The 57,365-nt window shown below is 61.5% G+C and carries 51 protein-coding genes and 2 pseudogenes (1 of these 53 running past the window's edge); 17 read left to right on the top strand and 36 right to left on the bottom strand.

The genetic code is table 11. The features are described 5' to 3' along the window. Positions 1 to 600: the 5' portion of a DUF3450 domain-containing protein gene (locus ACLHZ1_RS16270; protein ID WP_427262915.1), read on the bottom strand. 159 nt of this gene lie to the left of the window's left edge; only the first 600 of its 759 coding nucleotides appear in the window; the start codon lies at positions 598 to 600; its stop codon lies off the left edge, out of view. Between the two features lie 209 nt (positions 601 to 809). Here ACLHZ1_RS16270 and ACLHZ1_RS16265 point away from each other — a divergent pair, with 209 nt between their 5' ends. Beyond that, a complete protein-coding gene (locus ACLHZ1_RS16265; protein ID WP_042000438.1) occupies positions 810 to 1,586 on the top strand; it encodes a helix-turn-helix transcriptional regulator in 777 nt (258 codons plus the stop codon). A gap of 60 nt (positions 1,587 to 1,646) precedes the next feature. Here the strand turns inward: ACLHZ1_RS16265 and glmS are convergent, their stop codons facing one another. Continuing rightward, positions 1,647 to 3,479 (bottom strand): glutamine--fructose-6-phosphate transaminase (isomerizing), encoded by a 1,833-nt coding sequence (gene glmS, locus ACLHZ1_RS16260; protein ID WP_427262914.1) that lies wholly within the window; start codon positions 3,477 to 3,479, stop codon positions 1,647 to 1,649. 71 nt (positions 3,480 to 3,550) lie between these two features. Further along, a complete protein-coding gene (locus ACLHZ1_RS16255; protein WP_427262913.1) occupies positions 3,551 to 4,324 on the bottom strand; it encodes a DeoR/GlpR family DNA-binding transcription regulator in 774 nt (257 codons plus the stop codon). Positions 4,325 to 4,446: 122 nt separating this feature from the next. Between ACLHZ1_RS16255 and blrA the strand changes: the two genes are divergently transcribed. The 4 genes from blrA (at position 4,447) to creD (ending at position 8,934) form a co-directional block, all read left to right on the top strand. Further along, positions 4,447 to 5,121 carry a beta-lactam response regulator transcription factor BlrA gene (gene blrA / locus ACLHZ1_RS16250; RefSeq protein WP_427262912.1) on the top strand — a complete coding sequence of 225 codons (675 nt, stop codon included), beginning with the start codon at positions 4,447 to 4,449 and terminating at the stop codon, positions 5,119 to 5,121. Between the two features lie 58 nt (positions 5,122 to 5,179). Continuing rightward, a complete protein-coding gene (gene blrB / locus ACLHZ1_RS16245) occupies positions 5,180 to 6,601 on the top strand; it encodes a beta-lactam sensor histidine kinase BlrB (RefSeq protein WP_427262911.1) in 1,422 nt (473 codons plus the stop codon). Between the two features lie 99 nt (positions 6,602 to 6,700). Further along, positions 6,701 to 7,495, top strand: coding sequence for a class D beta-lactamase (gene blaOXA, locus ACLHZ1_RS16240; RefSeq protein WP_427262910.1), 795 nt, complete (start codon positions 6,701 to 6,703; stop codon positions 7,493 to 7,495). A 119-nt stretch (positions 7,496 to 7,614) separates the two neighbouring features. Then, a complete protein-coding gene (gene creD / locus ACLHZ1_RS16235) occupies positions 7,615 to 8,934 on the top strand; it encodes a cell envelope integrity protein CreD (RefSeq protein ID WP_427262909.1) in 1,320 nt (439 codons plus the stop codon). Positions 8,935 to 8,984: 50 nt separating this feature from the next. On the opposite strand, the gene glmU is transcribed toward creD, so the two are convergent. From glmU to mioC, 15 genes are all read right to left on the bottom strand, one after another. Beyond that, a complete protein-coding gene (gene glmU / locus ACLHZ1_RS16230; RefSeq protein WP_427262908.1) occupies positions 8,985 to 10,346 on the bottom strand; it encodes a bifunctional UDP-N-acetylglucosamine diphosphorylase/glucosamine-1-phosphate N-acetyltransferase GlmU in 1,362 nt (453 codons plus the stop codon). Positions 10,347 to 10,439: 93 nt separating this feature from the next. Continuing rightward, complete coding sequence (locus ACLHZ1_RS16225; RefSeq protein WP_042000414.1) at positions 10,440 to 10,865, bottom strand: F0F1 ATP synthase subunit epsilon; 426 nt, start codon at positions 10,863 to 10,865, stop codon at positions 10,440 to 10,442. 18 nt (positions 10,866 to 10,883) lie between these two features. After that, positions 10,884 to 12,272, bottom strand: coding sequence for a F0F1 ATP synthase subunit beta (gene atpD, locus ACLHZ1_RS16220; RefSeq protein WP_427262907.1), 1,389 nt, complete (start codon positions 12,270 to 12,272; stop codon positions 10,884 to 10,886). A 33-nt stretch (positions 12,273 to 12,305) separates the two neighbouring features. Continuing rightward, positions 12,306 to 13,172, bottom strand: a complete 867-nt coding sequence (atpG, locus tag ACLHZ1_RS16215) for a F0F1 ATP synthase subunit gamma (RefSeq protein WP_042000406.1) — start codon at positions 13,170 to 13,172, stop codon at positions 12,306 to 12,308. Between the two features lie 42 nt (positions 13,173 to 13,214). Continuing rightward, positions 13,215 to 14,756, bottom strand: coding sequence for a F0F1 ATP synthase subunit alpha (atpA, locus tag ACLHZ1_RS16210; protein ID WP_427262906.1), 1,542 nt, complete (start codon positions 14,754 to 14,756; stop codon positions 13,215 to 13,217). A 15-nt stretch (positions 14,757 to 14,771) separates the two neighbouring features. Continuing rightward, positions 14,772 to 15,305 carry a F0F1 ATP synthase subunit delta gene (gene atpH / locus ACLHZ1_RS16205; protein WP_427262905.1) on the bottom strand — a complete coding sequence of 178 codons (534 nt, stop codon included), beginning with the start codon at positions 15,303 to 15,305 and terminating at the stop codon, positions 14,772 to 14,774. A gap of 13 nt (positions 15,306 to 15,318) precedes the next feature. After that, the gene (gene atpF, locus ACLHZ1_RS16200) at positions 15,319 to 15,789 is read right to left on the bottom strand and encodes a F0F1 ATP synthase subunit B (protein WP_427262904.1); all 471 of its coding nucleotides are present in this window, start codon (positions 15,787 to 15,789) and stop codon (positions 15,319 to 15,321) included. 57 nt (positions 15,790 to 15,846) lie between these two features. After that, positions 15,847 to 16,074 carry a F0F1 ATP synthase subunit C gene (gene atpE / locus ACLHZ1_RS16195; protein ID WP_370881544.1) on the bottom strand — a complete coding sequence of 76 codons (228 nt, stop codon included), beginning with the start codon at positions 16,072 to 16,074 and terminating at the stop codon, positions 15,847 to 15,849. Between the two features lie 39 nt (positions 16,075 to 16,113). Further along, the gene (atpB, locus tag ACLHZ1_RS16190) at positions 16,114 to 16,893 is read right to left on the bottom strand and encodes a F0F1 ATP synthase subunit A (protein ID WP_005319615.1); all 780 of its coding nucleotides are present in this window, start codon (positions 16,891 to 16,893) and stop codon (positions 16,114 to 16,116) included. 8 nt (positions 16,894 to 16,901) lie between these two features. After that, the gene (locus ACLHZ1_RS16185; protein ID WP_408795771.1) at positions 16,902 to 17,291 is read right to left on the bottom strand and encodes an ATP synthase subunit I; all 390 of its coding nucleotides are present in this window, start codon (positions 17,289 to 17,291) and stop codon (positions 16,902 to 16,904) included. Between the two features lie 207 nt (positions 17,292 to 17,498). Continuing rightward, positions 17,499 to 18,407: a ParB/RepB/Spo0J family partition protein gene (locus ACLHZ1_RS16180; protein ID WP_042000390.1), complete on the bottom strand. Its 909-nt coding sequence runs from the start codon at positions 18,405 to 18,407 to the stop codon at positions 17,499 to 17,501. Further along, entirely contained in the window at positions 18,404 to 19,207 is an 804-nt protein-coding gene (locus ACLHZ1_RS16175; RefSeq protein ID WP_427262903.1) for a ParA family protein, read from the bottom strand. Before ACLHZ1_RS16175 ends, ACLHZ1_RS16180 begins: the two co-directional genes overlap by 4 nt. Positions 19,208 to 19,241: 34 nt before the next feature. After that, a complete protein-coding gene (rsmG, locus tag ACLHZ1_RS16170) occupies positions 19,242 to 19,859 on the bottom strand; it encodes a 16S rRNA (guanine(527)-N(7))-methyltransferase RsmG (RefSeq protein WP_427262902.1) in 618 nt (205 codons plus the stop codon). Between the two features lie 21 nt (positions 19,860 to 19,880). Further along, a complete protein-coding gene (mnmG, locus tag ACLHZ1_RS16165) occupies positions 19,881 to 21,770 on the bottom strand; it encodes a tRNA uridine-5-carboxymethylaminomethyl(34) synthesis enzyme MnmG (RefSeq protein WP_427262901.1) in 1,890 nt (629 codons plus the stop codon). A gap of 518 nt (positions 21,771 to 22,288) precedes the next feature. Next, a complete protein-coding gene (mioC, locus tag ACLHZ1_RS16160; protein ID WP_408795775.1) occupies positions 22,289 to 22,738 on the bottom strand; it encodes an FMN-binding protein MioC in 450 nt (149 codons plus the stop codon). A 380-nt stretch (positions 22,739 to 23,118) separates the two neighbouring features. Here mioC and ACLHZ1_RS16155 point away from each other — a divergent pair, with 380 nt between their 5' ends. The 5 genes from ACLHZ1_RS16155 (at position 23,119) to fhuB (ending at position 30,717) form a co-directional block, all read left to right on the top strand. Then, the gene (locus tag ACLHZ1_RS16155) at positions 23,119 to 25,218 is read left to right on the top strand and encodes a TonB-dependent siderophore receptor (protein WP_427262900.1); all 2,100 of its coding nucleotides are present in this window, start codon (positions 23,119 to 23,121) and stop codon (positions 25,216 to 25,218) included. Between the two features lie 60 nt (positions 25,219 to 25,278). After that, the gene (locus ACLHZ1_RS16150; RefSeq protein ID WP_427262899.1) at positions 25,279 to 26,925 is read left to right on the top strand and encodes a multidrug ABC transporter permease/ATP-binding protein; all 1,647 of its coding nucleotides are present in this window, start codon (positions 25,279 to 25,281) and stop codon (positions 26,923 to 26,925) included. 117 nt (positions 26,926 to 27,042) lie between these two features. Continuing rightward, a complete protein-coding gene (locus ACLHZ1_RS16145; protein ID WP_427262898.1) occupies positions 27,043 to 27,807 on the top strand; it encodes an ATP-binding cassette domain-containing protein in 765 nt (254 codons plus the stop codon). A 13-nt stretch (positions 27,808 to 27,820) separates the two neighbouring features. Continuing rightward, positions 27,821 to 28,738: an ABC transporter substrate-binding protein gene (locus ACLHZ1_RS16140; RefSeq protein ID WP_427262897.1), complete on the top strand. Its 918-nt coding sequence runs from the start codon at positions 27,821 to 27,823 to the stop codon at positions 28,736 to 28,738. After that, positions 28,735 to 30,717 carry a Fe(3+)-hydroxamate ABC transporter permease FhuB gene (gene fhuB / locus ACLHZ1_RS16135; protein ID WP_427262896.1) on the top strand — a complete coding sequence of 661 codons (1,983 nt, stop codon included), beginning with the start codon at positions 28,735 to 28,737 and terminating at the stop codon, positions 30,715 to 30,717. The genes ACLHZ1_RS16140 and fhuB overlap by 4 nt, the downstream gene beginning before the upstream one ends. 71 nt (positions 30,718 to 30,788) lie before the next feature. Here fhuB and mnmE read toward each other — a convergent pair whose 3' ends face one another. From mnmE to ACLHZ1_RS16095, 8 genes are all read right to left on the bottom strand, one after another. Beyond that, positions 30,789 to 32,150: a tRNA uridine-5-carboxymethylaminomethyl(34) synthesis GTPase MnmE gene (gene mnmE, locus ACLHZ1_RS16130; RefSeq protein ID WP_427262895.1), complete on the bottom strand. Its 1,362-nt coding sequence runs from the start codon at positions 32,148 to 32,150 to the stop codon at positions 30,789 to 30,791. An 88-nt stretch (positions 32,151 to 32,238) separates the two neighbouring features. Further along, on the bottom strand, positions 32,239 to 33,882 hold the full coding sequence (gene yidC, locus ACLHZ1_RS16125) for a membrane protein insertase YidC (protein WP_408795801.1): 1,644 nt from the start codon (positions 33,880 to 33,882) through the stop codon (positions 32,239 to 32,241). A gap of 5 nt (positions 33,883 to 33,887) precedes the next feature. After that, positions 33,888 to 34,136, bottom strand: a complete 249-nt coding sequence (yidD, locus tag ACLHZ1_RS16120; RefSeq protein ID WP_010672280.1) for a membrane protein insertion efficiency factor YidD — start codon at positions 34,134 to 34,136, stop codon at positions 33,888 to 33,890. Beyond that, positions 34,103 to 34,462, bottom strand: coding sequence for a ribonuclease P protein component (rnpA, locus tag ACLHZ1_RS16115; RefSeq protein WP_408795802.1), 360 nt, complete (start codon positions 34,460 to 34,462; stop codon positions 34,103 to 34,105). Before rnpA ends, yidD begins: the two co-directional genes overlap by 34 nt. Continuing rightward, positions 34,462 to 34,596, bottom strand: a complete 135-nt coding sequence (gene rpmH, locus ACLHZ1_RS16110) for a 50S ribosomal protein L34 (RefSeq protein ID WP_005307156.1) — start codon at positions 34,594 to 34,596, stop codon at positions 34,462 to 34,464. Before rpmH ends, rnpA begins: the two co-directional genes overlap by 1 nt. Before the next feature lie 264 nt (positions 34,597 to 34,860). Beyond that, positions 34,861 to 35,598 (bottom strand): amino acid ABC transporter ATP-binding protein, encoded by a 738-nt coding sequence (locus tag ACLHZ1_RS16105; protein ID WP_408795804.1) that lies wholly within the window; start codon positions 35,596 to 35,598, stop codon positions 34,861 to 34,863. 10 nt (positions 35,599 to 35,608) lie between these two features. Then, the gene (locus ACLHZ1_RS16100) at positions 35,609 to 36,277 is read right to left on the bottom strand and encodes an amino acid ABC transporter permease (protein ID WP_111874393.1); all 669 of its coding nucleotides are present in this window, start codon (positions 36,275 to 36,277) and stop codon (positions 35,609 to 35,611) included. Further along, positions 36,278 to 37,036 carry an amino acid ABC transporter substrate-binding protein gene (locus tag ACLHZ1_RS16095; RefSeq protein ID WP_408775316.1) on the bottom strand — a complete coding sequence of 253 codons (759 nt, stop codon included), beginning with the start codon at positions 37,034 to 37,036 and terminating at the stop codon, positions 36,278 to 36,280. It abuts the gene before it with no gap. A 299-nt stretch (positions 37,037 to 37,335) separates the two neighbouring features. Between ACLHZ1_RS16095 and dnaA the strand changes: the two genes are divergently transcribed. From dnaA to gyrB, 4 genes are all read left to right on the top strand, one after another. Next, on the top strand, positions 37,336 to 38,706 hold the full coding sequence (dnaA, locus tag ACLHZ1_RS16090) for a chromosomal replication initiator protein DnaA (protein WP_427262894.1): 1,371 nt from the start codon (positions 37,336 to 37,338) through the stop codon (positions 38,704 to 38,706). 72 nt (positions 38,707 to 38,778) lie between these two features. Next, positions 38,779 to 39,882, top strand: a complete 1,104-nt coding sequence (gene dnaN, locus ACLHZ1_RS16085; protein WP_408795807.1) for a DNA polymerase III subunit beta — start codon at positions 38,779 to 38,781, stop codon at positions 39,880 to 39,882. Positions 39,883 to 39,884: 2 nt separating this feature from the next. Then, entirely contained in the window at positions 39,885 to 40,988 is a 1,104-nt protein-coding gene (recF, locus tag ACLHZ1_RS16080; protein WP_408747948.1) for a DNA replication/repair protein RecF, read from the top strand. Then, positions 40,985 to 43,399, top strand: a complete 2,415-nt coding sequence (gyrB, locus tag ACLHZ1_RS16075; protein WP_427262893.1) for a DNA topoisomerase (ATP-hydrolyzing) subunit B — start codon at positions 40,985 to 40,987, stop codon at positions 43,397 to 43,399. The genes recF and gyrB overlap by 4 nt, the downstream gene beginning before the upstream one ends. Before the next feature lie 121 nt (positions 43,400 to 43,520). On the opposite strand, the gene ACLHZ1_RS16070 is transcribed toward gyrB, so the two are convergent. Both ACLHZ1_RS16070 and ACLHZ1_RS16065 read right to left on the bottom strand, forming a co-directional pair. Continuing rightward, positions 43,521 to 43,898 carry a VOC family protein gene (locus ACLHZ1_RS16070; protein WP_427262920.1) on the bottom strand — a complete coding sequence of 126 codons (378 nt, stop codon included), beginning with the start codon at positions 43,896 to 43,898 and terminating at the stop codon, positions 43,521 to 43,523. Positions 43,899 to 43,967: 69 nt separating this feature from the next. Beyond that, positions 43,968 to 44,672 (bottom strand): helix-turn-helix transcriptional regulator, encoded by a 705-nt coding sequence (locus tag ACLHZ1_RS16065; RefSeq protein ID WP_427262892.1) that lies wholly within the window; start codon positions 44,670 to 44,672, stop codon positions 43,968 to 43,970. A gap of 522 nt (positions 44,673 to 45,194) precedes the next feature. Between ACLHZ1_RS16065 and ACLHZ1_RS16060 the strand changes: the two genes are divergently transcribed. Then, positions 45,195 to 45,608, top strand: coding sequence for an Hsp20 family protein (locus ACLHZ1_RS16060; protein WP_408795817.1), 414 nt, complete (start codon positions 45,195 to 45,197; stop codon positions 45,606 to 45,608). Positions 45,609 to 45,701: 93 nt separating this feature from the next. Continuing rightward, positions 45,702 to 46,142, top strand: coding sequence for an Hsp20 family protein (locus ACLHZ1_RS16055; protein ID WP_427262891.1), 441 nt, complete (start codon positions 45,702 to 45,704; stop codon positions 46,140 to 46,142). A gap of 86 nt (positions 46,143 to 46,228) precedes the next feature. On the opposite strand, the gene ACLHZ1_RS16050 is transcribed toward ACLHZ1_RS16055, so the two are convergent. Further along, complete coding sequence (locus tag ACLHZ1_RS16050) at positions 46,229 to 47,482, bottom strand: valine--pyruvate transaminase (protein WP_427262890.1); 1,254 nt, start codon at positions 47,480 to 47,482, stop codon at positions 46,229 to 46,231. Positions 47,483 to 47,765: 283 nt separating this feature from the next. On the opposite strand from ACLHZ1_RS16050, the gene ACLHZ1_RS16045 reads away from it, so the two are divergent. Then, positions 47,766 to 47,999 (top strand): hypothetical protein, encoded by a 234-nt coding sequence (locus ACLHZ1_RS16045; protein ID WP_427262889.1) that lies wholly within the window; start codon positions 47,766 to 47,768, stop codon positions 47,997 to 47,999. Here the strand turns inward: ACLHZ1_RS16045 and ACLHZ1_RS16040 are convergent. The 7 genes and pseudogenes from ACLHZ1_RS16040 to ACLHZ1_RS16010 all read right to left on the bottom strand — a co-directional run. Next, positions 47,929 to 48,267 (bottom strand): annotated as a pseudogene (locus tag ACLHZ1_RS16040) (helix-turn-helix domain-containing protein); the annotation flags it as partial. The gene ACLHZ1_RS16045 and the pseudogene ACLHZ1_RS16040 overlap by 71 nt on opposite strands. 525 nt (positions 48,268 to 48,792) lie before the next feature. Beyond that, positions 48,793 to 49,476, bottom strand: coding sequence for a response regulator (locus tag ACLHZ1_RS16035; RefSeq protein WP_427262888.1), 684 nt, complete (start codon positions 49,474 to 49,476; stop codon positions 48,793 to 48,795). Positions 49,477 to 49,531: 55 nt separating this feature from the next. Then, a pseudogene (locus tag ACLHZ1_RS16030) lies at positions 49,532 to 52,111 on the bottom strand (DUF4118 domain-containing protein); the annotation flags it as partial. Next, complete coding sequence (locus tag ACLHZ1_RS16025) at positions 52,104 to 52,628, bottom strand: potassium-transporting ATPase subunit C (RefSeq protein WP_427262887.1); 525 nt, start codon at positions 52,626 to 52,628, stop codon at positions 52,104 to 52,106. The pseudogene ACLHZ1_RS16030 and the gene ACLHZ1_RS16025, both read right to left, overlap by 8 nt. A 90-nt stretch (positions 52,629 to 52,718) precedes the next feature. Further along, a complete protein-coding gene (gene kdpB, locus ACLHZ1_RS16020; RefSeq protein WP_427262886.1) occupies positions 52,719 to 54,776 on the bottom strand; it encodes a potassium-transporting ATPase subunit KdpB in 2,058 nt (685 codons plus the stop codon). A gap of 64 nt (positions 54,777 to 54,840) precedes the next feature. Beyond that, entirely contained in the window at positions 54,841 to 56,523 is a 1,683-nt protein-coding gene (gene kdpA, locus ACLHZ1_RS16015) for a potassium-transporting ATPase subunit KdpA (protein ID WP_427262885.1), read from the bottom strand. 567 nt (positions 56,524 to 57,090) lie between these two features. Further along, positions 57,091 to 57,365, bottom strand: a 275-nt coding sequence (locus tag ACLHZ1_RS16010) for a transposase (RefSeq protein WP_146054095.1), incomplete at its 5' end; no start/stop codon positions are given.

Here is a 57,365-nt window from a genome sequence, read left to right as displayed (position 1 = left end):
GCTGTGATCCGCCGTCATGGCCAGCAGAGCCACCCGGCCCACGGCCAGCACCTCTACCCGGCGCGGCGCGCCATCCAGGGTCAGCTCGGCCGAGTAGGCATCGAGCCGATTGCCGTATTCGGCCTCGATCTGATAGGCCTGCAGCAACTGACGAAACTTCTCCGCCTCGCTCACGTCGCTGCGGGAAAGGGTCGCTTTCAACCCTTCGACCCGGGCCAACCGCTCCTCTTTACGCAGTGGCACGTCGCGTTGCACCAGCTCGGCCAGTTCGCTCTGCATCTGCAGCATCAGCGGGATCAGGCCCTGACGGGTCTCCTCCACCGCTCCGAGCTGACTCTCGAGGCGAGTCAGCTCGCCGCGCTGATCCTCGACCAGAGAGCGCATGTAGCTGTTGTAGGCTTCGAGATCGCGCAGCTGCAGCTCGGCATTTTGCAGCTCCTGCCGTGCGGCCATGGCGGCATCAGCCGCCTTCTCAACGCGCTGCTGAGACGCCTGACCGGCGGCAATGCTCGCCTTGAGGCTGGGTTTGACCAAATCGTCGGCACAAACCGAGAGAGAGATCGATAATGGCAACAGGGCCAGACACCATAACTTGCTCATAGGATGAATCTTAACAATGATAACTATTCTCATTATTTCAAATGATGGCGCGAGTATCAATCGACATCCCCCCTTGGCCTGAGAGGAAAAAAGCAGGATAATTTTTAGACAAATACGGGATTTACTGGCGTTGGCATAAGCAACACCAAATTTATAACTAAAAAATATCTTTTCGATCAGCGAGATAGCGGTCGAAACGGGAGAATAGAATGTTTAACGACGCCATATGGGAACACATAGACAGGTTTGCCAGGGCCAAGAAAACCAGCGACATTCAGCAGCTTCTGGAGCGTTTCAGCCACCAGATGGGGTTTGATTACTTCCGCTTGCTGATTATTTTTCCCATCAGCATGCAGAAATCCCACGTCGCCCTGTTCAACAACTGCCCCACCAGCTGGTTCAATGCCTATTCGGAGAAGCAGTTCCTGACCCAGGATCCCGTGGTGCATCTGGGCCTGAAACAGACCCAGCCCATCTTCTGGAACCAGCTCGACTGCACCTCCCCCTGGTTGCCCAGCGCCAGCCAGGAAGTGATGAACCTGGCCGCCGACTTCGGCGTGCGCAATGGCGTCTCCTTTCCGCTGCACACCCCGCAAGGGGAACACGGCATCCTCTCCTTCATCACCAAGGAGCGCTCCGACTCCGAACTGATGTTTGAAAACGTTCCCTTGCTGTCGTTCTGCGCCAGCTACATCTTCAATTCGGCCCTGACCCTGATCAAGGCCAGGCCGGACCTGATGAAGTACCTGACCGAGCTGTCGGATCGGGAGAAGGAGTGCCTGTTCTGGGCCAGCGAGGGCAAGACCTCCTGGGAGATAGCCACCATACTCGGCATCAGCGAGCGCACCGTGAACTTCCACCTCAACCAGGTGACCAACAAGACGGATTCCAAGAATCGCAGCCAGGCCATCGCCAAGGGGATCTCCAGCGGCATCATAGTGCCCTCCCTGACCGACGTGACCATCACCAACCTGCGGCTGTCATAGCCCGGTTTGCCAAAACAAAAAGAGCCGCAAATGCGGCTCTTTTTGTTGTTCAAGACAGCATTATTCCACGGTTACGGATTTCGCCAGGTTGCGCGGCTGATCCACATCTGTGCCCTTGATCAGGGCCACGTGGTAGGAGAGCAGCTGCAACGGCACGGTATAGACGATGGGCGCAATCATCTCTTCCACGTGGTTCAGGCTCATCACCCGCATGGTCTCGTCGCTCTTGAAGCCGGCGTCGGCATCCGCGAACACGTAGAGGATGCCGCCGCGGGCACGCACCTCTTCCACGTTGGACTTGAGCTTCTCCAGCAGGTCGTTGTTCGGCGCCACCACTATGATGGGCATCTCGGCATCGATCAGCGCCAGCGGGCCATGCTTGAGCTCACCGGCGGCATAGGCCTCGGCGTGGATGTAGGAGATCTCCTTGAGTTTGAGCGCCCCCTCCATGGCGATGGGGTACTGGCTGCCACGACCGAGGAACAGGCTGTGGTGCTTGTCGGCAAACTCTTCGGCCAGGGTCTCGATCTGCTTGGCCAGAGCCAGGCTCTCCTTGATGCGCAGTGGCAGGGCTTGCAGCGCCTTGACCAGTTCGGCCTCGGCGGCGGCGCTCAGGTGGCCACGGCAGTGACCGACGGAGGCCACCAGCATCAGCAGGCCGGCCAACTGGGTGGTGAATGCCTTGGTGGAGGCCACCCCGATTTCTGCCCCCGCGCGGGTCATAAAGGCGAGATCCGATTCGCGCACCAGGGAGGAGCCCGGCACGTTGCAGATGGCGAGCGAGCTCATGTAACCGGACTCCTTGGCCAGACGCAGGGCCGCCAGGGTATCGGCGGTCTCGCCGCTCTGGGAGAGGGTCACCAGCAGGCTGTTGGGGCGCACCACCGACTTGCGGTAGCGGAACTCGGAGGCGATCTCCACGTCGCAGGAGACGCCGGCGATCTCCTCGAACCAGTAGCGGGCCACCATGCCGGAGTTGTAGGAGGTGCCGCAGGCCACGATCTGGACGTGCTCGACCTTGTCGAAGATGGCACGGGCGCCGTTGCCGAAGGACTCGACCACCACGTGATCGCTGCCCAGGCGGCCTTCCAGGGTGTTGGTGATGGCCTTGGGCTGCTCGTAGATCTCTTTGAGCATGTAGTGACGATATTCACCCTTGTCACCGGCATCGTGGGAGAGCTCGGACTCCAGCTCCTCGCGCACCACTGCATTCCCGTCGGTATCGAAGATGTGCACGTCGCGACGGGTCACCTCGGCCACGTCCCCCTCTTCCAGGAAGATGAAGCGGCGGGTCACCGGCAGCAGGGCCATCTGGTCGGAGGCGATGAAGTTCTCGCCGATGCCGCGGCCGATCACCAGGGGGGAGCCGGAGCGGGCCACCACCACGCGGCTGTCGTCACGGCTGTCCATCACCACTGTGCCGTAGGCGCCGCGCAGCTGCTTCACCGCCACCTGCATGGCCGCCAGCAGGCTGGGGGCGGATTTCAGCTCGTGGTGCACCAGGTGGGCGATCACCTCGGTGTCGGTGTCGGAGCTGAACACATAGCCCAGCGCCTGCAACTCTTCCCGCAGCGCTTCGTGGTTCTCGATAATGCCGTTGTGCACCACGACTATATGCTCGGAGACATGGGGGTGGGCATTGCGCTCGGACGGCTCGCCATGGGTAGCCCAGCGGGTGTGGGCAATGCCGGTGCCGCCGTGGACGGACTGCTCTTCCAGCGCCTTGGCCAGTTCGGCTACCTTGCCGAGGCGACGCACCCGCTGCAGCGGCTGGTTGGCGCTGAACACGGCCACCCCGGCGGAGTCATAGCCGCGGTATTCCAGACGGCGCAGGCCCTCTACCAAAATTTCAGCCACATCACGTTGGGCCACGGCCCCGACGATGCCACACATAGACTTCTCCTCAAGACGTAATAAACGGAAATTGATTTGGATGGTTCAGATAAAAATGTCAGCCAGTCCTGTCAGCCAGCAACCGGGGCGCAGATCAGCGTGATCCCCCTGGCTTGAATTTGTTCTCTGGCCGAGGTGGCCAGCCCTTCATCGGTCACCAGGGTATGGATGCTCGACCAGGGCAGCTCCAGATTGGGGATCTTGCGGCCTATCTTCTCCGACTCCACCATGACGATGACCTCGCGGGACACCTCGGCCATCACCCTGGAGAGGCCCACCAGCTCGTTGAAGGTGGTGGTGCCCCGCTCCGGATCTATGCCATCGGCGCCGATGAACAGCTGGTCGAAGTCATAGGAGCGCAGCACCTGCTCCGCCACCTGACCCTGGAAGGATTCGGAGTGGGGATCCCAGGTGCCGCCTGTCATCAGCAGGGTGGGTTCGTTCTCCAGCTCGCGCAGGGCACCGGCCACGTTGAGGGAGTTGGTCATCACGATGAGGCCGCGCTTGCTGCCCAGCATGGGGATCATGGCGCTGGTGGTGCTGCCGCTGTCGATGATGATGCGGTTGTGATCGCGGATCCGTTCGGCGGCGGCGCGGGCGATGGCCAGCTTTCGTTTCGAAACCTGATCCGGGTTGCTGTCCACCACCATCTCGCTCGGCAGCGGCACGGCGCCACCGTAACGACGCAGCAGCAGGCCACCGGTCTCCAGCACCGCCAGGTCCTTGCGGATGGTCACTTCCGAGGTGGAGAAGTGCTTGGCCAGGGCATCGACGCTGACTTCCCCCTGCTCCTGCACCAGGCTCACTATGGTGTGACGGCGCTGCTGTGTGTTGCGTTTGTTCATCTTTAAGTTTCGATTCGAAAGAATGTCGAAATATTAATGCCTTTTCGGGAAAAATCAAACGGCAAATAGGATCCGATGTGGTTCGATGCCAGAATGAAGGGCCAATTTGTGACGAGGACGCCATGGACAAACGACTCATCTGGCTGGTGGAAGATGAGGCCAGCATTGCCGATACCCTGATCTACGCCCTGCAGACCGACGGCTTCGAGGTGGAGTGGTTCCCCCTCGGCCAGCCGCTGCTGGCGCGACTGGAACAGACGCGACCCGATTTTCTGATCCTGGATGTGGGGCTGCCGGACATCAGCGGCTTCGAGTTGTGCAAGCAGGTACGAGGCCGCTGCGACACCCCCCTGATGTTTCTCACCGCCCGCAGCGAGGAGATAGACAGGCTGATAGGGCTGGAAATTGGCGCCGACGATTATGTGGCCAAGCCGTTCTCGCCACGGGAGGTGTGTGCCCGGGTACGAGTGATACTGCGCCGCAGCCAGCCGGTCGCCACCCAACCGAGCCAGTTGCTGGCACTGGATGAGGAGCGGGCACGCATCAGCTTTCACGGCCAACCGCTGGCCCTCACCCGTTACGAGTACCTGCTGCTCAAGACGCTGATGCAGGCACCTGGACGGGTCTACTCTCGTCAGCAGTTGATGGATCTGGTGTGGAGCGGGGCGGAAGAGAGTCTGGATCGCACCGTCGACACCCACATCAAGACCATTCGCGCCAAGCTGCGGGAACGTGACCCTGACGCCAACCTGATCCTGACCCATCGCGGGCTGGGCTACAGTCTGGAACTGGCATGAGGATCTGCCTGCAGCAAGCATATGGTCTGGTGCCCGGATACAAACGGATAGAACTGGTATGAGAATAGGACTGCAACTGCTGTGCGGACTGGTGCTGATCTTCGCGCTGGCGGCCTGGTTTGTGCTGGAGATCTTCGTCGAGGAGATAAAACCCGGGGTGCGCAGCGCCACCGAAGATACCCTGGTTGACATGGCCCAGATGCTGGCACCGCTGGCACTGGACGATCTGCAGGAAGGAAAAATGGCCGATGGCAGGCTGGCCAGCGCCTTCGCCCGCCTCAACCAGAGCCCCATCAATGCCCTCATCGACGGCCACCTCAAGCAGCAGGCGGAGTACCGCATCTATGTGGTCGACGCCAAGGGCAAGGTGGTCTACGACTCGGACGGGGTGGATCTGGGCAAGGACTATTCCCGCTGGAACGACGTCTACCTCACCCTGCGCGGCGAATATGGCGCCCGCAGCACCCGCAGTGACCCCGACGATCCCGCCAGCTCGGTGATGCACGTGGCCGCCCCCTTGCGGGAAGGAAAGGACATTCTGGGCTCCCTCACCGTCGCCAAGCCCAACCGTACCCTGCTGCCCATGATAGAGCGCAGCGAACACCAGCTGCTGAAAGGGGCGGCCCTGCTGCTGTTCATCTCGCTGCTCATCGGCGCCCTGCTGGTGTGGTGGCTCACCCGCGCCATCGGCAAGCTGGTTCACTACGCCGATGCTGTCAGCCAGGGGCAGCCCGCCAACCTGCCGCGCCTCTACAGCCCGGAGCTGGACCGACTCGGCCGCTCCCTCGAGACCATGCGTCGCCAGCTGGATGGCAAGGCCTATATCGAAGCCTATGTCCACAGCCTGACCCACGAGCTCAAGAGCCCGCTGGCCGCCATTCGCGGGGCGGGGGAGATCCTGGCCGAGGCGCCGCCGCCGGACGCCGCGAAACGCTTTATCGGCAACATCAATCTGGAGACGGCCCGCATGCAGCAGCTGATCGAACGCATGCTGCAACTGGCACGCCTCGAATCGGGGCAGGGGCTGGACAGGCAATCCGTCGAGCCGGCCCGGCTGGGCAGACGGGTGCTCGATGCCCGCCAGATCCAGGCCCAGCGCCGCCAGATCACCCTGCACGCCGAGCTGGGGGAGGGCCAGAGGCAGAAGTGGGACCCCCTGCTGGTGGAGCAGGCGCTCGGCAACCTGCTGGACAACGCCCTCGATTTCTCTCCCATCGGCAGCACCCTGGCGCTGAGCGGCGCCGTGGAGCAAGGGGGTTACTGCTTCCGGGTGTGGGATCAGGGGCCAGGCATTCCCGACTATGCGCTGCCCAGAATTTTCGAGCGCTTCTACTCCCTGCCCAGACCCGACAAGGGCAAGAGCAGCGGCCTCGGGCTCAGCTTTGCCATGGAGGTGGCGCGCCAGCACGGCGGCCGACTGACCCTTGCCAACCAGCCAGGAGGCGGCGTGCTGGCCGAACTCTGGCTGCCCGGCAGTTGAGGGCACTTCACACCAAGCACACAGAACCGGACTAAGCTGCGCCTCCTCGATGCCGACCTTCCCCGTCGATGCGCATTCCCATGAATCAAGGAGATAGATATGCCCCGTCTGCTGTTGTCCGGCCTGCTTGCCGCCGGTCTGCTCTGTTCATTGCCCGCCAGCGCCGCGTCCGGCTGCATGCTGTTTGCCGATGGCAGCGGCAAACCCTTCAGTAGCCAGGGGGAGTGCGCCGCCCAGCTGCCCCCTGCCTCCACCTTCAAGATCCCCCTGGCCCTGATGGGCTATGACAGCGGCTTCCTGGTGGATGAGCAGCTGCCCGCCCTGCCATTCAAACCCGGCGACGATGACTGGTTGCCAGCCTGGCGCGAGACCACCACCCCGAGCCGCTGGCTAACCTACTCTGTGGTCTGGTACTCCCAGCGCCTCACCGAGTGGCTGGGGATGGAGCGCTTCCAGCGCTACGTGGACAGCTTCGACTACGGCAACCGGGATCTCTCGGGCAACCCGGGCAAGCACGACGGTCTGACCCAGGCCTGGCTCAGCACCAGCCTCGCCATCAGCCCCCAGGAGCAGGCCCGCTTCCTCGGCAAGATGGTGAATGGCAAGTTGCCGGTCTCCGCCCAGACGCTGCAGCACACGGCCAATATCCTGCGTCAACCCGACATCGATGGCTGGCAGATCCACGGCAAGACCGGCATGGGCTACCCCAAGCTGCTGGATGGCAGCCTCAATCAGGATCAGCAGATCGGCTGGTTCATTGGCTGGGCCAGCAAGCAGGACAAGACGCTCATCTTCGTCCACACGGTCGTGCAAAAACCCGGCAAGCAGTTCGCGTCCCTCAAGGCGAAGGAAGAGGTCTTTGCCGCACTGCCGGCGCAGCTCAAGAAGATGTGATTGCTCCCACCGGCGCCTGGCGCCGGTTTTTTTGTCCCCCTTCACCGCCACTTCACAGGGCCCCATCTTCCCTTCACCCGACCCCGGCACACTCCCGTTCAACAACAAGGAGAGGCGTCATGGTCAAACAGATTTTCACCCACAAGATAGTGCTGTTGCCGTTGCTCAGCCTGCTGATGATGATCCCGGTTCACGCCATCATGGAGCTGAACCGGGAGCGCCAAGTTTACCGCTCACAAGCCATCAAACAGATAATGGCCAGTACGAGTGGACCGCAGCGCCTAACGGGCCCCGTCATCGTCCTCCCCTACACACGCGAACTGATCCTGACCGATGGCAAGGAAACCAGGAGGGAGGTGGAGACACGCTACCGCTACCTGTTGCCAGAACAGCTCATTGCCACGGCTAACATGGAGGTCACGCCACGCAAGCTTGGCATCTACCAGGCCCAGGTGTATCAGGCCAACGTCACTCTCACCGGCCAATTGCCAGCACTCCCTGATTGGCAGCCCCCACGCAACAGCGTTCCCGGCCAACCCTATCTCAGCCTGACCGTCTCAGATGCGCGCGGCATTACTCAGATCCCGACCATCACCCTCAACAACGAGCCACTGACCGTCACCCCCGGATCCCGGCTTGGCACCCTGCCCGGCGTGCATGTCCCGCTGACGACCAGACAACTGCAAGGAGGGAAATTCGATGTCAGGATTTCCCTGCAGGGCATGGAGAAATTCACCCTGATCCCGGTCGGTCGTGACAGCAAGCTGGTCTTGTCTGGTAACTGGCCCCACCCCAACTTCCTCGGTGATTTCCTGCCAGCCATCCGCACCGTAAACGAGCAAGGTTTCAATGCCGATTGGCAGACCAGCTGGTTTGCCACAGACATGGAAAACAAGTTCCACGAGATGATCCAGAGGGACTCGGAACGTCTGCCCAGCTTCAGCGTCAGCCTGGTGCAGCCGGTGGATCACTATCAGCTGAACGAGCGGGCGGCCAAGTATGCCCTGCTGTTCATCGGCCTCACCTTCCTCAGCTTCTTTATGTTCGAGCTGCTCAAGGGACTGAGGGTGCACCCTATCCAGTACGCCCTGGTGGGCATGGGGCTGGCCATCTTCTATCTGGTGCTGCTGGCGCTGACCGAGCACCTGGGCTTTGGTTGGGCCTATCTGGTCGCCAGCCTCGCCAGCGTATCGCTCAACGGCTTCTACCTGAGCCATGTGCTGGGCGGCCCGAAACAGGGAGTGGGATTCGCCGCCCTGCTGGGGCTTGTCTACGCCATCCTGTTCGGCCTGCTGCAGGCCGAGGAGACAGCCCTGTTGCTCGGCGCCCTGCTGCTGTTCGCCATCCTGGCGCTGGTCATGGGGCTGACCCGCAAGCTGGACTGGTATGGGGTGATGGGCAACCCGCCCCCTTCCTCTGCCCCGAGCCAGGAGGGCTGAAAACGAAACCGGCGCCCTGAGGGCGCCGGTTTCATTTTATTGATCGGGTATCACTTCTTCTTGACCGGACGGACCCAGTGCTTGATGTGGCGCTGGGGCACCCGGGTGATCACCAGCTCGTGCTCGGCCACATCCTTGGTGATGGTGGAGCCGGCCCCCAGGGTCGCCCCCTTGCCGATGCGCACCGGCGCCACCAACTGGGTATCTGAGCCGACGAAGACGTCATCCTCAATGATGGTCTGGAACTTGTTCACCCCATCGTAGTTGCAGGTGATGGTACCGGCCCCTATGTTCACCTTGGCGCCAATGTCCGCATCCCCCAGATAGGTCAGATGACCACACTTGGAGCCCACACCGAGCCGGGATTTCTTCATCTCGACGAAGTTGCCGACGTGGGCATCCTGCTCCAGCACGGCCCCCGGGCGCAGGCGGGCGAAGGGGCCGACCGAGCACTGATCCGCCACCAGGGCACCCTCGATGACGGAGTAGGGCTTCACCTCGCTGTGATCGCCAATCTCGCAATCCTTGAGGACGCTGCCGGCGCCGATGCGCACATGGTTGCCGAGCTTGACCCTGCCCTCGATGATGACGTTGACGTCGATCACCACCTCTTCACCGATCTCGAGCGTGCCGCGCAGATCGAAGCGGGCGGGGTCTATCAGGGTAGCGCCGGCGATCATCAGCCTCTCGGCCTGCATCTGCTGATAGCTGCGCTCGAGGGCCGCCAGTTGGACCCGGTTGTTGGCCCCTTCCACCTCCATGGCGCTGTCCGGATGGACCGCGGCGATGGGGCAACCATCCCCATGGGCCATGGCGATGACGTCGGTGAGATAGAACTCCCCCTGGGCGTTCTTGTTGTCCAGACGGGACAGCCAGCCACGCAAATCGGCGCCCTTGGCCACCAGCACGCCGGTATTCACCTCGCGGATGGCGAGCTGTTCGGCATTGGCATCCTTCTGCTCTACGATGCCGACCACTTGGCCGTTTTCACGGACGATGCGGCCGTAGCCGGTGGGGTTGTCCAGCACCACGGTCAGCAGCGCCATGCCGTCGTCGGTCTTGGCGGCCAGCAGCCGTTGCAGTGTCTCTGGCTGGATCAGCGGGGTGTCGCCGTAGAGCACCAGCACGTCGTCTTCATCTTTCCAGAACGGGATCGCCTGGGCGACGGCATGGCCGGTCCCCAGCTGCTGGGCCTGCAACACCCAGTTCAGATCCGGGGCGGCGATCCGCTCTTTCAGCAGCTCGGCGCCGTGGCCATAGACCAGGTGCAGTTGCTCGGCCCCTATCTGGCGGGCGGTGTCGATCACATGGGACACCATGGGTTTGTTGGCGACAGGGTGCAGCACCTTGGGCAGTACGGAGCGCATGCGGGTACCTTTACCCGCAGCCAGGATCACGACGTTGAGAGACATAGCCAGCCTTTGAAACATGAAGAAATGCTCGGCGGAGTCTATCGAACGGGCAAAAAAAAAGCGACCCGAAGGTCGCTTTTGATAGTACCGCTATTAACGGTAATTCTTTTTGACGATATCGATAACCCGCAGTTGGGCCATCGCCTTGGCCAGCTCGGTGGCGGCCTGGGCGTAATCGATGTCACCATGGGAGCTGTGGATCCGCTCCTCGGCACGACGCTTGGCTTCCTGGGCTTTCGCCTCATCCAGGTCATCGGCACGGATCGCGGTATCGGCCAGCACAGTCACGGCTTCGGGTTGTACTTCCAGCATGCCGCCGGAGATGTACATCACCTCTTCATCACCGTTCTGCTTCACCAAGCGGACCAGGCCCGGCTTGATGGACGTCAGCAGCGGTGCATGACCGTGGCGGAGACCCAGCTCACCCTCGGAGCCTGATACCTGGGCAGATTGTACGCGACCGGAAAACAGCTTTCCTTCGGCGCTCACCACGTCCAGGTGAAAGGATATCTCAGCCATGGGCCCTCCTATCGAGGCTTACAGTTTCTTGGCTTTCTCGACGACTTCGTCGATACCGCCAACCATGTAGAACGCCTGCTCGGGCAGATCGTCATACTCGCCTTTCAGGATGCCCTGGAAACCACGGATGGTCTCTTTCAGCGGCACGTATTTGCCCGGAGAACCGGTAAATACTTCGGCCACGAAGAACGGCTGGGACAGGAAACGCTCGATCTTACGGGCACGGGCGACGGTCAGTTTGTCTTCTTCTGACAGTTCATCCATACCCAGGATGGCGATGATGTCCTTCAGCTCCTTGTAGCGCTGCAGCACGGTCTGAACGCCACGAGCAGTCTCGTAGTGCTCCTTGCCAACCACCAGCGGATCCAGCTGACGGGAGGTGGAGTCCAGCGGGTCAACGGCCGGGTAGATACCCAGTGCCGCGATCTGACGGGACAGTACCACGGTCGCATCCAGGTGGGCGAAGGTGGTCGCCGGAGACGGGTCGGTCAAGTCATCCGCAGGCACGTAAACGGCCTGGACTGAGGTGATGGAACCTGTCTTGGTGGAGGTGATACGTTCCTGCAGAACGCCCATCTCCTCGGCCAGGGTCGGCTGGTAACCTACTGCGGAGGGCATACGGCCCAGCAGTGCGGATACTTCGGTACCCGCCAGGGTGTAACGGTAGATGTTGTCCACGAAGAACAAGACGTCACGGCCCTCGTCACGGAACTTCTCGGCCATGGTCAGGCCGGTCAGCGCCACGCGCAGACGGTTTCCGGGCGGCTCGTTCATCTGACCGTAAACCAGAGATACCTTGTCCAGTACGTTGGACTCCATCATCTCGTGGTAGAAGTCGTTACCCTCACGGGTACGCTCACCGACACCGGCGAACACGGAGTAACCGCTGTGCTCGATGGCGATGTTACGGATCAGTTCCATCATGTTGACGGTCTTGCCGACACCGGCGCCGCCGAACAGACCGACCTTACCACCCTTGGCGAACGGGCATACCAGGTCGATAACCTTGATGCCGGTCTCCAGCAGGTCGTTGCTGTTGGACTGATCTTCGTAGCTGGGGGCTTCGCGGTGGATGGACCAACGCTCTTCTTCGCCGATCGGACCCTTCTCGTCGATGGGCTCGCCCAGTACGTTCATGATGCGGCCCAGGGTCGAGGTACCGACCGGTACCTGGATTGCCTTGCCGGTATTAACTACTTCCAACCCACGACGCAGACCGTCGGAGGAACCCATGGTGATGCAGCGTACGACACCGCCACCGATCTGCTGCTGCACTTCCAGCACCAGACCCTGGCCTTGACCTTCGCTGACGACGCTCAGAGCATCGTACACCTTGGGCACGGCATTCTGCGGGAACTCGATGTCCACCACAGCGCCGATGATTTGGACGATGAAACCATTACTCATGTCAAATCCTCTAAACCTTTGATAACCCTTGCCTTACACCGCAGCAGCACCGGAAACGATCTCTGTCAGCTCCTGGGTGATACTGGCCTGACGGGCCTTGTTGTATACCAGTTGCAGATCGTTAATCAGGTTGCCGGCGTTGTCAGTCGCGGCTTGCATGGCAACCATTCGGGCTGCCTGTTCGCTGGCCAAGTTTTCCACCACGCCCTGGTACACCTGGGACTCGACATAGCGAATCAGCAGGGTATCCAGCAGCTTCTTGGGATCCGGCTCATAGAGGTAATCCCAGTGGTGCTTCTTGGCGAGCTTGCTGTCTTCTGTTACGGGCAAAGGCAGCAATTGATCGACTCGGGGTTGCTGCACCATGGTGTTCACGAACTTGTTGTACACCAGATACAGCTTGTCTATCTCACCGTTGTCGTACGCCTTCAGCATGACCTTCACTGAACCGATCAGGTCATTGATGCTCGGGTTGTCACCCAGTCCGGAGACATGGGCTTGCACCTTGGCACCGTGCCGCTGAAAGAAGCCGGAGGCCTTGTTGCCGATCAGAGCCAGGTCAACCTTGGCTCCTTTCGCGCTCCATTGCTTCATATCATTGAGGGCTGCCTTGAACAGGTTGATGTTCAGGCCGCCACACAGGCCACGGTCGGTGGAGACGACGATGTAACCCACTCGCTTGACCTCACGTTCCATGAGGTAGGGGTGCTTGTATTCCAAGTTCCCCTGGGCGATATGGCCGATCACCTTGCGCATGGTTTCAGCGTACGGACGGCTGGCAGACATGCGTTCCTGCGCACGGCGCATCTTGCTTGCTGCCACCATTTCCATAGCGCCGGTGATCTTCTGAGTGTTCTTCACACTCCCGATCTTGTTACGTATCTCTTTTGCGCCGGCCATCTCTTCTCTCCATCAGGTGGCAGCTTGCGCTGCCACACACGCTTACCAGGTCTGGGTTGCCTTGAAGGTATCGAGCAACGCAGTCAGCTTGCCAACGATGTCATCGTTGTAGTCGGCCTTGGCATTGATCTCAGCCATCAGCTCGCCATGCTGGGTATTGGCGTAAGAGAGCAGAGCGGCTTCGAAGTCGACGATCTTGGCGATTTCGACATCGGAGAGGTAACCCTTCTCGGCGGCGAACAGCACCAGGGATTGCTGGGCCACGCTCATCGGAGAGTACTGTTTCTGCTTCATCAGCTCGGTCACTTTCTGACCGTGGTCCAGCTGCTTGCGGGTCGCCTCGTCCAGATCGGAAGAGAACTGGGCGAAGGCCGCCAGCTCGCGGTACTGGGCCAGGGCGGTACGGATACCACCGGACAGCTTCTTGACGATCTTGGTCTGGGCCGCGCCACCTACCCGGGATACGGAGATACCCGGGTCAACCGCCGGACGAATACCGGAGTTGAACAGCTGAGTGGTCAGGAAGATCTGACCATCGGTGATGGAGATCACGTTGGTCGGAACGAACGCAGACACGTCACCGGCCTGGGTTTCGATGATCGGCAGCGCGGTCAGCGAACCGGTCTGGCCAGTCACGGCACCCTTGGTGAACTTCTCGACGTACTCGACGTTGACGCGGGAAGCGCGCTCGAGCAGACGGGAGTGCAGATAGAAGACGTCACCCGGGTAAGCTTCGCGTCCTGGCGGACGGCGCAGCAGCAGGGAGATCTGGCGGTAGGCCACGGCTTGCTTGGACAGGTCATCATAGATGATGAGCGCGTCTTCGCCGCGGTCACGGAAGTACTCACCCATGGAGCAACCGGCATAGGGCGCCAGGTACTGCAGGGCAGCGGCTTCGGACGCGGAGGCAACCACGACTATGGTGTTGGCCAGGGCGCCATGCTCTTCCAGCTTGCGCACCACGTTGGCGATGGTGGAAGCCTTCTGGCCGATCGCGACGTACACACACTTAATCCCAGAGTCTTTCTGGTTGATGATGGTGTCGATGGCGATGGCGGTCTTGCCCACCTGACGGTCACCGATGATCAGCTCACGCTGGCCACGACCGATGGGGATCATGGCATCGATGGCTTTCAGGCCGGTCTGGACAGGCTGGTCAACAGACTTACGCTCGATAACTCCCGGTGCGATCACTTCGATCGGCGAGAAGCCGTCGTTGTCGATGGGACCCTTACCGTCGATAGGCTGACCCAGGGTGTTGACCACCCGGCCCAACAGACCACGACCGACCGGCACTTCCAGAATGCGGCCAGTCCCTTTTACTTTCATCCCTTCGGCCAGATCGGCGTAGGGACCCATGACCACGGCACCGACGGAGTCACGCTCCAGGTTCAATGCCAGAGCGAAGCGGTTGCCCGGCAGCTCGATCATTTCACCCTGCATGGCATCGGCCAGACCGTGGATACGAATGATACCGTCGCTTACGGAGACGATGGTACCTTCGTTGCGCGCTTCGCTCTTGACATCAAACTGCGCGATGCGCTGCTTGATAAGCTCGGCGATTTCAGTGGAATTCAGTTGCATGCTCTAATACCCCAATCAAGATTGCAGCGCGTCGGCCATGCGATCCAGCTTACCGCGGACGGTGCCGTCGATAACCAGATCTCCGGCCTTGATGAGCACTCCGGCCATCAAGGACGCATCCATGCTGCAATTCAGCTTCACTTTGCGTGCGAGACGTTGCTCCAGAGAAGCCTGAATAGCGGCCTTCTGCTGGTCGGTCAGTTCGTGTGCCGAAATCACGTCAGCCTGAACTTCTTTGTCGAGTTCAGCCTTGAGCAATATATATTCGGTCACGACAGCCGGCAGCACACCCAAGCGACCATTCTCAGCCATCACCCGGATCAGGTTCTGGCCATGCGCGTCGAGTTGTTCACCGCAGACACTCACAAACAGGTTTGCGAGGGACTCGGCAGCCACAGAGCCGTGTACCATGGAGTGGATGGTCTCGTTTTCGACGACTTGCGCCGCGAAATCGAGCATCTCCAGCCATTGGTCAACCGCCTTGTGCTCAACGGCAAACTCGAAAGCAGCCTTGGCGTAGGGGCGAGCGATAGTAGTCAGTTCAGACATGGCCCCGTTCCCGTTACAGTTCTGCTACCAGTTTGTCGACGATGTCGCTGTTGGCAGCCTGGTCGATGTGGCGCGCCAGGATCTTCTCTGCGCCCGCAATGGCAAGAGCAGCAACCTGCTTGCGCAGTTCTTCTTTGGCACGATGACGTTCAGCGTCGATCTCGGCACGGCCTTGAGCCAGGATTTTCTCCCGCTCAGCCTGGGCACCGGTTGCCGCCTCATCGATGATCTGGGCCTTGCGTTTGTTGGCCTGTTCAATGATTTCGGCAGCCTGACGCTTGGCTTCTTTCAGCTGATCGGTGGCGTTGGCCTTGGCCAAGTCCAGATCTTTTTTGGCACGCTCTGCAGAAGAGAGTCCGTCAGAGATAGCTTTCTGACGGGCTTCGATGGCAGCCATCAGCGGCGGCCATACGAACTTCATGCAGCACCAGACAAAAATGATGAAAGCAAGTGTCTGACCGAGGAGGGTGGCATTGATACTCACAACCAAGACCTCTCTATATGAAATTTAAAAAGAAAGTGATAACAACCGCATCACTTATCAGGCAGCAACCCCGAAGATCAGGTACAGAGCCATACCGACCACGATCATCGGGATTGCGTCGACCAGACCCATTACGATGAAGAAGTTGGTACGCAGGATGGGCATCAGGTCAGGTTGACGAGCGGCGCCTTCCAGGAACTTGCCACCCAGCAGAGAGATACCGATAGCGGCACCAACAGCGGCCATACCCAGCATGATTGCAGCGGCGAAGTAAATCATTTCCATCTTTATATTCTCCAAACAGAGCTAGTAAACGTAACAGGATTAATGGTCTTCACTGGCCATCGACAAATAGACAATGGTCAATACCATGAAGATAAAGGCTTGCAGAGTAATTACCAGAATGTGGAACAGCGCCCAGGGCACACTAAGGAGCCATTGGGACCACCACGGTAGCAGACCAGCGATCAGGATAAACACCAGTTCACCGGCATACATGTTACCAAACAGACGCAGACCCAGAGAGATGGGCTTGGACAGCAGGGTAACCAACTCCAACGCGAGGTTAACAGGGATCAGTGCCCAGTGATTGAAAGGGTTGAGGGTCAACTCTTTCACAAAACCCGAGACGCCCTTCATCTTGATGCTGTAGATGATGATCAAGGCGAAGACACCCAGGGCCATGGACATGGTGATGTTAACATCGGCGGAAGGAACTACTCGCAAGTAGGGGATGCCCAGCACTTGTGCCGTGTAGGGCAGGTAGTCAACCGGGATGAGATCCATCAAGTTCATCAGGAAAACCCAGATGAACACGGTCAGTGCCAGCGGAGCGATCAGCTTGCTCTTACCGTGGAAGATACCCTTGACGGTGTCATCCACAAACTCGACAACCATTTCTACAAAACACTGAAGCTTGCCAGGTACACCGCTGGTCGCCGTAGCAGCCACCTTGCGGAATATCCAGATAAACAGAGCGCCGAGGATAACGGAAAATATCATGGAGTCGATATTTACCGTCCAGAACCCCGAACCCACTTGCAGATGGTGCAGGTGGTGGGAGATGTATCCCTGAGTAGTCAGGGCTTCTCCGGTTGCAGCCATGAGTTTTCCTAGTAGCGGTTATTGAGAACGATCGTGATGACCCATTGGAAAAACAGGGAGAGCGAATAGGTGACATAGAGGGGAAGGTGATCCACCTCGACGTACGAGAGCACTGCCACGAAGAGTGCGACGGTACTTACCAGCTTGATCCCTGCTCCAACATAAAAATCCCACAATACCCAGCCCGCACTCCCGGGGCCGAGGTTCCGGTTCAGCGTAAACAGACTGAACAGGAGTTGTGGAATCAGGTATATGCCTCCCCCATAGAGGGACGCATATCCAGCCGAAATGCCCCTAAGGTGAACCCAAGCGGCACTCACAGCCAGGATCAGGGTGAGTTGGCAAGCAATCATCGCCAGGGCCAGTGTCAAACCTTTCCAGGCCAATTTCTGCTTCACCTACGCCCCCTGAACATTACAGAACTGTAAAAAACGACATGTTGGCATGTACGAATTTACAGCCCCAAAAGCCGGTCAAATTATACCCTTGAAGACAGCTATTGCAACATGGCAAAAACCCTTAAATTTTGCGGCTTTCCGCACAAAATTAAGGTTAGGTTCATATCGAAAGGAATGGATGTTTTATTACTACACAAAGCGTAAAAATCACGATTCTGACAGGCCAAAATAGCCCAAAACCCGATCCAAATCGGCCAAGTTCTCGTAACTTATTACTAACTTGCCACTATCCTGTTTGCCTTGCTGCAATTGCACCTGATTGCCAATTTTTTCGGAAATCTGACGCTCGAGGTAAGCAAATTGCGGATCCCGAACCGGTTCAACCCTGGTTTTTGCCGGTTCCAATGTTTTTTGCACCAAGCGCTCGGTATCTCGCACGGTCAAGCCCTTCTGGGCCACCAGCTTGGCCAGCTCGGACTGGGCCGGGCCGCTCAGGGCCAGCAGGGCGCGGGCATGACCCATGTCGAGGTCGCCATGCTCCACGAAGCGCTTCACGTCGTCGTTGAGCTGATTGAGGCGCAGCAGGTTGGTGACCGTGGTGCGAGACTTGCCCACCGCCTCGGCCACCTGCTGGTGGGTCAGCTCAAACTCGGTCAGCAGCCGCTGCAGGGCGACGGCTTCCTCGATGGCATTGAGATCTTCGCGCTGGATGTTCTCGATCAGGGCGATGGCCACGGCGGCCTCGTCGGGCACATCCTTGACGATGCAGGGCACCACCTCGAGCCGGGCGAGCTGGGAGGCGCGCCAGCGCCGCTCGCCGGCGATGATCTCAAACGATTGCTCGCCGAGGGGACGCACCACTATGGGCTGGATCACCCCCTGGGCGCGAATGGAGTTGGCGAGATCGTCCAGCGCGTCCTGGGACATATCCTTGCGCGGCTGGTACTTGCCCGAACGCAGCCACTCCACCGGCAGCTTGCGCAGCTCCCCCTGGGGGGCAGGGGCCATGGCCTCTTCGGTGCGCTGATCGCTCATCACCTGTTTCTGGCGCGCGGCCGTGCTGGTGCTGAGCAGGGCATCCAGCCCCTTGCCCAGACCACGTTTTTTCGGGGTCATATGCTCTCTCGATCTGCGATGGCCGCCTGTGGCGCCTGCTCCTGGCGGCGCAGTATCTCGCCAGCCAGAGCCAGATAGGCCTTGGCACCCACCGATGATTTGTCATAGTGCATGGCCGGGGCTCCGAAGCTCGGCGCCTCCGCCAGCCGCACGTTGCGGGGGATGATGGTGCGATAGACCTTGTCCCCGAAGTGCTGTTTAAGCTGATCGGACACATCATTGGCCAGCCGGTTGCGGTGATCGAACATGGTGCGCAGCACCCCCTCGATCTTGAGATCCGGATTGACCACGGCGGCCAGCTTGCTGATGGTGTCGACCAGGGCCGTCAGCCCCTCCAGGGCATAGTATTCGCACTGCATGGGCACCAGCACAGAGTCGGCGGCGGCCATGGCGTTGACGGTCAACATGTTGAGGGAGGGGGGGCAGTCGATGAAGATGTAATCGTATTTGTCGCGCACCGAGGCGATGGCGTTGCGCAGCCGGATCTCCCGGGCGAAGAACTCCATGAGACGGATTTCGGCCGCGGTCACGTCGGCGTTGGCGGCGATCAGGTGATAGCCGCCGGAGGTGTCGGTGACGATCACCTCCCGCACCGGGATATCTTCGATCAGCAGCTCGTAGGCGGTACGCTCGACGTCATACTTGTCGACGCCGCTGCCCATGGTGGCATTGCCCTGGGGATCCAGATCGATCACCAGCACCTTGCGGCGAGTAGCCGCCATGGAGGCCGCCAGGTTCACGCAGGTGGTGGTTTTTCCGACCCCACCCTTCTGGTTGGCTATGGCGATGACTTTTCCCACACTATCCCCTCAATGAAACGGCAGCCCAAGCGGGCTAGATGGTTTTAAACTCCAGCAGGTGACGCTCGCCTTCCAGCTCGGGCACCACCAGGGGATGGGAGGCCACCAGGCGGATGTTGGCCGGCAACTGGGCCAGTTCCTGCGCCGGGTATTGTCCCTTGAGCGCCAGGAAGCTGCCCTGGGCAGACGGCAGGTGGTGACACCAGGTCAGCATGTCCTCCAGGGAGGCGAAGGCCCGGCTCAGCACGCCATCGAAGCCCTGTTCGGGCTGATAGGCTTCCACCCGGCTCAGCACAGGGGTCACGTTGGTGAGACCCAGCTCCTGGATCACCTGGCGGATGAAGCTGATCCGCTTGCCCAGGCTGTCGAGCAGCACGAACTGCTTGTCCGGGTTGATGATGGCCAGCGGCAGGCCCGGCAGACCGGGGCCTGTCCCCACGTCGATGAAACGCTCACCGCGCAGGTGAGGGCTCACCACCAGGCTGTCGAGGATATGCTTGACCAGCATGGCGTCAGGCTCGCGCACCGAGGTGAGATTGTAAGCCTTGTTCCACTTGTGCAGCAACTCGACCAGCTTGATAAGTTGGGTCTTTTGAGTCTCAGTTATAACGATATCGGCCTGCGCGAGCAGGCCGTTCAATCTTTCCAGCATGTTTTCCAAGGGCAAGGATCCTCAGGCGGTTTTACGCAGCAAACCGTGTTTCTTCAGGTGAACCAGCAGGATGGAGATGGCCGCCGGGGTGATACCGGAGATGCGGGACGCCTGACCTATGGTCTGGGGCTTGGCATCGTTGAGCTTGGCGATCACCTCGTTGGAGAGACCGTTGACGTCGCGATAGTCCATATCCAGCGGCAACAGGGTGTTTTCGTTGCGCAGCTGCTTCTCCACCTCGTCCTGCTGACGATCGATGTAACCGGCGTACTTGATCTGGATCTCCACCTGATCGGCGGCGGCCGGATCCGCGAGGGCCGGACCCACCCCCTCGATGGCCATCAGGGCGTCATAGGTCACTTCCGGGCGACGCATCAGCTCTTCCAGGCTGTGTTCGCGGCTGATGGGGGTGTTGACCAGGGCATTGATGCCGGGCACGGCCACATGCTGGGGATGGATCCAGGTGCTGCGCAGACGCTGACGCTCCTGCTCCACCGACTCCAGCTTGCTGTTGAACCTGGCCCAGCGCTCATCGTCCACCAGACCCAGCTCGCGGCCGGCCGGCGTCAGACGCAGATCGGCGTTGTCTTCACGCAGCAGCAGACGATATTCAGCACGGCTGGTGAACATGCGATAGGGCTCACGGGTACCCAGTGTGGAGAGATCGTCCATCATCACCCCCATGTAGGCCTGATCCCGACGGGGATGCCAGGGATCCTTGTCCTGGGCGCGCAGGGCGGCGTTCAGCCCCGCCAGCAGGCCCTGGGCTCCGGCCTCTTCGTAGCCGGTGGTGCCGTTGATCTGGCCGGCGAAGAACAGATTGGGGATGCACTTGCTCTCCATATTCGCCTTGAGATCCCGCGGATCGAAGAAGTCGTATTCGATGGCATAGCCGGGACGGGTGATGTGGGCATGCTCGAAGCCGCGGATCGAACGGACGATCTGCACCTGCACGTCGAATGGCAGGCTGGTGGAGATCCCGTTCGGGTAGAGCTCGTGGGTGGTCAGCCCTTCCGGCTCCACGAAGATCTGGTGCGCCGTCTTGTCGGCAAAACGGGTGATCTTGTCCTCGATCGACGGGCAGTAACGGGGCCCGATCCCCTCGATCACCCCGGCGTACATGGGGCTGCGATCCAGGTTGTTGCGGATCACCTCATGGGTCTGCTCGTTGGTATGGGTCACGAAGCAGGAGATCTGGCGCGGATGCTGGCTGGCATCGCCGATGAAGGAGAATACCGGGGTCGGGGTGTCACCCGCCTGGGCCTGCATCACGGAAAAATCGACGCTGCGAGCATCGATCCGCGGCGGCGTGCCCGTCTTGAGCCTGTCGATGCGCAGGGGCAGTTCCCGCAGACGCTGGGCGAGGGCGATCGAGGGAGGATCCCCGGCGCGGCCGCCCTTGTAGTTGTCCATGCCGATGTGGATCAGGCCATTGAGGAAGGTGCCGACGGTCAGTACCACCGTCTTGCCGTGAAAGCGGATCCCGCTCTGGGTCACGACACCGGCGACGCGATCCCCGTCCATGATGAGATCGTCACAGGCCTGCTGGAAGATCTTCAGGTTCGGCTGGTTCTCCAGCATCTCCCGCACCGCCGCCTTGTAGAGCAGACGATCCGCCTGGGCGCGGGTGGCACGCACTGCCGGGCCCTTGGAGGAGTTGAGGGTGCGGAACTGGATCCCGCCAAGATCGATGGCACGCGCCATGATCCCGCCGAGGGCATCGATTTCCTTGACCAGGTGTCCCTTACCGATCCCACCGATCGCCGGGTTGCACGACATGTGGCCCAGGGTATCGATGTTGTGTGTCAGCAGCAGGGTATTCATGCCCATGCGGGCAGAAGCCGCCGCCGCCTCGGTTCCTGCATGACCGCCACCGACGACGATCACATCAAATTGTTCATGGTATTGCATTGGGATCACCTTGATCTGCACGCCTGAGATCGTTTTGTTTGCCGTCTAGAACCCCGTATCAAGGGGGCAAACATTCTATCTGTTTCGGGTGCTCAGTGAAACGTCTAGTTGATCGCCTTTGGGAGATCAGGATCCGTTAGTAGATCTTAAGGATCTTTAGATCGATCTTTTACTGGATCTTTTATTAGGATCCAGGATTTCTGTTGATAAGCACTTTTTGATCATAAAGATCATTATCTTAAATACGATCCCAGCCTGTGGAAAAGCTTGGATCCTGGCCCGGGGAACCGGGGGACAACCAGGGTGTTTATACACAGCACCGGATCTGTAGATTACTGGTGCATAGGATAACTATAGGTTTTACAGAGGTTTGAGCTGTAGTTATCCACATCACCCCCGATTGCTGTGGGTAAGCATGTAGAACAAGTCTGCCGGATCGAATTGTGAATAACCTGGTGGATAGTCAATCGAGGCGGGGAAGGGGAGATCGTCTCCTGGCCGGGGATCTCCCCTCTTGATCAGGCGATCGAGGCGAGCCAGGGGTGGATCCAGGCCTCGGCGGCATCTTCCGGGATCTCGTAGCGGGTGACATCTATCTCCAGTCGCTCACCGATCCGGCTGGCTCCGCACTCGTGCAACAGGCGATCCAGGGTCTTGCCGCCGGCGCAGAAGGTGTCGTAGCTGCTGTCCCCCAGGGCGACCACCCCGTAACGAAACGCGGCAAGATCCGGTTTTTGCTCGGAAAGATCTTTTGCGAACGGCTGGAGATTGTCCGGCACGTCCCCGGCGCCATGGGTCGAGGTGACGATCAGCAGTATGGTGTCAGGCTCGGCCATGATGGTCGCCAGGCGGGCTGGATTATGGATCTCGGCCTGGTGGCCGCCCTGTTCGATCTGCTGGGCAAGGTGGTCGGCGACATACTCGGCGGCGCCCAGCATGGAGCCGACGATGAGGTTGAATTTGGCCATGGCTATCTGATTCCTGATGCGGTGAGGATCCGGATTCTACCGCCAAAGCATGTGGATAAATATGGATAAGCCTTGGGGATATTCGGCCTCTTGTCGGCGATCGAGATCCCGCCTCGGATCCTCACTCTTTTTCCTCTTCTGCTCTTCCTTATATATGGCCGCCCGCCAGAAAGACTCTTTTGTGTCTATTTTCTTCGGCTGAGTGGGATCTCCTTGCTCTCTGTCAATACGGATGCGAATGATTGGCAATTATTAAATCGATTGAGATCCCCTCCTGTAGTAGCATGACGCTGCTTTATTCGCCGCATCGTTCGGCGGGCGGGCCTGGCCCGTCTCATAAAAACATAAAACCAACTCATTGAAGAATTGAGACTTAAAACATGACAGTTCAAACAGAAGATTCATTCACCCCGGCCCTCTCCCTGCTGGGGCGTCTGGTGCCTCTGGCGTGCCTGCTGGGTACCCTGCCTGCCCTGGCCGAGGAGAATGTCCTGCCCAAGGCGACTGAGACCATGGTGGTCACCGGCACCGCCATGAAGGTGGACGTACCCATGGCCGAGACCCCCCGCGCCGTCTCAGTGGTCAACCGCGAGGAGCTGGATCAGCATGGGGTGCAGCAGCTCGACGAGTCCCTGCGCTACCGCTCCGGCGTGCTCACCGGTTTCTATGGCTCCGACAACAACACCAACTGGTTCAAGGTGCGTGGCTTCAATGCCGCCGATTACCTCGACGGCAACCGCCTGTTCGGCACCGGTTACTACGTCTGGACCCCTGAGCCCTTCGGCCTCGAGAGCGTGGAAGTGCTCAAGGGCCCGGCCTCCATCCTCTACGGCGAGGCGCCTCCCGGTGGCGTGATCAATGCCATCAGCAAGAAGCCGACCGCCACCCCTCAGGGCCTGCTGGATCTGCAACTGGGCAGCCGGGATCATCGCCAGATCGGGGTGGATGTGTCCGATGCCCTGACCGATGACAGCCGCTACCGTATGGTGGCGCTCTATAAAGAGCGGGACGGCGTGCTGGATGGCACCTACAACGAGCGCGCCTATCTGGCGCCGAGCGTCACCTTCGATCTCTCGGATCGCACCAACCTCACCCTGCTGGCCAGTTTCCTGCACGACGAAGGGGTGCCCACCAACGGCTTCTTCCCTGTCTATGGCACCCTCAACACCTCCGGCGGCCAGATCGATCCCGCCACCAACCTGAGCCAGCCGGACTATGATCGCAACCGCAACACCCAGATCTCCGCCGGTTACGAGCTGGCCCACCAGATCAACGAGACCTGGGAGTTCAAGCAGAACGTCCGCTTCAACTACAACGATCTGCTGCTGCGCCAGACCTATATCTTCCCGACCTATGAGGGCACCACCGCCTACCGCGGTCTGGTCTATCGTGATGGCGACACCAAGAGTGGCACCATGGACAACCAGCTGGTGGGCTACTGGAACACGGACCGCACCGAACAGACCCTGCTGCTGGGGATGGATCTGCAGCGTCACGTGAACGAAGGTCAGGAAGCCGACAACTACGGCATGGGATCCATCGATACCCTGCACCCGGATCACGGCGGCTTTCCCGGTTTCGACGAGTCCACCACCACCCATCAGAAGAGCACCAAGGGTCAGAGCGGCTTCTATGCCCAGCACCAGATCCGCTGGGACGATCGCTGGCTGCTGACCGCAGGGGGCCGCTTCGACTATGTGGAGACCCACAACATCAGCGAAGCCACCGCCAAGAACGAGAAACAGTACGACGACAACCTCTCGCTCTCCGGCAGCCTGATGTATCTGGCCGACAACGGCCTCTCCCCTTACTTCGCCTATGCCGAGTCGTTCGAGGTGCTGCCGGGCATAGATCCCAACACCAAAAACTCCTACAAGCCGCTGGAAGGCAAGCTGTACGAAACCGGCATCAAGTACGCCCCCAGCTTCCTCGATGGTTACATCAACCTGGCGCTGTTCGATCTGGAGCAGACCAACTCGCTGGTCTCTACAGGCTCAGGTCAGCAGACCCAGGCCGGCGAAGTGACCTCCCGGGGCGTGGAACTGGAGGGGAGCGTGCAGGCCACCGAGGCGCTGCGTCTGACCGCTGCCTATACCTACACCGATGCCAAGACCAACGACACCGGCGATGGCGATCGTCGTGCCAGCCTGATCCCGCGCCACCAGGCCTCCTTCTGGGGCAACTACCAGGTGCAGCAGGGGCCGGTCTCCGGGCTGGAACTGGGCACCGGGGTGCGCTATATCGGCTCCAGCGTCGGCATAGGCGCGGTGAATGCGGACTACACCCCCATCTATGGTTCCGCCCAGGTGCCGGCCCAGACCGTATGGGATGCGATGATCGGGTATGACTTCGCCAAGAACTGGCGAGCCCAGATCAACGTCAACAACCTGCTGAACGACACCTATGTGGCGAGCTGTGACTACTACTGCTACTACGGCGAGCCGCGCAGCATAGTCGGCTCTGTCAACTACCGCTGGTAAGCACCAGGCCGGGCGGGGGCATTAGCTCCCGCCCTCCTTCTTTTCGCATACAGGCCTGTCATGGAACTCTTGTCACTGGTTTACCGCCAATACCGTTGGCCCTTCATCGCCATTACCCTGCTCAGCCTGCTCAGCGCAGTGAGCGGGATAGGCGTTATTGCCTTTATCAATCAATCGCTTATCGAATCAGTCGGCGAGCCACTGCCCGTGCTTGGCCAGCTGGTCGGCCTCATCTTGCTGCTGTTGGTGATCACGCTGGGATCCCAGCTGGCCCTGACCACCCTGGGTCACCATTTCGTCTATCACCTGCGTGGTCGCCTGCTCAAGCAACTGCTGGACACCGACGTCGCCCGCATTCGCCAGTTGGGGCAGGGGCCGCTGCTGGCCTCCCTCTCCAGCGACATCGGCCAGATCACCATCGCCTTCGTGCGCCTGCCGGAGCTGGTGCAGGGGCTGGTGCTCACCCTGGGTTCCATCATCTACCTCGGCCTGCTCTCTCCCGCCCTGCTCGGGGTCACCGCCCTCTGGGTCACCATCACCATGGTGGTGGGCTGGCTGCTGGTGAACCATGTCTATCGCCACCTGTCTCACATGCGTCAGGCCGAAGACAGGCTCTATCAGAACTACCAGTCCATCATCGCCGGCAGCAAGGAGCTGGCCCTCAACCGCGAGCGGGCCCACTTCGTCTACCACCAGCTCTATGAGCAGAACGCCCGGGATTACCGGGAGCAGATCATCCGCGCCGATACCTATCACCTGAGCGCGGTGAACTGGTCGAACATCATGATGCTGGGGGCCATCGGCCTAGTCTTCTTCCTGGCCAATGGCCTCGGCTGGGCCAACACCAATGTGGCCGCCACCTTCGCCCTGACCCTGTTGTTCCTGCGCACCCCGCTGTTGCAGGGCATTGGCGCCCTGCCGACCCTGATCGCCGCCCAGGTGGCGTTCGACAAGATAGCGACCCTGACATTGGCCTCGCCGGATCCCGCCTTCCCGCTGCCGCCGGCCCCCAGTGCCTGGCAGCGGATCGAGCTGGAGCAGGTGAGCTTTCACTATCAGGGGGAGGACGGCTTCGCCGTGGGCCCCATCAATCTGGTGATCGAGCGGGGGGAGCAGGTCTTCATCATCGGCGGCAACGGCTCCGGCAAGTCGACCCTGGCCATGCTGCTGACCGGGCTCTATCAGCCGGTCTCTGGCCGGATCCTGCTGGATGGTGAGCCCGTCACCGATCGCAACGCCTACCTGGCGCTCTTCTCCGCCATCTTCACCGACTATCACCTGTTCCAGCACCTGCTGGGGCCAGAGCCGAAAGAGGCGCTGGTCGCCGAGTGGCTGGCGCGGTTGCAGATGGGCAGCAAGCTCGCCATCGAGGACAACTTCATCGCCGACATCGACCTCTCCCAGGGCCAGCGCAAGCGGGTCGCCCTGCTGCTGGCCCTGGCGGAGCAGCGCGAGGTGATGCTGTTTGACGAGTGGGCCGCGGATCAGGATCCCCAGTTCCGCCGCATCTTCTATCAGGTGCTGTTGCCGCGTCTCAAGGAGATGGGCAAGACGGTGATCGCCATCAGCCACGACGATCTCTATTTCTCCCTGGCGGATCGCCTGCTGGAGATGCGTCAGGGCCGCCTCACCGAGCTGACCGGCGAGCGGCGCGAGCAGGTGAGCCGGGATGCCGTCGCCCATCTGGATAGCGAGGTGCCGGTCTGATGCCGGCCACAAGGGGGAGGCGAGCGCCAACCCCTTCAGCACAGGAATGAATCATGTCTGAGAGGAAATCTGCCGGCTTGATGGTGAATGCTCGCCGAGCCTGCACGGGAGCCGATGATGTTTGAGATGAAAGCTGCCAGCTTCGTGGTCAACGACCGCACGCTGCTGCAACCCACCAGCCTGCGCTTCGAGCAGGGCCGGGTCTACGGCCTCATCGGCCACAACGGCTCGGGCAAATCCACCCTGCTCAAGCTGCTGGCACGCCAGCAGCCCCACAGCGGCGGGGAGATACTGTTCGATGATCAGCCGTTGCAGGAGTGGGGCAACCGGGACTTCGCCCGTCAGGTGGCCTATCTGCCCCAGCATCTGCCGAGCGCCGAGAACCTGCTCGGCCGCGAGCTGGTTGAGATGGGGCGCTATCCCTGGCGCGGCCTGCTGGGCCGCATGGGGGAGGAAGATCACCGCCAGGTGGCGCGGGCCATCGCCCTGACCCATACCGAACGCTTCGCCGATCGGCTGGTGGATACCCTATCCGGCGGCGAGCGGGGCCGGGTCTGGCTGGCCATGCTGCTGGCCCAGGAGAGCCGCTTCATCCTGCTGGACGAGCCGCTGGCCGCCCTGGACGTGGCTCATCAGGTGGAGGTGCTCACCCTCGTCAAGCAGCTCAGCCGCCAGCTCAACCTCGGGGTCATCATCGTCATCCACGACATCAACATGGCGTCTCGCTTCTGCGATCGGCTGGTGGCGCTGCACGGCGGTCGTCTGCTGACCCAGGGCGAGCCTTCACGCATCATGACCAGCGAGACCCTGCATGCCATCTACGGCATCCCCATGGAGGTCATTCGCCACCCTGCTCATGACCACGCCATCGCCATCGTCTAGTCGGGGTCCTCTCTTGAATCGTCTACTGAAGATTGCCTCCTGCCTCGTCAGTCTGCTGCTGCCCCTGGTGGCGCAGGCAGAGTCGCAGCCCGCAGCCCCTGCTGCCGGCGGCACGGTTCCCCGCATCGCCACCGTGGACTGGACCATAGCCGAGACCTTGCTGGCCCTCGGCGTGACCCCGCTGGCCATGGGGGATGTGAACGCCTATCGCGCCTGGGTCGGCGAGCCCAGGCTTCCCGCCGAGGTGATCGACATCGGCCTGCGGGCCCAGCCCAACCGGGAGCTGCTGGCGGAGCTCAAACCCGATCTCATCCTCATCTCCCCGCTGGCGGCGCCGCTTGAGCCAACCCTGTCCCGCATCGCGCCGGTGCAGTCCATCTCCCTCTATGAGCCCGATGCCGAGCTGTGGCCGCGGCTGCGGGAGGCGACCCTGACCATAGCCGCGCTGGTGAACAGAACCGCCGAGGCCGAGCGCCAGCTCGCCGCCCTGGAGCGGGATCTGGCGCAGATGAAGGGGGCGCTGCCCGCCTCTCTGCCCCCCTTGCTGGTGGTGCAGTTCATCGACGAGCGCCATGTGCGGGTGTTTGGCCGCCACAGCCTGTTCGAGGCGGTGATGCAGCGGCTCGGCCTGCGCAATGCCTGGCAGGGGGAGACCAATGCCTGGGGCTTCTCGGTGGCCAGCCTGGAGCAGTTCTTGGCCATTTCCGAGGCCAGGCTGGTGGTGGTGGAACCCGTTCCCGTGGGGGTGAGCGAGAAGCTGCAGGAGCCCGGGCTCTGGCAGCACCTGCCGTTGGTACAGAACGCGCCCGTGCTGCATCTGCCCGCGACCTGGAGCTTCGGTGGCATGTTGGCCGCCCGTCGTTTCGCCACCCTGCTCGGCGCGGCCCTGCAGGATCAGGCAAGTGTGGCCCTCAAGGGAGAAGCCCAATGAACCGTTTCGTCTCCTCTCCCTTGCTGCGCCCGGGCCTCTGCCTGCTGGCGCTGACCCTGGTGCTGGCCTGTGGTGAGCTGGCGCGCCAGCTGCCGGGCGCCCTCTGGTGGCAGGCCCTGTTCTCCCCCCAGCTGGACGACGCCCGCCAGGCTGTCGTCCACTTCAGCTGGTTGCCGCGGCTGTTGGTCTGCCTGCTGGCCGGGGCCGCCCTCGGCCTGGCCGGTACCCTGATGCAACAGGTGCTGCGCAATCCCCTGGCATCCCCCACCACGCTCGGGGTGGCCTCCGGCGCCCAGCTGGCGCTGATGATGGTGACCCTGTTCGCCCCCTCCTGGCTGTTGATCGGGCGCGAGTGGATCGCCATGGCGGGGGGGAGCCTCGCCATGGGGCTGGTGTTTGCCCTGGCCTGGCGTCGCCAGCTCAATCCCGTGGTCATCGTCTTCGCCGGGCTGGTGATCAACCTCTATCTGGCGGCCGTCAGCATGGGGCTGCTGCTCTTTTTTCAGGAGGAGCTCAAGGGCCTGCTGGTGTGGGGCAGCGGCTCCCTGGCCCAGAACAGTTGGAGCGGCGTCCTCTACCTGCTGCCGCGGCTGCTGCTGGCCGGGGCCCTGGCCGCCCTGCTGGTTCGCCCCCTTGGCGTGCTGGAGCTGGATGATGCCAGCGCCCGCAGCCTGGGGGTCTCCCTCAAGCAGCTGCGCTTCGCGGGCCTGGGGCTTGCGGTCTTCGTCACCGCCTGCGTGGTGAGCGTGGTGGGGCTGATAGGCTTTATCGGACTGGCGGCGCCGGCCATGGTGCGGCTGCTGGGGGTCAGAAAGCTGGGCCAGCGCCTGCTGTGGGCGCCGATCCTGGGCGCCCTGCTGCTGGCGGCCACCGATCTGCTGCTGCAATCCCTGAGCCGCTTCTGGCCTGTGCTGATCCCGACCGGGGCCATGACGGCACTGCTGGGGGCGCCGCTGCTGCTCTGGCTGATCCCTCGACTTGCCTTCAAGTCGGGGGCTCCCAAGGCCGCCAGCGGTCTGACGGTGGCACGCCATGGCGCACCTGCCCGCCTTATCAGTCTGCTGCTGCTCGGGTTGGGGATTGCCATCCTGGGCTCGCTGCTGGTCGGGCAGGGGATACACGGCTGGAGCTGGCCGAGCTGGCTCAGGTGGCAGGCCCAGCTGGAGTGGCGCCTGCCGCGCACCCTGGCGGCGGGGGCGGCCGGGGTCTTGCTGGCCCTGGCGGGCACCCTGCTGCAGCGGGTCAGCAACAACCCCATGGCGAGCCCCGAGCTGCTGGGGGTGAGTGGCGGCACCTTCATGGGGGTGATTGCCACTGCGCTGCTGCTGCCCGCTTTGCCGCTGCCCATGCTGCTGCTGGGGGGGGTGATCGGCGCCTTCGGCTGCCTGCTGCTGCTGGTGCTGGTCAACCGCAAGCACGGCTTCCAGCCTGAGCGGATCCTGCTCTCCGGTATCGCCATCACTGCGCTGTTCGAGCCGCTGCAGGCCATCGCCCTGGCCAACGGCGATCTGCGAGTGCAGCAGCTGCTCTCCTGGATGTCCGGCTCCACCTATTATGTCACCCTGCCGGTGGCCTATGGTCTGACGGGGCTGGCGCTGCTGATGCTGGCGGCCTGCCTGCTGGTGAGCCGCTGGCTCGATCTCATGCCCATGGGGCCTGCGGTGGCGACGGCGCTCGGCATTCGCCTGAGCCGGGCCCAGCTCATCATACTGCTGCTGGTGGCCGTGCTCACCGCCAGCGCCACCATGGTGATAGGGCCGCTCTCCTTCGCCGGCCTGCTGGCCCCCCACATGGCCAAGCTGATGGGGCTGGTGCGGGCCCGCTGGCACCTGCTCGGCGCGGCGGGGTGCGGAGCCCTGCTGATGGTGTCGGCGGACTGGGTCGGCCAGCAAGTCCTGTTCCCCCAGGAGGTGCCGGTCGGGCTGGTCTCCACCCTGTTAGGGGGCGCTTACTTCATATGGTGCCTGCGCCGCCTCTAGCTTTGCGGTGAAAAAATGCACAAAAAAAAGCCCGGGATCATCCCGGGTTTTTCATTGCCTGCCGTGCAGGTTTATTTGCCGATGCAAAAACTCGAGAAGATGCGGCCCAGTAGATCGTCCGAGCTGAACTCGCCGGTGATCTCACTGAGGGACTCCTGCGCCAGGCGCAGTTCCTCGGCCACCAGCTCGCCGGCCACATAGACTTCCAGCTGCTCCCTGGCCACCAGCAGCCGCTCGGCGGCGCACTCCAAGGCATCCAGGTGACGGCGACGGGCCATGAAGCCCCCCTCTGTGTTGCCCTGGAAGCCCATGCAGGCCTTCAGGTGCTCGCGCAGGGCGGGCAGCCCCAGCTCCGTCTTGGCGGAGATGCGGTAGACGGCGTGGCCCAGTTCCTGGCTAGGTTCCAGATCCTCGCCTGTCAGGTCGGCCTTGTTGCGAATGACGGTGAGGCCGATGTTTTTTGGCAACCGATCGACGAATTCCGGCCAGATCTCCCGCGGGTCGACCGCATCCGTGGTGGTGCCATCCACCATGAACAGCACCCGATCAGCCTGCTCTATCTCGGCCCAGGCCCGCTCTATGCCGATCTGCTCCACCTTGTCCTGGGTATCGCGCAGGCCGGCGGTGTCTATGATGTGCAGCGGCATGCCGTCCAGGTGGATGTGTTCCCGCAGCACGTCGCGGGTGGTGCCGGCGATTTCGGTGACGATGGCGGACTCGCGCCCGGCCAGGGCGTTGAGCAGGCTGGACTTGCCTGCGTTGGGACGGCCGGCGATCACCACCTTCATCCCCTCCCGCAGCAGGGCCCCCTGTTTGGCCTCGCCACGTACGTCGTCGAGCTCCGCCATGATGGCGTAGAGATCCCCCGCCACCTTGCCGTCGGAGAGAAAGTCGATCTCCTCGTCCGGAAAGTCGATGGCCGCTTCCACATAGATCCTCAATCTGGTGAGACTCTCCACCAGCTGCTGGATCTTGCCGGAGAACTGGCCCTGCAGGGAGTGCATGGCGCTGCGGGCGGCCTGCTCGCTGGAGGCTTCGATCAGATCGGCGATGGCCTCGGCCTGGGCCAGATCCAGCTTGTCGTTGAGGAAGGCGCGCTCGCTGAACTCGCCGGGACGGGCAGGGCGCAGCCCCTTTATCTGCAGGATACGGCGGATCAGCATGTCGAGGATGACGGGACCGCCGTGGCCCTGCAGCTCCAGCACATCCTCGCCGGTGAAGCTGTTGGGAGCCTTGAACAGCAGGGCGATGCCCTGATCCAGGGGCTGGTCCTGTTCGTCCTTGAACGGCAGATATTCGGCATAACGCACCCTGGGGAGCTTGCCGAGCACGATTTCGGCGACCCGTTCGGCGGCAGGGCCTGAGACGCGGACTATGCCGACGCCACCCCGGCCGGGGGCGGTGGCCTGGGCCACTATGGTATCTGTTGTCATCTTGCTTGACTCGCTTGTGCGGTAATTGGGGGACATTGTAATAAAAAAGGCGGCCCGAAGGCCGCCTCTTTTGTCATCAAGGGGGAGATCAGGTGCGAGTGTGCAGCCCTTTCTTCTCCAGCTGACGATAGATGATGGTCTGCTGGGTAATGGAGATGACGTTGCTCACCAGCCAGTACAGGGTCAGGCCTGCCGGGAACCAGAGGAACATGAAGGTGAAGATGATCGGCATGAACTGCATCACCTTCTGCTGCATGGGGTCCGTGATGGTGGTCGGGCTCATCTTCTGCAGATACCACATGGAGGCACCCATGAGGATCGGCAGCACGAAGAAGGGGTCCTTCACCGACAGGTCGGTGATCCACAGGGCGAACGGCGCGTGACGCAGCTCGACGGACTCCATCAGTGCCCAGTACAGGGCGATGAAGATAGGCATCTGCACCAGGATCGGCAGGCAGCCACCCAGCGGGTTGACCTTCTCCTTCTTGTACAGCTCCATCATACCCTGGGACATCTTCTGGCGATCGTCGCCGAAGCGTTCCTTGAGCGCGGCCAGCTTGGGCTGGAGCATGCGCATCTTGGCCATGGAGGTGTACTGGGCCTTGGTCAGCGGGAACATGATGCCGCGCACCAGCAGGGTCAGCATGATGATGGCCACACCCCAGTTGCCGACGAAGCCGTGGAACACGGTCAGCAGCCAGTGCAGCGGCTGGGCGATGAACCAGAGCCAGCCGTAGTCGACGGTCAGGTCCAGGTGGTTTGCCACCTTGGCCATCTGATCCTGCAGCTTGGGACCGACCCACAGCTTGCTGGTCACCTCGGCCTGCTGGCCGGCTGCCACGTCAACCATGGGGGCCTTGTAGCCGATGATGGCCTGGTCCTTGCCCGGGATCACGCGGCTGTAGAAGCTGTTGGCCTCGTTGGCGTTGGGGGTCCAGGCGGAGACGAAGTAGTGTTGCAGCATGGCGACCCAACCACCCTGGGTGGTCTTGTTCAGGTCGGCATCCTTCATCTCGTCGAAGGTGTACTTCTTGTAGCGGGTATCTTCGCTGGAGAAGGCGCCACCGCGGTAGGCACTGGCCACCATGGCATGACCTTCCTGATCCTTGGGCGTGGTCATGGTCTGCTTGAGCTGACCGTAGAACTGTACCTGGACCGGATCGGCAGACTTGTTGTCGATCTTGTAATCGACGCCCACGGCGTAGTCACCGCGCTTGAGCACGAACTCCTTGGTGAAGACCACACCCTTGCTGTCGGTCCAGGTCATCGGAACGACGACTTGATCCTGACCATCGGCCAGCTGATAGCTGGTCTGGGCGGCTTCATAGGTGGGACGGCCTTCGGCACGGCTGTCCGGGCCATCGCGACCCACCAGACCGCTCTGGGCGACATAGATATGCTGGGGCTGGCTGGTCAGCAGCACGAACGGCTGCTCCTTGCCTTCTACCAGCTTGTGGGACAGCAGTTCGGCAGAGACGATGTCGCCACCCTGGGTGTCCAGGGTCAGCTTGAGCACGTCGGAGGAGACGGTTACCAGCTTGCGGGCGGCATTGGCAGTGGTGGCTTGCTCGGAAACCTGAGGAATATCACCGGTCTGACCGGCTTCAGGCACGAAATGTTCGGTTTGGGCCACTGGGGCCGGCTTCGGAGCCTTGTCGGACTCCCACTGTTGCCAGAGCAGGAAGCTCACGAACAGCAAACCGATCAGGAGTAGATTGCGTTGTGATTGCATAGTCTTCAGTTTCTTCGCTTTGGTTGCGGAACCGGGTCATAACCACCCTCGGATAAGGGATGGCATTTTAATAGACGTTTGCTGGCTAACCAAACGCCTTTTATGAAACCGTGAAGTCGGATTGCTTCTATCGCAAATTGGGAACAAGTCGGGGTGAAACGGCAGCGTGGCCCGAGCAGGGGACTAATGATTAGCTGATACAGGCGTATCAGTTTGATAGCTACCCATTGCAACGGCGTGACAGAGTGCGCCATAGCTTTTCCAGTAACTTGAACAGTTCCTCGTTATCCATCTCCTTCACGCCGGCCTTGGCGATCACGACGATGTCGATAGCGGGCAGGTTGGCTTGATTGAGGCGGAAACTTTCCCGAACCACTCGTTTGACACGATTACGCCAGACGGCACGCTTGAGTGCTTTTTTGGGCACGGCGAGACCGAGACGGGGATGTTCGAGGGTATTGGGACAGGCGAGAAGCGTTATTTGCGGGGAAGCGGCCCGGACAGGCTCGGCGAAAACGCGTTTGAAGTGTTCGGGAGTTAACAGACGTAACTCCCGAGAGAAGGTGTGCGGCGTTGGCATTAAACTACCAGACGGGCACGACCCTTGGCACGACGAGCGGCCAGAACTTTACGACCGTTGGCAGTAGCCATGCGGGCGCGGAAACCGTGAGAGCGCTTGCGCTTCAGGTTGGACGGTTGAAAAGTACGTTTCATGATTCGATTCCGTATAACTGTACAGTTTTGATTGTCACACTTAGCCGACGCGCCAGCTATAGCGTGTGACGACTAGCAAAAGAGGCCGAATTCTAAACAGAGTTCGGCTTTTAGTCAATCCGCCGAAGCCGGTATCGGTCATCGACCGTGAAATAAGTCTAAGGCCGGCACAGGATCCAGAGGATCGCGGGCTCCGGATTATACTGGCCCGCCCGGGTTTAACAAGGATCCTCCATGAAAAAAGGCGGCCAGGCCGCCCAGATCTCAGGATTTCAGCACCTTGCGCAGGAACGCCCGGGTGCGAGGATCCACCGGATTGACCAGTATCTGATCCGGCGGGCCCTGCTCCACGATCCTGCCTCCCTCCATGAAGATCACCCGATCCGCGACGTCGCGGGCGAACTCGATCTCATGGGTGACCACCACCATGGTCTGGTGCTGGCGGGCGAGCTGTTTCATCAGCCCCAGCACCTCGTCCACCCACTCGGGGTCGAGGGCCGAGGTGGGCTCGTCGAACAGGATCACCTTGGAGTGGGCCGCCATGGCTCGGCCGATGCCGACCCGCTGCTGCTGGCCGCCGGACAGGGACGCCGGGTAGGCATCCTGCTTCTCGGCGAGGCCTATGTCCTTGAGGATGCCGAGCGCCGTGGCGCGGGCCTCCGCCTTGGGCTGCTTCCAGACGGTGATCAGCCCCTCGGCGATGTTGTCCAGCGCCGTCTTGTTGGCGAACAGGGCATAGTTCTGGAACACGAAGGAGGCCCGCTTGCGCAACTCAATGGCCTCCCGTTCGCTGGCATTGGCCAGATCGAGTTGGATATCGTCGATGGCCAGCCGACCCGCATCCGGGGTTTCCAGCAGGTTGAGGCAGCGCAACAGGGTCGATTTTCCGGTACCGGACGGCCCTATGATGACGACAATCTCCCCCTTCTTTATCTCCAGATCTATGTTGTTGAGCACAACATTGTCATCGAATGCCTTGGTGAGGCCGCTCAGTTTGATCATGAGTTGTTCCTCAGTAGGCACGATTGAGACGGACTTCCAGCAGGTGCTGCAAGCGGGTGAAGAAGATGACCACCACCCAGTAGACCAGGGCCACCGCCATGAAGCTCTCGAAGAACTTGAAGGAGGAGGAGGCCTCCATCTGCGCCTTGCCCATGATCTCGGCCACCCCCAGGGTAAACGCCAGGGAGGTGCTCTTGATCATGTCGATGAAGTAGTTCATCAGGGACGGCGTCGCGATGCGGGCTGCCTGGGGCAGTATGATGCGCTGCATGGCCTGCAGCTTGCTCATGCCGATGCTGAGGGCCGCTTCCATCTGGCTCTTGTGGATACCCAGGATGGCGGCACGGATGGATTCCGCCATGTAGGCGGCGAAGTGCAGGGTCAGGCCGACGATGGCGGCGGTAAAGGCATCCATTCCCACGAAGATGGGGAAGAGTTGCGGCAGACCGTAATAGAGCAGGAACAGCTGGACGAGCAGCGGGGTACCTCGAAAGAACGAGATATAGAGGATCGCCAGCCAGTGAATGACGGGAACGCGAAACACCCGCACTATCGCCAACATCAGCGACAGCACGAGTGCCAGTACGAAGCCCCACAGGGCCATTTCCATGGTCGTGCCCAGGTATTTGAGCAGGATCGGAAACAGCCCCAGCGTGTACGCGAGATCGAATTCCATCATTTATTTGCTGGTGATGTCCGCCGCGAACCACTTCTCGGAGATCTGCTTGAGAGAGCCGTCCTCGCGCATGGCGGTCAGCGCCTCGTCAACCTTGGCCAGCAGCGCCTGCTGCTTGGGGGTCTTCAGGAAGGGCAGGGCGTTCTCTATGGTCTCGAACGGCTTGCCTGCCTGTTGCAGCGGCAGCTTGGATTCCTTGATCAGCTGGGCGGTGGAGACGCGGTCCATCACGAAGGCATCGATGCGACCCAGGGCGACATCCTGCTCGAAGGCGGAGTCATAGGTGCGGATGTCCATCTTGTTGTCCGGATCGTTCTTGCGCAGCAACTCTTCGAAGTTGGAACCCAGGTTCACCGCGACCTTCTTGCCTTCCAGGTCCTTGATGCCATGGATGGTGCTGTTGCCCTTGCGCACCACTATCTGAGCACCGTCATAGACGTAGGGCTGGGAGAAGTCGTACTTGGCCTTGCGCTCGTCGGTGATGGTGATCTGGTTGGAGATGGTATCGACCCGGCCCGTTTCCAGCATGCCGAACAGGCCGGAGAAGCTGGCGGTGACGAACTCGACCTTGTAACCGGTGCGCTCGCCAATCTGGTTCCACATGTCCACCTCAAAGCCCTGCAGCTTGTCCTGCTTGACGAAGGTGAACGGGAAATATTTGCCAGACATACCGACCTTGATGGTCTCCTGGGCGACGGCCTGGCCACTGAGCATGGCCAGCAGTATGGCGGCGCCGGACACCAGCTTGATGGATGAAGACATGGGTTACCTCTCTCTGTTGTTCTGTGCTTTTAGTTTTAATGACTGACGTTGGGTGAATTTTATTGGAATAAAGTCTGAAAAATAAATCTTATTTGGTTATATCAAATAACCCTGAATCACCCCGGATCCAGCCGCGCTCATGCTGTGGGTAAGTTTGGGGATGAAATGGGATCCTGAGCCGTTGGATCCTTGAAAGTCAAGGATCTTATTTGCTGGATCCACGAGCTGGCGGCTAGAGATCCAGCGGTTAAAAACGTAGAATAGCCGGTCTTTAGCTAATCAATAAACGGGAGTCTAGAGTGACTGCTTCGCTATGGCAGCAGTGCCTTAACCGGCTGCAAGATGAATTGCCCTCGGCAGAATTCAGCATGTGGATCCGGCCGCTTCAAGCGGAGTTGAGTGACAATACTCTGACCCTGTATGCACCGAATCGCTTCGTCCTGGACTGGGTACGTGACAAGTACCTGCTCCGGGTCAACGGCATCATCAACGAGATCTGTGGCGTTGATGGCCCCGCCTTGCGTTTTGATATAGGAAATCGTCCCCACCCCGTCGCCGTTGCCAGAGCACCGGTGCGCGGCGTCGCGCCTGTGAATAACTTGCAGAAGAGCTGGGAAAGCAAGGACGAAGCCAAGCCGGAGCCGAACCACAAGAGCAACACCAACGTGAACTATACCTTCGAGAATTTCGTCGAGGGCAAGTCCAACCAGTTGGCTCGTGCGGCGGCCCGTCAGGTGGCCGACAATCCGGGTGGTGCCTACAACCCCCTGTTCCTCTATGGCGGTACCGGTCTGGGCAAGACCCACCTGCTCCATGCGGTCGGCAATGCCATCAAGGATCGCAAGAAGGACGCCAAGGTCATCTACATGCACTCCGAACGGTTCGTGCAAGACATGGTAAAGGCGCTGCAGAATAACGCCATTGAAGAGTTCAAGCGTTATTACCGTAGCGTCGATGCCCTGCTCATCGATGACATCCAGTTCTTCGCCAACAAGGAGCGCTCCCAGGAGGAGTTCTTCCATACCTTCAACGCCCTGCTTGAAGGCAACCAGCAGATCATCCTGACCTCGGACCGTTACCCGAAGGAGATCAACGGTGTCGAGGATCGCCTCAAGTCCCGCTTCGGCTGGGGCCTGACGGTGGCGATCGAACCGCCTGAGCTGGAGACCCGTGTTGCCATCCTGATGCGCAAAGCGGACGAGAACCAGATCCACCTGCCGGACGAGGTGGCCTTCTTCATCGCCAAGCGGCTGCGATCCAACGTCCGTGAACTGGAAGGGGCCCTCAACCGGGTCATCGCCAACGCCAACTTCACCGGTCGTGCCATCAACATCGACTTCGTGCGCGAGGCGCTGCGGGACCTCTTGGCCTTGCAGGAGAAGCTGGTCACCATCGACAACATCCAGAAGACGGTGGCGGAGTACTACAAGATCAAGCTGGCGGACCTGCTGTCCAAGCGTCGTTCCCGCTCCGTTGCCCGCCCGCGTCAGCTGGCCATGGCCCTGGCCAAGGAGCTGACCAACCACAGTTTGCCGGAAATAGGGGATGCCTTCGGTGGCCGTGACCACACGACCGTTCTTCATGCCTGTCGCAAGATAGAGCAGCTGAAGGAGGAGAGTCACGACATCAAGGAAGACTATTCCAACCTGATCCGTACCCTTTCGTCCTGATTACGGAACGGAGTGCACAGATGCAGCTCGAATACGCCAACCCTTTCCTCCTACTAGCAACGGAGAGCACAGATGCAGCTCGAAATTAGCCGCGAGGCCCTGTTACGTCCCTTGCAACTGGTGTCGGGCGCCCTGGGTGGCCGACCGACACTGCCCATCCTCGGCAACGTCTTGCTCGATGTGAACCATGGCCTGCTGTCGCTGACCGGGACCGATCTCGAAGTGGAGATGATAGGCCAGGTCCATCTCGAGGGCGCCAGCCAGGACGGACGCACCACGGTGCCGGCACGCAAGCTGCTGGATATCTGTCGTGGCCTGCCGGAAGGGGCCGACATTCGCCTCAACACCGAGGGGGAGCGGTTGATCATCCGCTCCGGTCGCTCCCGCTTCAACCTGTCGACCCTGCCGGCGACCGAATACCCGAACATCGAAGACTGGGAATCCGTGCTCGAGTTCGACATCAGCCAGCTGGAGCTTAAAAAACTCATCGAGGCGACCCAGTTCTCCATGGCCAGCCAGGACGTGCGCTATTACCTGAACGGCATGCTGTTCGAGAGCGAAGGCCATGGTCTGCGTACCGTGGCGACCGATGGCCACCGCCTGGCCACCTGCCGCCGGGAGGTGGTACAGGACTCGCTGCCGGATCACCAGGTCATCCTGCCCCGTAAGGGGGTGCTGGAGCTGGTGCGCCTGCTGGAGGCGGAGGACAAGCCGGTGCGGCTGCAAGTGGGCCGCAGCAACCTGCGCGCCGCCCTCGATGGCTTCATCTTCACCTCCAAACTGGTGGACGGTCGCTTCCCCGATTGGCGCCGCGTCATCCCCCGTGGCAGCGACAAGGCGCTGATCGCCGGGCGGGAAGACATGCGTCAAGCGTTCTCCCGTGCCGCCATTCTCTCCAACGAGAAATTCCGTGGGGTGCGTCTCAATCTGCAGCAAAATTTACTGCGGATCACCGCCAACAACCCGGAACAGGAAGAAGCCGAGGAGCTGCTTGACGTACAATATGACGCCAGCGAGCTGGAGATAGGCTTCAACGTCTCGTATGTGCTCGACGTGCTGAATACGTTAAAATGTGACCAGATCCGGGTCAGCCTGAGCGATTCCATCAGCAGTGCCATTATTGAGGATTTTGACAGTCAGGACGCTCAATACGTGGTCATGCCGATGCGGATCTAGTCGTGTCCCTGGTCAAACTCCAGCTCAACGACTTTCGCAACATCCAGCACGCCAGCCTGCAACTGTCGCCCGGCCTCAATATCCTGGTCGGCAGCAATGGCAGCGGCAAGACCAGCGTGCTGGAAGCCATTCACTACCTTGGCCTGGGCCGCTCCTTTCGCACTCATCTTACCGGGAGAGTCGTTCGCCAGGGCGAGAAGGGATTCGTCCTGTTCGCCCAGTGCGAGCTTGAGGGGCGTACGGTTCCCATCGGCCTCGCCAAGGAGAAGAATGGCGACACCCAGCTCAAGATTGCCGGGGCACAGGCCCAGCGTCTGGCGGATCTGGCCGAGCTGCTGCCGGTGCAGTTGATCCATCCCGATGGCTTCGACCTGCTGACCGGCGGTCCCCAACCGCGTCGCGCCTGGCTCGACTGGGGCGTGTTTCATCAGGAGCCGACCTTCTTCTCCCTGTGGGGGCGGGTGCGGCGGCTGCTGAAACAGCGCAATGCCTTGCTGCGCACGGCGACCCAGTATCGTCAGCTGGCGTTCTGGGATCAGGAGCTGGCAAGGCTGGGTGGTGAATTGGCAGACTTTCGCGCCAAGTATTGTCAGGCCATTACGCCACTCATTCAGGAGATGACGGCGGATTTTCTACCGGAATTCGACATCAGTCTCGGTTTCTACCGGGGCTGGGAGAAGGACACCCCTCTCGGCGACTTGCTGGAGGCGGGGTTCGAACGGGATCAGAATCTGGGTTATACCGGCGTCGGCCCCCAGAAGGCCGATGTGCGCCTCAAGGCGAACGGTGTGCCGGCACAGGATATTCTGTCCCGGGGTCAATTGAAGTTGCTGGTCTGTGCCATGCGACTGGCCCAAGGGCTCTATTTGAATCAACAGAGCAGCCGTGGCTGTATTTTTTTAATTGACGATTTTGCCTCTGAACTGGATATCGACAAGCGTCGCCTGTTGGCCAACCGGCTGAAACAATGCGCGACCCAGGTGTTCATCACCGCCATCGATACCGGTCAGCTCGCAGACATGATGGATGCGAATGACTGCAAGTTGTTCCACGTGGAACAAGGCAAGATCTCCGAAACGCTAGAGAAGGCAGAGAGTAAGCTATGAGTGAAAATAGTTACGACTCCTCGAATATCAAGGTGCTGAAGGGGCTGGATGCGGTCCGCAAGCGCCCGGGGATGTATATCGGCGATACGGATGATGGCTCGGGTCTGCACCACATGGTGTTCGAGGTCGTCGATAACTCCATTGACGAGGCTCTGGCTGGCTACTGTTCCGATATCCAGGTCAAGATCCATTCCGACGGCTCCGTCTCGGTGCGTGACAACGGCCGGGGCATTCCGGTCGACATTCACCCGGAAGAGGGCCGTTCCGCCGCCGAAGTCATCATGACGGTGTTGCACGCCGGCGGCAAATTCGACGACAACTCCTACAAGGTGTCCGGCGGCCTGCACGGCGTGGGCGTCTCTGTGGTGAATGCCCTGTCTGACAAGCTGCTGCTGACCATTCGTCGCAATGGCCATGTCTACGAGCAGACCTATCACCTGGGCGAACCCCAGGCACCCCTCAAGCAGATTGGCGACAGCAGTTCGGGTACAGGCACAGAGGTGCGTTTCTGGCCGAGCTCGACCATCTTCAGTGACACCCTGTTTCACTACGATATCCTGGCCAAGCGCCTGCGCGAGCTCTCCTTCCTCAACTCCGGCGTCTCCATTCGTCTCGAAGACGAGCGGGATGGCCGCGAGGTGCATTTCTGCTACGAGGGCGGCATCAAGGCGTTCGTTGAATACCTGAACCAGAACAAGACCCCGATCCATCCCAAGGTGTTCCACTTCACCACGGAGCAGGACGGTATCGGCGTTGAAGTGGCGATGCAGTGGAACGACGCCTACCAGGAAGGGGTCTACTGCTTCACCAACAACATCCCCCAGCGGGATGGCGGCACCCACCTGGTGGGCTTCCGTACCGCGCTGACCCGTACCCTCAACACCTATATGGACAAAGAGGATTACAGCAAGAAGGCCAAGTCGGCCGCCAGCGGCGACGACGTGCGTGAGGGGTTGATTGCGGTGATCTCGGTCAAGGTACCTGATCCCAAGTTCTCCTCCCAGACCAAAGACAAGCTGGTCTCTTCCGAAGTGAAGACCGCCGTCGAACAGGCCATGGGCGAGAAGCTGGGTGAGTTCCTGCTGGAAAACCCGGGCGATGCCAAGATAGTGGTCAACAAGATCATCGACGCGGCCCGTGCCCGTGAGGCAGCCCGCAAGGCGCGCGAGCTGACCCGCCGCAAGGGGGCGCTGGATATCGCCGGTCTGCCCGGCAAGCTGGCGGACTGTCAGGAGAAAGACCCGGCCCTGTCCGAACTCTACATAGTGGAAGGGGACTCTGCTGGCGGTTCCGCCAAGCAGGGTCGCAACCGCAAGAACCAGGCCATACTGCCGCTCAAGGGCAAGATCCTGAACGTGGAGAAGGCCCGTTTCGACAAGATGATCTCCTCGCAAGAGGTGGGCACCCTGATCACCGCCCTGGGTTGCGGCATAGGTCGCGACGAGTACAACCCGGACAAGCTGCGTTATCACAACATCATCATCATGACGGATGCGGATGTGGATGGTGCGCACATCCGCACCCTGCTGCTGACCTTCTTCTACCGTCAGATGCCGGAAATCATCGAGCGTGGCTATGTCTTCATCGCCCAGCCGCCGCTCTACAAGGTCAAGAAGGGCAAGCAGGAGCAGTATCTGAAAGACGAAGATGCGCTGCTGCAATACCAGACCGCAATGGCGCTGGACGGTGCCACCCTGCACGTCAACGAGTCGGCTCCTGCCATCGGCGGCGAGGCCCTGGAGCGTCTGGTGAACCAGCACCGCGCCGTGTCTCACCTGATCACCCGAATGTCCCGCCGTGCCCCGGATGCCGTCTTGACCCAGCTGATCTATCAGCCCGAGTTGAATGAAGCCCTGCTGGCCAGCGAGAGCGATCTGCAGGCCTGGTGTCATGGCATGGAGGCCGTGCTCAACGAGAGCAACCACGGCATCCAGTACCAGATCCAGATCCGCCGCGACGAGGAACGTAGCCTGTTCGTGCCCCACGCCGTGGTGCGCCAGCACGGTGTCGATCGCGAGTATCCGATCAGCTACGACTTCCTGCAGTCCAATGAGTACCGCCAGCTGGTCTCCCTGGGCAAGGAGATCGCCAACCTGATCGAGGAAGGCGGCTACATCAAGCGTGGCGAGAAGGTGAAGCCGGTGGCCAGCTTCGTCGAGGCGGTGGACTGGCTGATGGGCGAAGGCAAGCGCGGCATCTACATCCAGCGTTATAAAGGGCTGGGCGAGATGAACCCGGATCAGCTGTGGGAAACCACCATGGATCCGGAAGCGCGCCGCATGCTGCGGGTCACCATCGAAGATGCAGTCGGCGCCGACCAGCTCTTCTCCACCCTGATGGGTGATGCGGTCGAACCCCGTCGTGACTTTATCGAGACCAACGCCCTGCGGGTCGCCAACCTCGACGTCTGATCAGACCCTCTGATTGCCAGTCAAAAGCCGCTCCTTGTGAGCGGCTTCTTCGTTTTCAGGGGCGGGGAAATGACACGTTCCACGTGAAACATGAAACCGCCTTGATGTTGATGGTAGCGACTCAGCCCAGTTCGGGTGCCAGGTTGTAGAGGCGCAGGCGGTGGCCATCGGGATCCAGCGCCATGGCGGTGTATCCAAACGCCATCCGGGTGGGCTGCTGGATGATGGTCAGGCCACGGGTCTGCCACTCGACCAGGCCGGAATCGACGCTGGCCTCGTCGGGCAGGGGGAAGGCCAGCTCCATGGCGCCGGCGACCTGGGTCACGGCGGGTTCGACCGTGGCGCTGGCCCAGAGCGCCAGCCTGGCCCCCGATTCGAACACGAACATGGCGAAGGTGGCGGACGCCTCTACCGGCGGGTGACCGAATAGCTCGCGATAGAAGAGGGCACTACGGGCTGGGTTGGAGACATAGAGAATGGTGAACGGTGGGACTGACAACATGGTGACGCTCCTTGATTCGGGGAGGGCGCATTTGCGCCGACCCCGTCAGCATGGCGCTACCTGCTGTCAGTTTCTGTCAGCAATGAATTTTGGTTGCGGGATCTGCTGGGTAGCACGCCACTCTCTCAGCAGGCTCTCTCTGCTCTTGGGATAGCGGTTATCTTCCAGCTGCATCCAGGCGATGCGATCGACCCGGAAGTGACGAAAGCCCTGGCGCAGTTCGCACCAGGCGACCAGTACCCGCACCTGCTCGAAGTAGCCGAGAGCAAATGGCCAGACGGTGCGCTCAGATAGCTCCTCTTTCAGATCGCGATAGCTCAGGGTCACCTTGCGCTGCTGGCGGATGGCGCTGCGCAGGGGAGCCTCATCGACTGGGCTGTCGCTGCGGGAGGTGCCGATCAGCAGGGCATTGGCCTGGAGCTGTTGGCGGTATTCGGCGGGCAGCATAGCCTCTATCTTGGCCAGTGCACTGCTGGCAGATGCACTCAAGGCGCTGTCACCGTGGGCGACGACCCAGCGTGAACCCAGCACCAGGGCTTCCAGCTCTTCCTCGCTGAACATCAGCGGGGGCAGCATGAAACCAGGGCGTAGCACATAGCCGATACCGGGCTCACCTTCGATATGGGCGCCTTGAGCCTGCAGGGTGGCGATATCCCGATAGAGGGTGCGCAGACTGATGCCAAGCTGGCTGGCCAGCTCTGTGCCGGTGATGGCGTAACGGTGACCGCGCAACAGCTGGAGCAGGGCCAGCAGGCGTTCGGAACGGGACATGGCATGGCTCCTTGGGATCTGCGGTTAGGGTGCCATGTTTGGGCGAGCCGGAACAGGGTGAGAAGAGCGGCTCACTCCCTGTTGCCACTAAAAGATCGGCGCCATTCACTCGGCGATGCGCCGAAGCGGGCACGAAAGTGTTGGCGCAGTATGGCGGCAGACCTGAGGCCCACCAGTTCGGTGATGCACTCCATGGTATGGGAGCTGGATTCCAGCAACTCCTGGCTGAGCCTGAGGGAACCTGGGTAACTTGCATGGTGTGCTCCGGTTTCTGGTTGGGGGGCAACCAGTATGGCGCGCAGCAGATCAGGGGATGAGTGGCCCGCGGGCCGAATATCACATCAATCGGGCCATCATCGGCTTTGACGGGTGACCAAAAATTTCTTTCTATTTTTTCCCTTGAAAGGAAAAAGTGAGCCCCTATATAGGTAACAAGGCCGGAACGCTCGACAGAGGTTTCGACCAGGCGCCCGTCCATCAGGAGGGCAAACAATCCGTTATCGCTCACAAGAGGGTAATACTATGCGTTCTATCGACTTTTCTCCGCTCTATCGTTCTGCCATTGGTTTCGATCGTCTGGCCAATCTCATCGAATCTGCGGCCAGCAATGGCAATGCCGGTTATCCCCCCTACAACATCGAGCAACTGGGTGACAACGACTACCGCATCAGCATGGCGGTGGCGGGCTTTACCCAGGAAGAGCTGGAGCTGAGTTTCCAGGAAAATCTGCTGACGGTGAAGGGCAACAAGCAGGCCGACACCGAGCGTCACTATCTCTATCAGGGCATAGCCGAACGCGGCTTCGAGCGCCGCTTCCAGCTGGCCGACTATGTGCGGGTGAAAGGGGCCGATCTCAAAAATGGCCTGCTGCACATCGAACTGGCCCGTGAAGTGCCCGAGGCGATGAAGCCGCGCAAGATTGCGATCAACGGCTGATAGCCTGAACTCTCAGTGTTTTTATCTGCTTCCCGGGTGCCGATGACGGGCCCGTGGAGAGTCAAACCTGTTGCTTGTTAGAAGGATAGGATCATGCGTAACCTCGATTTTTCTCACCTCTCTTCCAATGCCGTCGGCTTCGAGCGGATGGCCCGTGAGCTGGAAGGCCTGTTCGATCAGAAGACCGCCGCTTACCCCCCGTACAACATCGAGAAGCGGGACCATGACGGCTACCGCATCACGGTCGCCGTGGCTGGCTTCGAGCGTGAAGAGCTGGAGCTGGAGACCGAAAACGGCACCCTCAAGGTGAAGGGGCGCAAGGCCGCTGCGGCCGGTGAACGCCAGTTCCTCCACCAGGGGATCGCCGAGCGCGATTTCGAGCTCGCCTTCAAGCTGAGCCAGCACGTGGAGGTGCAGGGGGCCCGGCTGGAGCATGGTCTGCTGACCATAGATCTGGCTCGGGAGTTGCCGGAGGCGCTCAAGCCCCGCGCCATCCCCATTGGCAAACCCGATCAGCTGGCGCTGCCGAGCTAAGCCGGGAATGTCAGGCCGGGGTGCCTGACAGAGACGAGAAAGGCCTGCAATCGCAGGCCTTTCTGTTTTTGTATCGCCGGATTGGGTTAGCCGGCTCCGTAGAGGGCATTGATCTCGTCCGCCAGTATGGCGATGCCGCGCCGCACCAGGTCTTCGCTCTGGGCGTAGTTGAGGCGGATGCACTCCTGGCTGTGGCGCCACTCGGGATCGTCGATGCCGGGGAAGAAGTAGTGGCCCGGGACGATCAGCAGGTTCTTCTCCTTGAGTCGCTCGTAGAGCACCTGGCAGTGGATCGGCAAGCCTTCGAACCAGAGCCAGAGGAAGAGGGCGCCCTCCGGCTTGTGGATGTGGAAGCGCGGGTCAGGGATCGCTTCTCGCAGCAGCTGCACGGCGAAGTCGGCCTTCTGCTGGTAGAAGGGTTTCACCACCTGCTCGCTCAGGGCGATGATGTCGCCGCTCTCTATCATGGGGATGGTGATGGCCGGCCCCAGGCTGCCCGGTGCCAGGTTGATGATGCCGCTCAGGTTGGTGATGGCCTGGACTATCTTCTCGTCGGCGATGACGATGCCGCAGCGGGTGCCCGGCAGCCCCAGCTTGGAGAGGCTCATGCAGAGGATGGTGTTGGCATTCCAGAACGGCTTGGCCTCGCTGAAGATGATGCCGGGGAAGGGCACGCCATAGGCGTTGTCGATCAGCAGCGGGATCCTCTTGTCGCGGGCGATCTGATCCAGGTGGTCTATCTCTTCATCGGTCAGCACGTTGCCGGTGGGGTTGGTGGGGCGGGAGACGCAGATCACCCCTATATCATCGCCCACCTCCAGGCTCTCGAAATCCACATGGTATTTGAACTGGCCGTCGGGCAGCTTCTCTATGGTGGGCTTGTAGGCGACGAAGTGATCCTCGGCCAGGGCCGAGTCGGCATAGCCGATGTATTCGGGGGCCAGGGGGAAGAGCACCTTCTTCTTGCGGCCATCGGCGAACTCGCCGGCCAGCAGGTTGAACAGATAGAAGAAGGCGTTCTGGCTGCCGTTGGTCAGGGCGATGTTGCGGGCCGAGATGTCCCAGCCCAGCTCCTTGCTGAGCAGGGCTGCCAGGGCCTTGGTGAACCTGTCCTTGCCTTGCGGGCCATCGTAGTTGGCCATGGCCTTGATCAGTTCCCCGTTGTCGAGCAGCTGCCTGGCCTCGGCCTGAAAGCGTTCCAGCATGGCGGGGATGGGGGCCGGATTGCCGCCGCCCAGCATGATGGCGTCCGGATTGAGCAGCCCCTGATTGAGGTCATCCATGAGTTGGGTAATGCCGGCGTGGCGAGTGAACTTCTCGCCGAACAAGGAAAATTCCATTCGGTAATGCATCCAGAGTCTGTAACGGGGATGTAGCACCTTAGCTCAGTTCAAAAGCGGGTGTCGATGAAAAATATCCCCTGTTCCACGTGGAACGAGCCCCTCATGGATGCCATGGCAAAATTCACCATTTGTTGGCGTAAAGCCGTATCGATGTCGAGTCTCGCTTGGCTATTCTTATCGCGGTTTTACATAAATGTGTTTTATATCAGTGTGTTGTGATTATGGCATGACTATTGGAATAGTCAGGGAGTCTATAGGGACCACCACCGGAGAATGCAAGATGAAGAGCCTGATCGCCACCCTGATATTGAGCACCCTGAGTCTGACCGCCATGGCCGATGAGGTCAGCCGACCCGAGCTGGATCTGGCCAGCCTGCACCAGCAGATCCGGGCGCAGCAGTTGCAAGCGTCCCGGGAGCTGGTGCGCGAGGCCATCCGCAACCTCAGGCCGCTGGCCCTGGATACCCTGGTGGTGGAGGCGAGTCCCGCCGTGGCGACTCATCCCGAGAGTTGAGATGGCGCAGGGGCGTCTGCCCCGTATGCTGCTTGAAGACGCCGATGAAGGCGCTGTCGCTGGAGAACGCCAGGGCAGCGGCCACCCGGCTGATGGGCTCGCTTTCTGCCAGCAACTCCATGACCCGCAGCGGGCACCACTGCTGACGCCAGGCTTGATAGCCCATGCCGGTCTCCTTCATGAGGATGTGGTCTATGTCTTCACTGGCACCGCGTTCGGCATCGCCATTCCCGATGTGCTCAGCCAGGCCCTGCAGGCCTATCGGGAGGTGGCGGGCAGCGCCGGTGCCTTGTTCGGGCTGGCCTATTACCTGCTGCTCGGCCTGGGGCTGGCCGTGGCGGCCGACTTGCAGGATCTCGGTGTGCTGATCACGGGCTGCGGCCTGTTGGCACTCTGGTGCAGTCGGCGCCGTTCCACGTGAAACATCAACTGCCGATAAAGCGATAACCGATACCGGGTTCCGTTTCAATCAGGAAGGGTTGCTGGGAATGTTGCCGCCCAGCTTCTTTGTGCAACATCAACTGCCGATAAAGCGATACCCGATACCGGGTTCCGTTTCGATCAGCAAGGGTTGCTGGGAATGTTGCCGCCCAGCTTCTTTGTGCAACATCAACTACCGATAAAGCGATAACCGATGCCGGGTTCCGTCTCGATCAGGAAGGGTTGCTGGGAATGTTGCCGCCCAGCTTCTTTGTGCAACATCAACTGCCGATAAAGCGATAACCGATACCGGGCTCCGTCTCGATCAGGAAGGGTTGCTGGGAATGTTGCCGCCCAGCTTCTTTGTGCAACATCAACTGCCGATAAAGCGATACCCGATACCGGGTTCCGTTTCGATCAGGAAGGGTTGCTGGGGGTTATCTCCCAGCTTCTTGCGCAGGCTGGCGATGACGATGCGCAGGTAGTGGGTATCCTCCTTGTGACTGGGGCCCCAGATCTCGGTGAGCAGCTGGGTCTGCATCACCAGCTTGCCGGGGTGACACACCAGGGCCTGCAACAGGGCGAACTCCTTGCGGGACAGGGAGATATCCTCTCCTGCCAGACTCACCTTGTGGCTGCCAATCTCCAGGGTGAGGCCGCAGTGGGGGAAGTGGCGGCGGTCGCCGCTGCTGACCCCGGCCCGCTGGCGCAAGAGCACCCGGATGCGGGCCATCATCTCCCCGATGCCGAATGGCTTGCTCATGTAGTCGTTGGCTCCCGCGTCCAGCAGGCGTACCTTCTCCTGCTCGGAATCCCGCGCCGACAGGATCAGCACCGGGTGAGGGTGGTGGGCCCGTATGGCCTGCAACACGGCCAGACCATCGCCGTCGGGCAGGCCGAGGTCGAGGATGACCAGGTCGGGATTGAGGTGGCGATACTGGCTGAGCCCCTCCTGCACGCTGGCCGCCTCGCTCACCTGATGCCCCTCGGCCACCAGGCTGATGCGCAGGAAGCGCCGGATCGGGATCTCGTCATCAATGACCAATATATGAGCCATCTGGCCTCCTGGGGCTCGGGTCCGAGCCGCTCGTCTCTGTCTCTTCCTCCGGGTCCGGTGCATTGAGGGCCAGCGGCAGGGAGATGCGCATGCAGGTGCCGTTGCCATTGGGGCCGGCGAAGGCCCAGATGCGGCCGCCATGGGCCTCCACCATGGCGCGGGAGATGGCGAGGCCAAGGCCGGTGCCACGGCTGCCGCTATCCCCGACAGGTTGGGTATAGAAGAGGTTGAAGATCTTGTCCCTGTCCGCGGCGGCGATGCCGACCCCTATGTCGATCACATCCATGATGAGATCCGGTTCGGCCAGCATGACGCGAAATTCGATGGGGGTGCCCGCCGGCGAATAGCGGGAGGCGTTGTCGAGGATATTGACCAGCACCTGTTCGAGCAGGGCGCCGTGGACATAGAGGCGGGGCGGCGCCTGGTCCAGGTGGATCAGCAGGCTGTGCTGGCGCCAGGAGGCATCCAGCCGGCGGCGGGCGCTCTCCACCAGCTCGGTCAGATCCACCCACTCCCGCTTCAGCTGGAAGTCGGGGGAGCCGATCCGGGTCATGTCCAGCAGGTTCTGCACATAGCTGTGCAGGCGCTGGGCCTCCTCCTGCACCGAGTGGAGCAGCTCGTCCCTGTCCTCCCGGCCAATCCGGTCCCCGTATTCGAGCAGTGTGCTGCCCGCACCCATGATGGCGGCCAGCGGCGTCTTCAGATCGTGGGAGACAGAGGAGAGCAGGGCGGCCCGCATCCTGTCCGTCTCCGCCTGCCACTGGCTCTGGGCCAGCCGCTCGTTCAGCTCGATGCGGGCCAGGGCGGCGCGGATGTCGGTGAGCAGGGCCTGCAACTGGTGCTCGGCCGAGGCGCTGAGGGGCTGAGCCAGCAGGATGCCGAGGGCCAGCTCGCCGGTGAGGGGGTGATACTGGGCCAGGGCGGCATTGAGGGTGGCGGTGTGGGCCCCGGCGCTCTGCTGGCGGGAGAGGCTCCAGTCGATGGCGGCCTTGTCGGTCTGGCCCGGCGGAGAGGGGGCCGGGCCGGCGCGTCCCTGATAGAGGCTGTCGATGGCGAAGGCGGGCTGGGCCAGGGCCAGGGAGATGGCCTGGGCCCCCTGCCTTAGCACCTCCTCCGGGCTGTTGGCGCTGGCCAGCTCCTGGCTGAGGGAGAGCAGGGCCGTGCCGAGCTGCTGGGTCTCGCGCAGCCCTATCAGCTGCTGGCGCTGACGGGAGGCGAGCCGCCCGGCGGCCATGCCGACGATGAGCAGCACCAGCAGGGTCAAGAGGTCGCTGTGGCTGTGTACCGTGAGGGAGAAGTAGGGCACGGTGAACAGCAGATTGTGGGCGAGAAAGCCGAGGATGGCAGCCAGGATCGCCGGCAGCTGGCTGGTGGAGAGCGCCGTGGCCAGCACCCCGAGCACGAACAGCAGCGGCAGTGAGGCCGCGGGCAGCCAGTGGGAGAGTCCCCAGGCGATGGCGGAGGTGACCGCCATGATGGCGACCGCCAGCAGGCTCTGGCTGAGCTGACCCCGGGGCGATGGGCGCAGCAGGGGGCCTGGCTGCCGGGGGCCTGTGTCCACCAGGCTGATCTCCAGCCCCCGGGCCCGCTGCATCAGGTGCTGCACCAGGGAGCGGCGCCAGGGCGCCTTGTGGGGCTTGCCCAGCAGCAGTTGCGAGGCTTGCTGCTGGGCGGCGGTCTCCAGCAGGGTATCGGCCACCGCCGGGCTGGAGAGGGTCAGCACCTTGGCCCCCAGCTGGGCGGCCAGGGCCAGGGCCTGTTCCAGCTCGGCGGATCGCTGGCCGCGGCTGTCCACATGGACCACCAGCCAGGGCAGCTGGCGGCGCTGGGCGAGGCGGTGGCCGTGGCGGACCAGGGCCGAGCCATGCTGCTCGCCCAGGCAGACCATCAGCTTGCCCCGCAGGGGCTGGGTGCTCTTGCCCGCCGCCTGCCACTGCAGTTGCAGATCCCCCTCCACATGGCTGGCGGCGGTCTGCATCGCCAGCTCACGCAATGCGGTCAGATTGTTGAGGGAGAAGAAGGAGTGCAGGGCGGCCATGGCCTGCTGCGGCACATAGACCTTGCCCTCGCGCAGCCGATCGAGCAGCTCCTTGGGGGGCAGGTCTATCAGCACCAGGCTGTCCGCCTCCAGCAGCACCCGATCGGGCAGGGTCTCCCTGACCCTGACCCCGGTCAGCTGCCACACCAGGTCGTTGAGGCTCTCCAGGTGCTGCACGTTGAGGGTGGTGTAGACGTCGATACCGGCATCGAGCAGCTCCCGCACATCCTGCCAGCGCTTCTCGTGGCGGCTGCCGGGGGCATTGCTGTGGGCCAGCTCGTCCACCACGGCGATGGCGGGCCTGCGGGCGAGCAGGCCATCCAGATCCATCTCGTCGAGCCGCTGCTGGCGATGCAGGTGGGTCTTGCGCGGCTGTATGGCCAGCTTGTCGAGCAGGGCCAGGGTCTCCTGGCGGCCATGGGTCTCCACCACGCCGATCAGGATGTCGGCCCCCTCCCTGGCCTGCTCCCGTACCGCCTGCAACATGGCGTAGGTCTTGCCTACGCCGGGGGCCGCGCCGAGGAAGACCTTCAGCCTGCCCTTGCTGCCTTCTGCCAGGCTGGCCAACAGGGCGTCGGCCCGCTGCTCATCACGCATCCTTTTCCTTATCGAGTGCCAGGTTCAGCTCGAGAATATTGATCACCTGCGGCCCTAGGATACCAGCTTCCACCCGGGACTTGACCAGGGCCGTCAAACGGGCGGGATCCAGCGCCCTGGCCTGGGCGACCCGGCTCACCTGACTCAGCACCGCATCCAGCGGCAGGTGGGGATCCAGCCCGGAGCCGGAGCGGGTCAGCAGGCTGGGGGAGAGTTCCCTGGCCGTCCCGGCCTGCTGCCCGGCAAAGTCGTGACGCTGGGGCGAGCTCACCCCCAGGTTGCTGCCGCCACCGCCGACCGTGGTGAAGTCGCTGGCGGAGGGGCGGGAGTGGAAGTAGTCCGCTCGCTCGAACGACTGGGCCAGCAGGGCGCTGCCCAGGGCCCTGTTGTCCTTGTCGACGAGCTGGCTGCCGTTGGCCTGCCAGGGGAAGAGCAGCTGGGCCAGCCCGGTCACTGCCAGGGGGTAGCCGACGCCGAGCAGCAGGGTCAGGGTCAGCAGGGTTCTAATCGCAATCATGGTATTTCCTTACGGCTGAAGGGGGATGGGATGCAAAGGGGCGCCTGCTCGCTTCGGCGCCGTGCGCGCCCTTGCATCCTTGTCATGGCGTCACACCAGGCCGAAGCCCGTGATGGCGAGGTCGATGATCTTGATGCCGACAAAGGGCACCAGCAGGCCACCGAGCCCGTAGATCAGCAGGTTGCGGCGCAGCAGGCGGGCCGCCGTGCCCTTCACGTCCACCCCGCGCAGGGCCAGGGGCACCAGGGCCACTATGATGAGGGCGTTGAAGATGATGGCCGACAGTATGGCGCTCTCTGGACTGGCGAGGCCCATCAGGTTGAGGGCATCGAGCTGGGGATAGGCCGCGACGAACAGGGCCGGCAGTATGGCGAAATACTTGGCCAGATCGTTGGCGATGGAGAAGGTGGTCAGGGCGCCCCGGGTCACCAGCAGCTGCTTGCCCACCAACACCACATCCAGCAGCTTGGTGGGGTTGGAGTCCAGATCCACCAGGTTGCCCGCCTCCTTGGCGGCCTGGGTGCCTTCGTTCATGGCTAGGCCCACGTCCGCCTGGGCCAGGGCCGGGGCGTCGTTGGCGCCGTCACCGCACATGGCGACCAGGCGACCGTCCGCCTGCTCCTGGCGGATGTAGGCCAGCTTCTTCTCCGGGGTCGCCTCGGCGATGAAGTCATCCACCCCGGCCTCGGCGGCGATGGCGGCGGCGGTCAGCGGGTTGTCCCCGGTGATCATCACGGTGCGGATCCCCATGTGGCGCAGCACCTGGAAACGGGCCTTGATGCCGGGCTTGATGATGTCCTTGAGGTAGGCGGCGCCCAGCAGCCGATCCTGGGTGCAGACCAGCAGCGGGGTGCCGCCCTGGCGGGCAATCCTGTCCACCGCCTGACGAATGGGTTCGGGCAGCCCCTTGCCGTCGAGGGCGAGATAGGCGAGCACCGCATCCACCGCCCCCTTGCGATATTGATGACCGTTGCGGTTCAGGCCGCTCAGCCGGGTCTCGGCGCTGAAGGGGATCAGCTCATCGCTCTCCAGTTGGCTCGGCTGGATCAGGCTCTTGCCGGCCAGGGTCAGGATGGACTTGCCCTCTGGGGTATTGTCACCCAGCGACGCCAGCATGGCGGCCTGGGCCAGCAGGGTCGGATCGACCCCGGGGGCCGGGATCAGCTCGTCCGCCATGCGGTTGCCGAAGGTGATGGTGCCCGTCTTGTCCAGCAGCAGGGTGCGCACGTCGCCGGCGGCCTCCACCGCGCGGCCCGACTTGGCGATCACGTTGAGCTTGACCAGCCGGTCCATGCCGGCGATGCCGATGGCGGAGAGCAGGCCGCCTATGGTGGTCGGGATCAGGGTGATGAACAGCGCAATCAGATAGAGCCTAGGCACCTGGCTGCCGTTGTAGGTGAGGAACCAGGGCAGGGTGGCCACCACCAGCAGGAAGATCAGGGTCAGTCCCACCAGCAGGGCGTCCAGCGCCATCTCGTTGGGGGTCTTCTGGCGTTTGGCTCCTTCCACCAGCGCGATCATTCTGTCGAGGGTGCTCTCCCCTGGGTTGTTGGTCACCCGCACCCAGATCTCGTCGGAGACCACAGTGGTGTTGCCGGTCACGCCGCTGCGGTCCGTGCCGGACTCGCGGATGACGGGGGCGGACTCCCCGGTGATGGCGGCCTCGTTGACCGAGGCGATGCCGGCGATCACCTCGCCGTCAGCCGGGATCATCTCGCCGCTGCGCACCAGCACCAGGTCCCCCTTGCGCAGGCTGGTGGCGGGCACCCATTCCCCCTGATCGTCTCTGCTATCGGCAACCCGGCGCGCCTTGAGCTGGCTCATGCCCGCCTTCAGGCTGTCGGCTCTGGCCTTGCCACGGCCTTCGGCCAGGGTCTCGGCGAAGTTGGCAAACCAGAGAGTCAGCCAGAGCCAGGCGGTCAGCTGCCAGGCCAGACCGGGGGCGACCCCGGACAGGGGTTGGCCCAGAAGGGACTCTATTGTAGCCATCATGGCGGCCAGCCAGAGGGTGAACAGTATGGGGCTGCCGATCAACGCCCTGGGATTGAAGCGGTAGAGGGCTTCCACCATGGCCTGCGCTGTCTGCGAGGCTGGTTTTTTACCCTTCACCTTGTCGGTGTGGGTTGTCATCGAGACGGACTTGCTCATTGAAAAGCTCCCGGTATCAAAAGGTTGGCCGTTGGCATCTGCAAGGTATTGGAGAGGGCGTTCATCAGAAGCCCCCCTGAGCCAGGCTCAGCTGCTCGGCGAGGGGGCCCAGTGCCAGCGCGGGCAGGAAGGAGAGACCCCCCATCAGCAGGACTGTGATGATCAGCAACGTGATGAAGAGCGGGCCGCGGATCGGAAACTCGCTCTCTCCGGCATCCAGGCGAGGCGCGCGGGCGAGCTGACCGGCGATGGCGAGCACAGGAATGATGTAGCCGAAGCGGCCCAGCAGCATGGCCAGGGCGATGGCGATGCACTGCCAGTTGTCACCGGCGCCGAAGCCGGCGAAGGCGGAACCGTTGTTGCCCGCCGCCGAGGCATAGGCATAGATCAGCCGGGACAGGCCGTGGGGCCCCTCGTGGCCGATCACGGCTTGCGCGCCGGGCAACAGCAGGGTGAGGCCGCCGATCACCAATACCCCGACCGGCATGACCAGCATGCTGGCAACCACCCACTTCATCTCGGTGATGCCGAGGCGCTTGCCGAGATAGGTCGGGGTGCGCCCCACCATCAGGCCGCACAGGAATACGGTCAGCAGCACGAACAGCATCATGCCGTAGATGCCGGCGCCGACGCCGCCGAACACCACCTCGCCCAGCAGCATGTTGACCATGGCCACCATGCCACCCAGCGGGGTGAAGCTGTCGTGCATGGCGTTGACCGATCCGTTGGAGGCGGCCGTGGTCGCCACCGCCCAGATGCCGGACAGCACGGGGCCGAAGCGGCTCTCCTTGCCCTCCCAGTTGCCAGCCTGATCACTGAGCTGGGCCAGGTTCGGATCCGCCTTCAGCTCCTGGCTGATGGTGACGGCGAGCCCCAGCACCAGCAGCAGTGTCATGGCCGCCAGGATGGCGCGGCCGTGGCCCGCATCCTTCACGTAACGGCCCAGGGTGCAGACCAGGGCGGCGGGCAGCAGCAGCAGGGCCACCATCTCCAGCCAGTTGCTGAAGGCGGTCGGGTTTTCGAACGGATGGGCCGAGTTGACGCCGAAGAAGCCACCGCCGTTGGAGCCGAGCTGCTTGATGGCGATCTGCGACGCGGCAGGGCCCAGCGGCAGCAGCTGATCCTGGCCTTCCAGGCCCTGGAACGGCAGGTAGGCGGCGAGGCTCTGAGGCACCCCTTGCCACACCAGCAGCAGGGCCATTACCAGCGCCATGGGCAACAGCACATAGAGGCAGAAACGCACCAGGTCGCGCCAGAAGTTGCCGATGTGATGGGTCTGCTGGCGGGAGAGGCCGCGAAACAGGGCGATGGCCACGGTCGCCCCCGTCCCGGCGGAGACGAAGTTCTGGGTGGTGAGTCCCACCATCTGGCTGAAGTAGGAGAGGCTGGCCTCGCCGGAATAGGCCTGCCAGTTGGTGTTGGTCATGAAGCTGACGGCGGTGTTGAAGGCCAGTTGCCAGTTCAGCCCGGGCAGTTGCTGCGGGTTGAGGGGCAACAGTCCCTGCGCCATCAGGATCAGGAACAGCAGTCCCAGTCCGGCGCCGTTGAAGGCCAGCAGGCTGAGGGCATAGCTCTTCCAGTCCTGCTCCCGACCATCGGTGCCGCAACAGGCCAGGGTGGCGCGCTCGACCGGCGCGAGCCAGCGGGTCTGCCCCTCAAACACCCGGTACAGGTAGTTGCCAAGCAGGGGCGCCGGCAGCAGTACCAGCAGCACAAAGGCTGCCGGATAGAGGATTTCTTGCCACATGTCAGATCCCTCGCTCGTGGTCGCAGTGCATCAGTGCACGCATTGGATAGCCCGCGAGGCCCGGCTGCTCACAGGCCACCGGATGGATAATTACTTGCCGCATTTTCAGGTCCCTCACTCATGGGTGCGCGTGAGTGCGCGCAGCAGATAGCCCATCAGGGCGAGGACCAGCAGCAGATATAGCCAATTCATAACGACTCCGTTGAGGTAATTAGCGTCAGGGATCGATGCAAATCCGTGTCGATCCCGAAGGTGTCATTGACGCTGAAAAGGGTATGTAAAACCGGCGTAAAGGCGCCATAAAGCGCCCGGGGACAGGCGTAAAATCGGCGTAAAAAACGCCGGTTTTGCGAGAGAAATGGCGAGGAGGACGACAGTCCCTAAGGTCTACTGGTCAAAAACAGGGGAGTTAAATTGTTAGGGAAGGTGCGAATAAGCGGGGAAATTCTTCTCGGCTGACTCAGTCATTTCATTTCTTCATGTTTGAGCCGATTTTTTCTCCCGTACATGCCTTGAATCAGCCTACTTAGACCGTTTCTTCGCCATTTAAGGCGTTATTCCCAGTTTTTAGTGAGATCTCTCCCACTGACGTATCATTTGGTCCGCCCGAAACAGGTTGGCCAGCGTGAATAACATCGCCAGTTGGTTATCGTTTTTCAGCAACCCCTTGTATCTGGCTTTCACGAAGCCGAACTGCCGCTTGATGATGCGAAACGGGTGCTCCACCTTGGCCCGGATGCTGGCTTTCATGTATTCGATGTTGATGGCCGTTTTGTTCTTGCGTGGATGCTGTTTCAAGGTTCTTACCTTGCCGGGGCGCTCGGCGATCAGCCAGTCCACAT

The sequence above is a fragment of the Aeromonas sobria genome (assembly GCF_050266975.1).
Taxonomy (GTDB): Bacteria; Pseudomonadota; Gammaproteobacteria; order Enterobacterales; family Aeromonadaceae; genus Aeromonas; species Aeromonas sobria_B.
This window is presented reverse-complemented; position numbering and strand designations above follow the sequence as displayed.

Coding starts and splice junctions, on each gene's coding strand:
- ACLHZ1_RS16265 (WP_042000438.1), top strand. CDS start 810: ATGTTTAACGACGCCATATGGGAACACATAGACAGGTTTGCCAGGGCC.
- glmS (WP_427262914.1), bottom strand. CDS start 3,479: ATGTGTGGCATCGTCGGGGCCGTGGCCCAACGTGATGTGGCTGAAATT.
- ACLHZ1_RS16255 (WP_427262913.1), bottom strand. CDS start 4,324: ATGAACAAACGCAACACACAGCAGCGCCGTCACACCATAGTGAGCCTG.
- blrA (WP_427262912.1), top strand. CDS start 4,447: ATGGACAAACGACTCATCTGGCTGGTGGAAGATGAGGCCAGCATTGCC.
- blrB (WP_427262911.1), top strand. CDS start 5,180: ATGAGAATAGGACTGCAACTGCTGTGCGGACTGGTGCTGATCTTCGCG.
- blaOXA (WP_427262910.1), top strand. CDS start 6,701: ATGCCCCGTCTGCTGTTGTCCGGCCTGCTTGCCGCCGGTCTGCTCTGT.
- creD (WP_427262909.1), top strand. CDS start 7,615: ATGGTCAAACAGATTTTCACCCACAAGATAGTGCTGTTGCCGTTGCTC.
- glmU (WP_427262908.1), bottom strand. CDS start 10,346: ATGTCTCTCAACGTCGTGATCCTGGCTGCGGGTAAAGGTACCCGCATG.
- ACLHZ1_RS16225 (WP_042000414.1), bottom strand. CDS start 10,865: ATGGCTGAGATATCCTTTCACCTGGACGTGGTGAGCGCCGAAGGAAAG.
- atpD (WP_427262907.1), bottom strand. CDS start 12,272: ATGAGTAATGGTTTCATCGTCCAAATCATCGGCGCTGTGGTGGACATC.
- atpG (WP_042000406.1), bottom strand. CDS start 13,172: ATGGCCGGCGCAAAAGAGATACGTAACAAGATCGGGAGTGTGAAGAAC.
- atpA (WP_427262906.1), bottom strand. CDS start 14,756: ATGCAACTGAATTCCACTGAAATCGCCGAGCTTATCAAGCAGCGCATC.
- atpH (WP_427262905.1), bottom strand. CDS start 15,305: ATGTCTGAACTGACTACTATCGCTCGCCCCTACGCCAAGGCTGCTTTC.
- atpE (WP_370881544.1), bottom strand. CDS start 16,074: ATGGAAATGATTTACTTCGCCGCTGCAATCATGCTGGGTATGGCCGCT.
- atpB (WP_005319615.1), bottom strand. CDS start 16,893: ATGGCTGCAACCGGAGAAGCCCTGACTACTCAGGGATACATCTCCCAC.
- ACLHZ1_RS16180 (WP_042000390.1), bottom strand. CDS start 18,407: ATGACCCCGAAAAAACGTGGTCTGGGCAAGGGGCTGGATGCCCTGCTC.
- rsmG (WP_427262902.1), bottom strand. CDS start 19,859: ATGCTGGAAAGATTGAACGGCCTGCTCGCGCAGGCCGATATCGTTATA.
- mnmG (WP_427262901.1), bottom strand. CDS start 21,770: ATGCAATACCATGAACAATTTGATGTGATCGTCGTCGGTGGCGGTCAT.
- mioC (WP_408795775.1), bottom strand. CDS start 22,738: ATGGCCAAATTCAACCTCATCGTCGGCTCCATGCTGGGCGCCGCCGAG.
- ACLHZ1_RS16155 (WP_427262900.1), top strand. CDS start 23,119: ATGACAGTTCAAACAGAAGATTCATTCACCCCGGCCCTCTCCCTGCTG.
- ACLHZ1_RS16150 (WP_427262899.1), top strand. CDS start 25,279: ATGGAACTCTTGTCACTGGTTTACCGCCAATACCGTTGGCCCTTCATC.
- ACLHZ1_RS16145 (WP_427262898.1), top strand. CDS start 27,043: ATGTTTGAGATGAAAGCTGCCAGCTTCGTGGTCAACGACCGCACGCTG.
- fhuB (WP_427262896.1), top strand. CDS start 28,735: ATGAACCGTTTCGTCTCCTCTCCCTTGCTGCGCCCGGGCCTCTGCCTG.
- mnmE (WP_427262895.1), bottom strand. CDS start 32,150: ATGACAACAGATACCATAGTGGCCCAGGCCACCGCCCCCGGCCGGGGT.
- yidC (WP_408795801.1), bottom strand. CDS start 33,882: ATGCAATCACAACGCAATCTACTCCTGATCGGTTTGCTGTTCGTGAGC.
- yidD (WP_010672280.1), bottom strand. CDS start 34,136: ATGGCGCACTCTGTCACGCCGTTGCAATGGGTAGCTATCAAACTGATA.
- rnpA (WP_408795802.1), bottom strand. CDS start 34,462: ATGCCAACGCCGCACACCTTCTCTCGGGAGTTACGTCTGTTAACTCCC.
- rpmH (WP_005307156.1), bottom strand. CDS start 34,596: ATGAAACGTACTTTTCAACCGTCCAACCTGAAGCGCAAGCGCTCTCAC.
- ACLHZ1_RS16105 (WP_408795804.1), bottom strand. CDS start 35,598: ATGATCAAACTGAGCGGCCTCACCAAGGCATTCGATGACAATGTTGTG.
- ACLHZ1_RS16100 (WP_111874393.1), bottom strand. CDS start 36,277: ATGATGGAATTCGATCTCGCGTACACGCTGGGGCTGTTTCCGATCCTG.
- ACLHZ1_RS16095 (WP_408775316.1), bottom strand. CDS start 37,036: ATGTCTTCATCCATCAAGCTGGTGTCCGGCGCCGCCATACTGCTGGCC.
- dnaN (WP_408795807.1), top strand. CDS start 38,779: ATGCAGCTCGAAATTAGCCGCGAGGCCCTGTTACGTCCCTTGCAACTG.
- gyrB (WP_427262893.1), top strand. CDS start 40,985: ATGAGTGAAAATAGTTACGACTCCTCGAATATCAAGGTGCTGAAGGGG.
- ACLHZ1_RS16065 (WP_427262892.1), bottom strand. CDS start 44,672: ATGTCCCGTTCCGAACGCCTGCTGGCCCTGCTCCAGCTGTTGCGCGGT.
- ACLHZ1_RS16060 (WP_408795817.1), top strand. CDS start 45,195: ATGCGTTCTATCGACTTTTCTCCGCTCTATCGTTCTGCCATTGGTTTC.
- ACLHZ1_RS16055 (WP_427262891.1), top strand. CDS start 45,702: ATGCGTAACCTCGATTTTTCTCACCTCTCTTCCAATGCCGTCGGCTTC.
- ACLHZ1_RS16050 (WP_427262890.1), bottom strand. CDS start 47,482: ATGGAATTTTCCTTGTTCGGCGAGAAGTTCACTCGCCACGCCGGCATT.
- ACLHZ1_RS16045 (WP_427262889.1), top strand. CDS start 47,766: ATGAAGAGCCTGATCGCCACCCTGATATTGAGCACCCTGAGTCTGACC.
- ACLHZ1_RS16035 (WP_427262888.1), bottom strand. CDS start 49,476: ATGGCTCATATATTGGTCATTGATGACGAGATCCCGATCCGGCGCTTC.
- ACLHZ1_RS16025 (WP_427262887.1), bottom strand. CDS start 52,628: ATGATTGCGATTAGAACCCTGCTGACCCTGACCCTGCTGCTCGGCGTC.
- kdpB (WP_427262886.1), bottom strand. CDS start 54,776: ATGAGCAAGTCCGTCTCGATGACAACCCACACCGACAAGGTGAAGGGT.
- kdpA (WP_427262885.1), bottom strand. CDS start 56,523: ATGTGGCAAGAAATCCTCTATCCGGCAGCCTTTGTGCTGCTGGTACTG.